The sequence below is a fragment of the Hungatella hathewayi WAL-18680 genome (genome assembly GCF_000235505.1).
Taxonomy (GTDB): Bacteria; Bacillota; Clostridia; order Lachnospirales; family Lachnospiraceae; genus Hungatella_A; species Hungatella_A hathewayi_A.
The window spans coordinates 623,617-681,287 of the sequence record NZ_JH379027.1; the positions used below are offsets into that span (position 1 = coordinate 623,617).

The window sequence follows — 57,671 nt, forward strand, 5'->3', positions numbered from 1 at the left end:
AACGTCTACTATATCCTGACCATCACCTACATTGCCTACTATGGCAATGGGGTGCTGGGCCTGGCTTTGATGTTTGCCACCACCATGGTGACGGTCATGCGCCTCTTTGACGCGGTGACGGACCCGATTATCGGAGCTCTGATTGACAAGACCAACGGAAAATTTGGTAAATTCAGACCGTATATGGTGATTGGCAATCTGATTATGGCAGTGAGTGCGTTCCTGCTGTATTTTGGAACCAGACTGATACCTGACACCATGATGTGGCTGCGCTATGTCATGTATGTGATTATCTATGCGGTCTATGTGATTGGCTACACCTTCCAGACGTCCTGTACCCGTTCCGGGCAGACCGTGCTGACCAACGACCCGAACCAGCGTCCGCTGTTTACCATATTTAATCTGGTGGCAAGTATGCTGGGCATGGGGGCGATTCAGTTCCTGGCGCCTATTTTCCGGGCGAAGTTTGGAGATTACACGACAGCGAACTTCTTTGATGTGATGATTCCCATTGCGGTTATCATCTCCGCCATTCTCACCCTGCTTGCCGTGATTGGCATCTGGGAGAAGGACCAGCCGAAATACTATGGGCTGGGAGCTGAGACGCAGAAGAAGGTTAAGATTTCGGAATATCTAGCCATTATGAAGGAAAATGAACCGCTCAGAAGGCTGATGGTGGCGGGAGCGGGCTGTAAGCTGGCCCTGGCCATCGCCACCAACGGAACCGTACTATGCATGCTCTACGGCGCGATGATGGGCAACTATAACGCCCTGTATCTGCCGATGATGATAGCCGGTTACGTGTTCTCGGCCCCGTTCTTTGCACTGACGGTGCGGACCTCCCAGAAACACGGGCAGAAGGCGTCCCTGATGCGGTATGTGGCACTGGCGTTAATTATGTATGTGGGTGTCCTGGCGCTGCTGTTGTTCTGGCAGCCGGGCAACGCGGCTTTCAACCTGTCGCTGACCCATATCAATGTGTATACAATACTCTTCGTTGTGTTCTTCGGCGTTGGGTATGGCGCTTACTACGCCACGGCGGATATGCCGATTCCCATGGTGGCGGACTGCTCCGACTATGAGACGTACCGCTCCGGTAAATACATTCCGGGCGTTATGGGAACCCTGTTTTCCCTGGTGGATAAACTAGTGTCTTCTTTAAGCTCCACCGTGGTAGGTCTGGCGGTCGCGGCCATCGGCCTGTCCACACTGCCGGGAGGCGATACCCCCTACGTGGAGGGAATGAAGACGATCGTCCTGATTCTCTTCTGCGTGATTCCCATGGTGGCATGGGCGCTGACTCTGCTGGCCATGAAGGGATACTCCCTGACCGGCGAGCGGATGAAGGAGATACAGGCGGTGAACGCGGTCCGCAAGGAGGCGATTGCCGGAGGCATGAGCATGGAGGAAGCCATGGAAAAATGGCAGACCATAGAGCAGGTGCCGGAAGAGTTCCGTTAAAGAAATCGTGGGGTAACAGAAATAGAAAGTCCGAAGCGTATGGATTGCGCTTCGGACTTTTTGGGTTTATGCCATCAGATGCCAATGGGTCAGCAGAAGCACCGCCACTGGGCATAGAGATTTACGTCCCCGTCCGGGGCGGGCAGGACGCTTCCGGGCCAGTAGGTGGAGCCGGAGCCATCCTTCCCGGTATTCCAGCCGACAAAGCAGCCGCAGCAGCGGCTGGGAATGAGACTGGACAGGGTGACATCCTGGCCCTCCTGGAACATCACGGGAGCGGGAATTCCACAGGCGGGAGTGCAGCAGTCATCATTGGCGTGATAGGTCAGAGCGTGGAAAATGATTTCCTCCTGGGCGGGTACTAAAAGCACCTGCGTCCTGTCCCCGCTAAGCCGTATCTCCCAGTCATCAAATCGTTCTGCCGGTTTGCGGAAAGCGGCCGCGTCCTGCTCTGTCAGCAGTGGATAGCCATCAGTGGCCTCCCCCACCACGATAGGGGCGCCGCTGGAATTGGGGATCACATAATTGGAAGCGTCCAGTTGTATCACGGAATTGGGGGAGAGGGCTCCGGTTATCGATACGATGGAATCCCGGTCCCGGATATAGACCCCGTTTTGGAGCATTCTGCCGCCCTGCACATTCAAGACACCGGCGTTGTAGATGCCTGGGGCGAACTGCGTGGCGGTGTTGGGGATGGGAAGGCCAATCTGTGCGTCCCCCATGATGGAGACGACGGCTCCGCGGTTATTGAACAGTCCGCCGCCGTACAGGGCGCTGTTGGAGAAGATGCTGGCCTGGTCCTTCAGGATCAGGTACACGGGCGGGCTGATTTCGCTCTGGTAGCTGGTGATATAGATGCCGCCTCCCGCCGTGACGGCGCTGTTGCCGGAGATTTCCACCTGGCTGCCAATCTCCAGAGTTCCGCCCAGGGATTCCACATAGGAGCGGAAATAGATGCCGCCTCCGTTTAAGGCCGAGTTGGACCGCAGTTTCACCGTGTCTGACAGGGAGAGCAGGTCATCCGCATTCCGGAGGGCCGCCATGATGGCGCCGCCGCTGGAGTTGGAGTGACAGCCGGTAATGACGGCGTCCCCGCTCATGATGAGGCGGCTGGGGGAAGTCTCCAGGCCGGACAGATAGACGCCGCCGCCCTCCTTATCCGTATTGTTATTTTGCAGGACCGTGCCGCTGCCGATATCCAGGGTGCCGCCATAGAGATAGATGAGGGAGCGGTTTGTGCTCTCCTCCACGGGATGGCTGGCGCTGTTGCCGTCCAGGATAAGCTGCCTTAATCGAAGACTCCCGCCCGGATTGATGCGGAACATGTAGCTTCCATAGGTATCTGTCTTTTGCAGGGTAAAAGTCCTGGTGCCCGGACTGCTGGTTATCGTAACCTCGTATCCGATGTTTACTTGGGAATTTATCTGAAAATCACCGGTCACCTCAATAGTCTGCGCCCTGCTTGTCAGGGCCTGTTGTAATTCCTCCTGGGATGAAACCTGTGCCATATGGAATCACCTTCCTTTCATGATGTTGGTTTACAAAAAATGTTCGTCCGCCGGATAAACTGTCCGGTATAGTAAGATATGCGGAAATCCGGACTTATGTCCAAAAAGGCGGGTCTGGACAAATCCCGGTATCTTTGCTATGATTTCTGTATGAAAACATTCAAAGACAGAATGAGAAAGAAGGATTAGAGATGAAAAACCCGATCGTTACATTTGAGATGGAAAATGGAGATATCATGAAGGCGGAGCTTTATCCGGAGATTGCGCCCAATACAGTGAACAACTTTATCAGCCTGGTGAACCGTGGCTTCTACAACGGACTGATTTTCCACAGAGTCATCAACGGCTTTATGATTCAGGGCGGATGTCCTGACGGAAATGGAATGGGAGACCCGGGATATTCTATCAAGGGGGAATTCAGCCAGAACGGATTTGCCAACCAGTTGAAGCACACGGAGGGCGTGCTTTCCATGGCACGTGCTATGGACCCCAACTCCGCAGGCTCCCAGTTCTTTATCATGCACAAGAACTCCCCACATCTGGACGGGGCTTACGCCGCGTTTGGCAAGGTGATTGAGGGTATGGATGTGGTGAACAAGATTGCCGATGTGAGAACTGATTACAATGACCGTCCGATGAAGGAGCAGAAGCTGAAATCCGTGACTGTGGATACCTTCGGTGAGACTTATCCGGAACCGGAGAAATGCTAAACAACGAAACGACAGGGAATAGAGATGAGAGAAGAGCGGAAGATTATCGTTGACGGACAAGTTCATACCGTGCTTATCTCCGATGAACAAGAGGCTCTCCTGGCCGCTCACGCGGCCGGGAGAGCCATTGTCGGCTTCTGGGATAGAAAATCCGGAGGGGAGTCCGTGGATTTATCTCCGGCGCGGTATGTGGTGGAGAGTCCGGCAGATGTGGATGAGGAGTATCTGGAGCAGGTAGTCCGGCGGACGATAGGGCTTCCCTGGATCATTGGGACGACAGAACGCCTCGCCATCCGGGAATTTACCGTAGATGACATTTCCACCGTGCCACAGGAAGAGGGGGACACCCCGGAGGATGAGATATTTTACACCCCAGAGAAATTAAAAGAGTACATCCGGTGCCAGTACGGCTTCTATCAGTACGGCATCTGGGCGCTAATCAGGAAATCCGACGGCCGGCTGGTGGGCAAGGCGGGGGTGGCGAATTACACACCGGAGGATGGCATTCCCGGCGTGGAGCTGGGTTACCATATCTTTTCCCCATACCGAAACCAGGGTTATGCCGTGGAGGCCTGCCGGGAGATTCTGTCTTACGCCGCCGCCCATCTGGACTGCCCTATATACGCAAGAATAGACGCCTCCAACGAAGCGTCTATCCGCGTTGCCGCCAGCTGCGGCTTTCAATTTAATAAGAAAGTATGTAACGAATCAGGGCAATACAGTTGTCTGTATGTTTGGAGTTGCTGATCACTCCCAAAAGACACGGCGTGGAAGTCAGGTTGGACTCACGGGCAAACGCGGTGTCATCCAGCATGATGCCGCAGGCGTAGGAGACCCCATTCTCGTCGTCGGCATAATAAAGCCTGTCCTTCACCTGCTCCAGCAAATCGGCCGGCAGCAGCTCCTCCAGATTGGAGAAGGCGTTCAGAGACGCGTAGTGGAGAAAATTCTCCTCGTCACTTATCATCACGTCCAGCTCGTTGGAAGCCACAAGGGCCGAAATCTTGGCCATGGACGCGTAGCTGTACTCCGAGGTGTCATCGCCGTAGCTGATAAACGAGGATTCCGTATTCACCAGCTGCTTGTCGGTAAATTCCATAAAATCGTGGAAGTCCACCGTCAGAATATCTGTGTTCAGCTCCTGTTCCGAGCGGTTGTTGATATACATACAGTATAGCTCGCTCTCGTAAGTGCTCCGGTAAATGCTGGTGCCAATCACCCACAGGATGCCGAGGAATATCAGCACTCCTAAAATATGGAATTTATAATACTCCCAGATATACCACAGCTTGTCCCGGAAGGACATCTCCTTCAATTTCTGCCGCTCCGTTTGGGCTTCCTTTTTCAATCGCTCACTGACCTGCATAATCATCCTCCAAAATCTTTCATTACATGCAAGTATAGCACAGAATGGCCGTTCTTTTTATGAATTTTTTATGAAATAAGCGGTAAAAATTGCATTTTCCCCCGATGTTCGGTATAATCGTCATCATAGGCACAAAGGTGCTACAGTTGAATATTACGACGATGAGAAAAGAGGATGTTCCATGTTATCAGGTTTTTTTAATTATGATAATCCGGTATGGCGGTTTATCGGGAAGTTTTGGGATGTAATTATGTTGAGTGTGCTGTGGATGGTGTGCAGCATACCGGTAGTGACCATTGGGGCGTCCACCACCGCCATGTACTATGTGACTTTAAAGCTGGTCCGCGACGAGGACGGATATACCTTCCGCTCCTTTTTCAAGTCCTTCAAAGAGAATTTTAAGCAGTCCACCATCATCTGGCTGATCTTCCTGGTGGCGGGGATTGTGCTGGGCGTGGACGTGTTCTTCTTCCTGCGTGTCTTCAACGGCTCCCAGAACGTGAGAACGATCATGCTGGCTATCTTCATGGCGATGTCATTTCTCTACTTTGCCATGTTCACTTTTGTGTTTCCGCTCCAGGCCAGATTCTACAATCCGGTGAAGCGGACCATCTTCAACGCGTTTTTCATGTCCATCCGTCATCTGTTCCAGACCATCGGTATGCTGGTGATCGACGTGGGCGTGGTGTTCCTGGCCTTCACTTACCTGCCGCAGATTATCTTATTCGGCGTGGCGCTGATAGCCTTCCTCAATTCCTACATCCTGGCCAGTATTTTCAAGAAATACATGCCGGAGGACGCGGAGAGACGGGACAGCGGGGAGATGAGACCTCTGTTTGCGGATGAGGACGAGGAAAAAGTGAAGATTCAGGAAACAGAACATACAGAAAATGAAACCAATGAATAAAATAGAATAAAAAAACTGCCGGAGCGAGACACCCCGGCAGTTTTTATGTTATGCGACAAACCGATACATCAGAATATAGTGGCAGAGGCTTCCGCCCATCACGAAGAGGTGGAAAATCTCATGGGAGCCAAAGTTTTTGTGCCTGGTGTTGAAGATGGGCAGCTTCAGCGCGTATATCACGCCGCCCACCGTGTATATGATTCCTCCGGCCAGCAGCCATCCGAACGCCGCCGGCGGCAGTGCTTTCACAATCTTGCTGAACGCCAGAACACATACCCAGCCCATGGCGATGTATATCACGGAAGAGAACCACTTAGGGCAGGTAATCCAGCAGGCCTTGATGATAATCCCGGCCAGTGCGATACCCCAGACCAGAGCCAGCATGCCCCATCCGGTCTTGTCGCCAAGGACGACCATACAAATCGGTGTGTAGGTACCTGCAATCAGGATAAATATCATCATATGGTCCATCTTGCGGAGCATCTTGTTTACCTTCGGCGAGATGTCCAGGGTATGGTAAATGGTGCTGGCCGCGTACAGCAGAATCATGCTGACGATGAAGATGGACAGCGCAATCAGCTGTGTCCTGCCTGCCTCCCTGGATGCTTTTAAAAGCAGTGGAGTGGCGGCCGCCATGGCGGCTACCATGCCGATGAAATGAGTGATGGCGCTTCCCGGGTCCTTAATTTTTAAACGCATATAAATCAACCTCCTGAAAATAAAATTGCTGATTGTAAAACCAGTATGTAAATGTGCATATTGCTATATGTAGTAATGAAAACTATGTATCCTCTTTTTATATACTATACACCGTTGGGAGAAGAAAATCAAGGGATTTTCCAAAAAACTTTGATTGTTAAGATTTTCTATTTATATTATGATAGAGAGAGCGATATCTATACCGTGGAGCGTGGAGAGGAGTATTATGTTAACCGTATTATATGAAGACAGAGACATTATCGTGGTGGAGAAACCGGTTGGAATGGAATCCCAGGTCAGCGGCGGGTTTGCGCCGGATATGGTCAGTGAAATTAAAAAACATATCAACAGGTTATGCCCAACGGGACAGGAACCTTATGTAGGAGTTATCCACAGGCTGGACAAGCCGGTGGGCGGCGTCATGGTGTACGCAAAAACGAAAAAAGCCGCGGCGGCCCTAAGTAAACAGGTTCAGGCCAACGAGATGCACAAAAAGTATAATGCCGTCGTTTGTGGAAAACCTGTGGATAATGTGGGTAACTTTGTGGACTATCTGTTGAAAGATAACAGTAAAAACATGTCGAAACTTGTGGAAAAGGGGATAACCGGGGCGAAACGTGCCGAATTAAGCTATATTGTGCGGGGAATTCTGGAGAATGACCCGATTCTTCCACCGGCTGGAAAGCCGGATGTGGATAACTCGGAAGACTCCGCCTCCACGCCACTCACTCTGGTGGAGGTGGATCTCCACACCGGCCGCCACCATCAGATCCGGGTCCAGTTTGCCGGGCACGGAACCCCTCTGTGGGGTGACAATCGTTACAATCCCATATTCAATACGAACAGTTCAGGCAAAAGATACAATATCGCCCTGTTTGCCAGCCAGCTGACCTTCCGCCACCCGGAGACAGGGAAATCCATGACATTTACGGCAGAACCCAAGGGAGAAATCTTCCAATACTTCCTAAAATCATCCACATAAACCAGATAATAGGAGAAAAAATCAAAAAATATCGTAAATAAAAGGTAAATAATTGTAATACATCCGAAAAAGTTGACTGAATACATACATTTCCGATATAATGTCCACAGGCGGGCAATGCCCATACTACAATCGGAGGTATGTATTTATGAAAGAGACAACGAAACAGGTGAATAAGAAAACCCTGTTCGGCCGCTTCCTGAACGGAGTGGAGAACGTGGGTAATAGACTTCCTCACCCCATCACCATGTTTGCGCTGCTGGCCCTGGGTATCGTGTTGATATCCGGGCTGTGCGCGGCCCTTGGTGTGTCGGCTACAGGTGAGATGATAGACAGTAAAACTATGGAATTGACGGAGCAGACCATCTCCGTCGTCAGCCTGATGAACCGGGAGGGCCTGGTCTACATGTTGACCAACGTGGTGACGAATTTTACATCATTCGCGCCTCTCGGCGTCGTGCTGGTGACTATGCTGGGCGTGGGATGCGCGGAGGGCAGCGGCTATCTGTCCGCCCTGATGAAGAAGGCGGTGTCCGTGACCCCGGCCATGATTGTGACACCCATGCTGGTGTTCCTGGGCGTCATGTCCAACGTGGCTTCCGACATCGGATACGTGGTGCTGATTCCCATTGGAGCCGTGGTTTTCATGGCGTACGGCAGACATCCCATGGCGGGACTGGCGGCGGCCTTTGCCGGTGTGTCCGGCGGCTTCAGCGCCAATCTGCTGGTAGGAACCTTGGACCCTATGCTGTCAGGCATCAGCACCGAGGCGGCCAGAATGATAAATCCTGATTATGTGGTGACTGCTACGGCTAACTGGTATTTCATGCTGGTGTCCACCTTTGTCATCGTGGCGGTGGGAACCTTTGTGACGGATAAGATTGTGGAGCCGAGACTTAGCGCCCACAGGCACAGCGATGAGGACGTGGCCTCAGCGACGGCCCTGGGAGATAACGAGAAAAAGGCTCTTAAGATGGCCAATTTAAGCCTTCTGGCCCTGGTGGCGCTCATCGCGGCCCTGGCATTTCCCCAGGATTCCTTCCTGAGAAATCCGGTGACCGGCAGCCTGATGACATCATCCCCGTTTATGGACGGCCTGATTGTCATCATCGCCCTCTTGTTCTTTGTTCCATCCATCGTCTACGGGCGGGTGGCCGGAACCTACAAAAATGAGAAAGACATCTGCGCCCAGCTGGGCGATAATATGTCAGCGATGGGTGGATATATCGCCCTTTCCTTCGCGGCGGCACAGTTTATCAGCTATTTCAACTACACGAAGATGGGAACTGTCCTGGCCTTAAAGGGGGCGGAGGCGCTGGGAGCGGCCGGAGTGGGCGGCCCGGTGCTGATGATACTCTTTGTCCTCTTTGTGGCCGTGATTAACCTGCTGATGGGCTCGGCCTCCGCCAAATGGACCATTCTGGCGCCGGTGTTTGTTCCTATGTTTATGCTGCTGGGCTACTCCCCGGAGCTGACCCAGGTGGCCTACCGCATCGGAGATTCCTGTACCAACCTGATCACCCCGCTGATGTCCTACTTTGCCATGGTGGTGGTATTTGCCAAAAAGTATGACAGGGAATCCGGCATCGGAACCCTGATTTCCACCATGCTGCCATACAGCCTGTTCTTCATGATTGGCTGGGCGGTGCTGCTGGTGATCTGGATGGTTTTCGGCCTTCCACTTGGACCGGGAGCCGGTTTATTCGTGTAGGCAGCGTGTTTTTCAACATTTTCGACAAAAATTTACAGGATTTTTGGAAGATATTCCATTTTCTTTTTGTTTAAAATAGTATATTATGGTAACAATCATTTATGGATGATGAAATCATATATTTAAAACGAAAGGAGTGATGCGAAAATGAATAGACATGAAATCTTACTACGTACACAAAATGATATTGTAAATTTTGTTAATAAGATTGCGCAATATCCTTTCAGTGCCGATTTACTGTGTGGAAGCCATGTGGTGGATGCCAAATCCCTTTTAGGAGTTCTGGGATTCGGGATGGGGAAAGTCCTGACACTGCAGGTTTATGGCGACGACAGCAGCATGCTGATGTCAGACATCTCAGAATATCTGGTTGTAAGGTAAGCGTAGACGATAAAAATTGAACTCATAAAGTACGGGTAAAGCCGCAGATACCGTTAAACTGTCGACGGACAGTCAGGTTTCTGCGGTTTTATTGTGCAATTTCACACAATTAACAAAAGTTAGATGAATTGTAAGATTTATTCAATTGACATTATCTGGAATTTATGATATATTCGATGAAACTGTCAGATATATTGGACGGCTGATTAAATATCATACATAATTTACAGGAGGATGAGCTATGGAAGGCAATAACAACAACGTAACAGACAATGGTGGTTTTGGCTGGGGTCTCTTAGGCTTTTGTATTCCAATCGTAGGATTAATTTTATTCCTGGTTTGGAAGGGCGAGAAACCGAAGACTGCTAAGGCAGCTGGTATGGGTGCATTAATATCCGTTATCATCGGCGTCGTATTCTATATTTTAATGTTCGTAGTTATGGGTATCGGCGCAGCAGCCATGTATTAATCGATGGGAAAGTTCCTGCGCATCCTGTTTGGATGCCATGCGAGAGCGGACCGTTCATTTTTCTATCACGGAAAGCAATTCCCAATCTGTGCCAGATGTACCGGCGAATTAATAGGAATCCTTGCGGGGATTCCTATTGTTATATGCTGGGGCTATGGCAGCGTGTGGCTGATGCTGCTTCTCATGGCGCCCATGGTGGCGGACGGACTGCTTCAGCTTCTGACGCCCTATGAGAGCGGGAATTACCGAAGGCTGGTCACCGGAATTTTGTTCGGGATAGCGCTCATATTCTTTTTCATTCATTTTCACCGGACCTGTGTGCGGATTGCCACGGAAATCCTGAAGCTGCTGATTGATGACCCGGAAAAGGCAGAACGCGTCATGGCCCGTTTTATGTAAGACAGACAAAACAGAAACACACTCTATCGCCGGAGAATTTCTCCGGGAAATAGAGTGTGTTTTTTATTGGGATAAATCTTGGGCAGCCGGTTACAGACTCAAATCCTTGCCGCCGTTTACTTTGTTGAATATTAACAGTGACACCACCGTCAAAGCGGTCAGTATTGTGGACAGAGCCGCCGCGATGCCGTAGTTGCCGCGGACAACCTCCGTATACACCGCCACGGTCAGCGTCTTGGTTCTGCCGGTATACAGAATGATGGCCGTGGACAGCTCGCTTATCATGGTAACCCAGCTTAAGATGGCGCCGGCCACAATCCCGGAGGTCATCATGGGAACGGTCACCTTGAAAAACGACTTCATTTTCGAAGCGCCCAGGGAGATGGCCGCCTCCTCAATGCTCATGGGTATCTGCTGTAAGATAGCCACGGAGGAGCGGATGGTGTAGGGCAGTCTCCGGATGACCAGGGCCACCACCATGATGAGCATGGTGCCGCTGAGCAGGATGGGCCGTTTGTTAAAGCCGGTCAAGAGGGCGATACCAAGGACGGTGCCGGGCACAATATAGGGAATCATGGAGATGATATCCACTGTGTTGGTCAGGGCATTCTTTCGTCTTACCACCAGGTAGGCAATCAGCACCGCCAGCAGCACGATAATCACCAGGGCGCAGATGGGGATAATCAGGGTATTCTGGATACTCCGTCCCAGCTTGCCAAATGCTGACGCATAGCTGGAGAGGGAATAGCCGGACACGAATATTTTCCCCTCCGTATTCTTAAAGGAGGTGTAGGTCACATAGACCTGGGGCAGGATGGCAATCCCCACAATCACGTAGGCCGCCAGATGCACCAGGATCTTGACCGGGCCTTTCGCCTCCTTCTCCTCCATGGGATGGAGGGCATTTAACGAAAAGGAATTCCGGTTGGAAACATACTTCTGTGCCAAAAAGACTACCGTAGTTACCACAATGGCAATCACCGCGATGGCCGCCGCAAACCCGTCGTTGCCGCCCACCTCATTGATAAATTCCGTGTAGAGCACAACCGGGAAGGTGCGGTAGCCCTCGCCAATCAGCATAGGAGTACCGAAATCCGCGAAGGACCTCATAAACACCAGAAGAGCCGCCGCCAGCAGGGTGGGCATAATCAGCGGAACCACCACCTTGAAGAAGCATTTGAGGCCGGAACATCCCAGGTTGCTGGACGCCTCCAGAAGAGAGTTGTCGATATTCTTTAATGCCCCCTTGGCGTAGAGAAATACCAGCGGGAACAGCTGTAACGTCATAACCAGTACAATCCCCCCAAATCCGTAGATGTCCGGGATGGTGATTCCTATATTTTTGAAAAATGTAGTGATAACGCCGCTCCGTCCCAGCAGAAGTATCCAGGAGTAGGCCCCGATAAATGGCGCCGACATGGATGCCACAATAATCAGGATGTTGAGCAGCGATTTTCCCTTAATTTTATAGAGGGAAAATACATAAGCCAGAGGGACCCCGATGACAATGGACAGACAGGTAGATGCCAGGGATACCTTAAAGCTGTTTATCAACGTGTTAAAGTAATAGCTTTTCGAGAAGAACTTGGAAAAATTGGCCATGGTCAGCTGGCCGGTGTCGCCGTCGATGACGGACTGCTGGATTAAGTGGGCCATGGGATAAATCAGGAACAGCGCATATACGGCAATCATGCACAGAGTGATGATACCCCAGATATCCAGGCGGAATTTATTATTATCCTTCATAAGCCTCACTCCTTACAAGATTTACGCTGCCCTCTTTGTTGAAGAGGTTGATTTTGTGTTTCTTCACCTGGAGCAGAACCTTCTGGTTGGGCTTCAACTCGTCCTCGATGGAAGATTCCTCCACGATTTCCACCGTCATATGGTCCTCGGTTTCCACGAAGTAGTGGGTGTTGAGACCAAGGTAGGTATATTCCTTCACCACGCCCCGGATTCCCTCGCTTCCCTCCGGGCTGATGACGAATTCCTCCGGTCGGATGGAGCATAACACCTCCTGGTCCTCCGCCTGCTTCAGGCAGTCCAACTCCACCCGGTAACCGCTTGAAAATACCACGGCTCCCTGCTCGACTCTGGCAGGCACAATGTTGGTGCGGCCGATAAAGGTAGCGACAAAAACATTTTTCGGACGCTGGTAAATGTCTTTGGGACTGCCAACATGCTGAATCACGCCGTCTTTCATGACCGCGATGGTATCGCTGATGGCCATGGCCTCCTCCTGGTCGTGGGTGACGTAGACGGTGGTGATGCCAACATCCTTCTGGGTGTGGCGGATGACGCTTCTCATCTCCAGACGCAGCTTGGCGTCTAAGTTGGAGAGGGGCTCATCCATCAGAAGCACATCGGGCATGATGACCAGGGCTCTGGCCAGAGCCACACGCTGCTGCTGGCCGCCGGAGAGCTGGTTGGGCATCCGCTCGGCGTACTGCATAATCTGCATCAGATTTAAGTATTTGTCCGTCTGTTCTTTGATTTTGTCTTTGTCCATTTTCCGGTTTTTCAGACCGAAGGCCACGTTGTCGCGGACGGTCATGTTGGGGAAGATGGCATAATTCTGGAACACCATGCCGATATTGCGCTTGCTGGGGTCCATATCATTGATGCGGGTGTCATTAAAACAGATATCGCCGCCTTCAATGGAGTTGAAACCGGCAATCATTCGAAGCAGGGTGGTTTTTCCGCAGCCGGAAGGCCCCAGGAGGGTGAAAAGTTCCCCATCTTTTATCAGGGCATTCAGGTCCGGAATCACCGTGTTGTTTCCATATTTTTTCACAGCATGTTTAATTGATATCTTACTCATCTTATCCTCCGAGCCTTTTGATTACGGGAATCGCAGCGGCGCCGCGGTTCCCGTATGAATTGGTTGACTATTTATTTGATTCGATACTTGTGAAGATGTCCGTGTATTTGTTTACAAGATCCTTCTTATGCTCGCTGACATAGGGGATATCCTCCTCGATGACATGAATCTCAGACATGGGAGTCATGAAATCGCTGGTCTTGGCGTCCTTTAATACCGGGCGGTTGGTCAGTGTGGTTCCCCAGATATTCTGAACTTCCTCACTCACGATAAAGTCCATAAACAGTTTGGCGTTATCCATGTTCTTGGCGCCCTTGATGATGGTGGCCGATGCGGGCAGATACACAGCGCCCTCGGTCGGGTAAACCACCTTTACGGGAGCTCCGTCGCGCACCAGCTGTGCACATGGGTCCTCGTAGGACAGTCCAACCACATACTCGCCGTCAGCCACTCCCTTGTAGACTGCGGAAGAGCTCTCACAGATTTTACCGTCAATGTTGGTAAATAAATCTTCTACAAATTTCCAGGCTCCGTCATCCTCGTATCCGCCCATAGCCAGCAGAATGTTGGTCAGCTGCGCGAAGGCTGAGGAAGAGTTGGCCGGGTCACAGGTGGCAATCTTGCCCTTTAACTCCGGATTTAACAAATCGGCATAACTGTCAATTTTGATATCGCCGATTAAGTCGGTGTTGACGATAAGGCAACTTCCGTCCAGCACGTTGCCGGTGATAAAGCCGCAGGTGTTCTTGTATGCATCCATGACGCCGTCATCATTGACGGAAACGTATGGCTCCCACAAATCCTTGTTGTCGTACATCAGGGACCAGGAACCGCCAAAGAGTACGTCCGCGTATGGGTCTTCCTTCTCGGACTGGATTCGTTTTACCAGCTCGCCGGTGCCTGCCTGAATCACTTCCACGTCGACTCCGTATTTCTCTTCAAACAGCGGGATGGTGGCGTTCATAAGGCCCTCGGAGTTTGGCGAGTAGACCACCAGCTTGCCGCCGCCTTGCTTGGAGCCTGTGTCGGCGCCTGCCGCCGCGGTGGTGTCTGCCGGTGCGTTGGCTGCGGTTGTCTCCGGCGACGGAGAGCCGGAGCAGCCGGCCAGGGAAGCCGTCATCACAAGTGCGAGTATTGTTGCTGCTGTTTTTTTCATAGTTGAATCCTCCTTTAATATGTGAACTTCTAGTTATATTTTGGTAAATATACACAAGAATACCTCCCAAATTCCCGAACAAACAGCAAAAATACCGAACACTGGGGTGTCCGGTATCTCAAACTGGAGGTTTTCTGGCTGTCAGGATTTGATACTGGCCTGATAATCCTTTGGAGAACAGCCCATATATTTTTTAAACACGTAGTGAAAATATTTGTAATCCCCGATGCTGCATTTCCAGCCGATGTCGGAGACCGGGGTCTCATGTTCCTTGAGCAGGTTGAGGGCTTTCTGGATGCGGTAGCGGTTTAAGTAGTCAATCACCGTGGTTCCCATAGCCTTCTGAAAACGCTGGTTGATGTACCGCTCCGAGTAGTGCAGCTCGGCCTCCAAATCCGCCAGTGAAAGCTTCCTTTCGTAGTTGGCGGCGATAAAGTCCAGCACCTGGTCTGCCACCGGGTCCGTCTCCTCCCTGGAATCGGGAGCGGGCAGCAGGGAGACATTTTTTAACTGATGGATGCTCTCGGTCTGGCGGCGGATGATGGCGATATTCTTCACCTCCAGCACCGCTTTCTCCAGCGCCTCCCGCATTTCCTCCATGTTGAGAGGTTTCAGCACATAGTAGGCGACGCCGCAGCGGATGGCCTCCCTGGCGTACTCAAAATCGGAGTAGCCGGTCAGGATGATGGCTACATAGTCGAAGGCCTCTTTCGTCTGGGAAAGCATCTGAAGTCCGTCTACCACCGGCATGTTGATGTCGGTGATGACGATGTCCGGAGTCAGCTGCTCAATCAGAGCGGCCCCCTCCTCCCCGTTGCGGGCCTCCCCCACTACGGTGCAGCCAAAGGTTTCCCAGGGGACAGAATTGCGGATTCCCCTGCGGATGATATCTTCGTCCTCCACGATTAATACGGTATACATCTTATCCCTCCCTGTGTTTCAGACGGACGGTGACTTTAAAATATTCCCCCTCCATACTGTCAATGCTCATGCCGCTGCCTTCCCCGTACTCCAGAACGATTCTCCGGGCCAGGTTCTGAAGGCCGTTGTGCTCAGTCTTAATCTCCTCGGAGGCCAGCATGGTCCGCAAGGTCTCCAGTGTGGTCCGTGGAACGCCCGGCCCGTTGTCCTCCACGGTCAGCACCATGGAATCCTCCTCGCACCAGCCGCGGATGGCCACGGCGATGTCCATTCTCTTCTTAAAGCCGTATTTGATGCTGTTCTCAATCAGCGGCTGGAGTAAAAGCTTTGGAACGTTGTAGCGGTTACACTCCTCCTGAATGTCGATGCTGCACACAAACCGGCTGCCAAAACGGGTATTCTGAATGTAGAGATAATCCTGGATATACTCCATATCCTCGTACAGCGGGACATCGTGCTTGGTGTTGTTGATGCTGTACCGCAGAATGTGGGTGAAGCGCTCAATCAGGTAAGCGGCCTTGTCCGGCTCGCTGAATATCAGGTATTTGATGTTGTCCAGCGTGTTGTAGATGAAATGCGGGTTGATCTGGGTCTGGAGATTGCTCATCTCGATCATGCTGTTTAAGCGAATCAAATCAGTGTTTCTGGTGTTCAGTTCATTGATGCTTTTCACCATCCGGTTGATATGGTTGGCGATCTCCTCGAACTCGTCACCGGTCGATATGGTGACCGTGTGGCCGCTGTCCCCGTGGCGGATTATCCGCAGCTCATCGGCCAGCAGATTGACGGAGCGGGCATTTCTCTCGGCCATGCCCCTGGTCAGCCGCAGGGACATGAGAAACCAGAGGACGCCCAGGAAAATGATGGTCAGGATACCGATTCCCATGTAGGGAACATTTTTCGGGTAATAGATAAAGGAATAGAGAATCACCGACGGTCCGGGCAGCTGCCGGCTGGATATCAGGTAGCGGACGCCGTGGATGGACGTCATGCCGGTGTTGTCGGCGGGCCGGTATTTGTTGCCGTTTCTCTCCTTTAGAAAGCCCTCTTTGGAGCAGTGGATGATATCCCCGTTTAATGTGGTGATAATGCTGTCGTACTGGTAGTCGGTCAGCAGCTTGCCCCAGTCCCGGCCGTTTAAGTAGATGGCCGCGTATCCCACCGGTTTTTCCGAATCAGAATCCACGTCGTAGAGCGGTTTGGTGAAGACATACTCGGAGGTGTCACCGGAGAAGTAGTAGACCGTGCGGTAGATATCACCGTCGTACTTTAAGGCATTTTCCCCCACGATTTGATTGAAGGCAATCCGGTGGAGATTCATGGATTCACTGCTGAAGGAGGTGTAGATGATATTCCCACTGTCGTCCGTGAGTATCAAATCGATGGTGACCGGGTTGGTGAGATTGTATTTGCTGATGGAATACTTGATATCCTTTCTGTCGTCCTGGCCCCGTATATTGGCGAGAAAATTGTTCATATTGTCCGCGTCATTCAGAAAATCCGTGGCGGTTTGGTAGGTATCGTCAAAGGTTTTGCTGAGAAAGTCCAGGTGTTTCTGCACGTTGAGACGGGTATTCATATAGTTGATTCCGAAAATGGCGGCAGAAAAAAACAGGCATCCAATCAGGACCAGCAGAAAAATATTTTTCGTTGCTTCCCGTTCCAGCTGCATCTGAAACGTGTTTTTCTTTTTTGGGGTGTGCTCTGACATTGACATCACCTTTCGTATCCGGACGGCTGTGCCGCTCTTATTGATACTTATTATATATAAAATAAGAAAATACTTCAACCGATGACGCCGGGGAATATTTTATGGAAAACTGCTCACAATAAAACCTGTACAAAGGAAGTACAAAACAGAAATAGGTGAGTCCATGGTAGAACCGAGTAAGAAACTGAAGAAAATTATATTAATTGTGGGAGTTACGGGTGCAGTTTATCTGATTCTGAAATATTTACTGCCCCTCGTAATTCCCTTTTTACTTGCATATGGCATCGCCCTTCTGCTGCGGCCCTCCGCCGGCTGGCTGGCAAAGCGGTGCCGGGTGAAGGTGCGGGGAAAATATTACGGAATACCCATCGGCCTGATAGGAGTTCTGGAGCTGCTGGTGGTGATGGGGATACTTGGCTGTGGGCTGTACTTCGGAGGTCGGAAGCTGTACGCGGAGGCCGGTATGCTGATGGAGCAGATACCCCTTTGGATAGAGGCGCTTGACAAATGGCTGACCGGAATCTGCCACCAGATGGAGGTGGTCTTCTGCCTGAAGCGGGGCTGCCTGGTCCTTCTTGCCAGGGAAATGCTGCTGGGTCTGGTGACCTCCATAAAGAGTACGGCCATGCCATATCTCATGGTGAATTCCATGACCATCTTCCGGGGTGTCATCCAGATAACCGTCCTCTGGGTCATTCTGATTATCGGGGTAATGCTGTCGCTTCAGGAGATGGATGCCTGGCGGGAGAGATGGTCCCATTCCGTGTTTCAGAAAGAATTTAACATGATAAGAAAGAGGCTGAGGGTGGTGGCCAACGCCTTTTTGAAGACCCAGGGCACCATCATGCTGCTGACCATGATTATCTGCACCATCGGGTTCTGGCTGATGGGAAATCCCTATTATATTCTGGGAGGCATTGGCATAGGGCTATTGGACGCCCTTCCCATCTTCGGGACGGGAACCGTGCTGATTCCCTGGGGGCTTTTCACCCTGTTCCGGGGTGAAATCGGCAGGGGAATCATGCTGTTTGCCATCTATATTATCTGTTATTTTTTAAGGGAAATCATGGAAGCAAAAATGATGGGGGACAAGGTGGGCCTATCCCCCTTAGAAACGCTGATATCCATGTATGTGGGTTTGCAGCTGTTCGGCCTTCTGGGATTTCTGTTGGGGCCGATTGGGCTGCTGTTGATTGAAGATATTGTGCAGTCGGTGGATTTATAGGCGGTTGACCGCTTTTCTCAGTTCCGGACCGAGGAAGGAGGCCGCGATGATTTTCACCAAATCGCCGGGCAGGTAGGGGATGACGCCGGAACCGAGACCTGCCAGAAAGCTGATGCCCAGCTGGTGGGACAGCCACACCGTTCCAACCAGGTTGCAGACCAGGGCGCCCAGCACCATACCTGCGATGGAAGGCCCCTTTTTTGCATGATATTTATCAATAAAATAACCGGCAATCAGTACCATGAAGAAAAAACCAATCAGGTAGCCGCCAGTGGGACCGGCTACCTTTCCCATGCCTCCTGAGAAGCCGGAAAATACGGGGAGGCCGGCGATGCCGATTAAAAAATAAATCACGTAGCTGATGAAGCCGTTTTTCATTCCCAGTACATAGACGGCTAGAAAGAGCGCCAGGTTTCCGAAGGTGACGGGCACCGGGGAAAAGGGAATCGGGAGAGCTATGGGGCTGAGAATACAGGTGACAGCCGCCATCAGACCGATTAGGGCCAGCTCTCTGGTGGTGAGTAGTGATTTGCTCATATGTAAAATCTCCTTTTTTATGAATTTATGGTGATTATATAAGATAATGAGATGATTGTCAACCAAAATATGAATAATGGTTAACAATTGGAGCGCGGCGAATCTTGCGGATATTTGACGCCTGTGATTGCGGTGTGGTATGCTATCTTTGAATTTATCGTTCATTTGGTTTGGGATATTGATGTAGAAATTTTGATATAGAAATTATAGAAATGGCTGGCTGGCCGGGGAGAGAATCGATTATGACAATCAGACATTTGGAAATATTTGTTACTGTTGTGGACTGTGGCAAGATGAGCCGGGCGGCGGAGAAACTGTACATCACCCAGCCGTCCGTCAGCCAGGCCATCCGGGAACTGGAGGATTATTACGGGGTCCGCCTCTTTGAGCGGCTGTCAAAGCAGCTGTATCTGACGGACGAGGGGCGGACGCTTCTGTCCTATGCCCGCTATATCGTGGATTCCTTTGAGGACATGGAGCTGACTATGAAGAACAGGGGCAGCATCGGAAGACTGCGCATCGGCGCCAGCGTGTCCGTGGGGACCTGCCTGCTGGGGGAGAAGCTTAACTGCCTGGAGGCGAAGCTGCCGGGCATCGAGACGGAAATCACCGTCTGCAACACCTCCGTGATAGAGGAGATGGTGCTGAAAAGCGAGCTGGATGTGGGACTGGTGGAAGGATTCGTGGACAGCGGAGACATTGTCCGCATCCCGTTCTACGAGGACGAGCTGGTGATTGTGGTGGGCCGTTCCCATCCGCTTTACGGGCAGAAAAATCTGACACTGTTCTGCTTAAACGGGCAGAACTACATTTCCAGGGAGACGGGGAGCGCGGAGAAGAACCAGCTGGAGCAGATGCTGAATGTGAAAGAGATGAATTTAAAACGAATCTGGAGCTGTACCAACACCGAGGCGATCAAAAACGCGGTGATGGAGGGGCGGGGATTCGCCATTCTGTCGAGAATGATAGTAAAAAAGGAAGCCGCGGAGGGCTCCCTTCAGATAATTTTGGAAGAAAACAGTATGAAGCGTGATATCCAGCTGATTTACCACAAGGACAAATACCTGTCGGAGGGGCTGAAAACCTTTCTGGATATCTGCCGGAATCAGAACACCAGGTAGGCCAGTGTCCCAACCAGTCCGCTTCCGAAAATGATGGAGATGGCGCTGGCTTTCCATTTGCGGAGGATGAAGAGACAGCCCAGGAAGAGGACGAGCTCAATCCAGCGGATGTTGGCCAGCGATACGGAAAAGATATCGCTGTTAAAGAGGGCCAGCATCAGGATTGAAGCTCCGGCCGAGCCAATCAGCGCCACAACGGCGGGCCGCAGGGAGGCCAGCACCGTCTGAACACCGCTTAAGCCCCGGTATTTATAATAGAAGTGAGCCAGCGTCAGACAGATGATGAACGATGGGATGATACAGCCAAGTGTACACAGAATAGCGCCCATGGGACCTGCCAGCCGCATTCCCACAAAGGTGGAGGAGTTGATGGAGATGGGGCCCGGAGTCATTTCCGCAATGGTAATCAAATCTGCAAATTCTTCCATGGTCATCAGCCGGTGGATGTTGACCACCTGGGACTGAATCAGTGGAATTGCGGCATAACCGCCGCCCACGCTGAACAGACCAACCTGAATAAAGGCAAAAAATAATGTCAACAATACGCTCATTCTACCACAACCTCGCTTTTCTCTTTTTTCTTATAGAAGGACACTCCCAAGTCAGCCAGACCGATACCCAGACATATGAGGATCACCGTCATGGCGCTGACGCCCAGCAGATAGGTGCTGGCGAAGGCGGTAACCATCATGGCAATATAGAGGAACCGTCTGGTGGCGCACACATTTCCCGCCAGATTGATGACCACGTCACAGATCACCGCCGCCACACCGGCCCGCATCACCTGGAGGGCGATGGCAATGTAGGTGTTCTCCCGGAACTGCTGATAGAACACGGAAATCAGTGAGATAATCACCATCGGCGGGATGATGGTCCCCAGCACCGCCGTCAGAGAACCCAGCACGCCGTGCATCCGGTACCCGATGATAACCGAAGCATTGACCGGCAGCGGCCCCGGCGAGGACTGGGTGATGGCGGTGATGTCTAACATCTCATCCTCCTCCATCCAGTGCAGCTCCTCCACAAATTTCTTTTTCATAAGCGATACAATCACAAAGCCGCCGCCGAAGGTACAGGCGCTTAAGGCAAACATGGATTTGAATAGAATCCACAGGGTTTTTAAATCAATTTTCTTTTTCATACTCTGCTCCTTTTTGATGTCTTGTCGTTGATGCCCATTGTACGATGGAATGTGGTATAAGTAAAGAAAGTAATAATTATAAAAATGATAGGTAAATACCTATGAATGGAAAAAAGTTCCAATTTTATATGTGATTCGACACTTGCAATTTGGGCTGTTAACGATTAAAGTGGAAGAATAACAACATAGCAGAGTGAAATAACTCAGAGAAGGGGGCTTTTTTTAATATGAGAATGCGCAAAAATATGAACCCGATAACAAAAGAGGTATTGGAAGCGTATCGAGGATATCTGTATGACGAGGAGCGAAGCCGGGCCACGGTGGAGAAATATCTCAGGGATGTGAGGAAGTTTGCGGCTTATCTGGAGGAGTATGGGGGCGGAGATGAGAGGGAGGTTGTGAATAAAGACAGGGTGCGGGAATATAAGCAGTATTTAAAGGAAAATTATAAGATTGCCAGCGCCAATTCCATGCTGGCGGCTATCAACAGTTTCTTTACATATATCGGGCATGAGGAATGGAAGGTGCGGCTGTTTAAAATCCAGAGGGCGGCATACTGCCAGCCGGAGACGGAGATGACCAGGCAGGATTACAGGGGGTTAATCCGGGCGGCGCGGGAAGCTGGGGATACCCGGATGAGTATGCTGTTGCAGACGGTTGGCAGTACCGGTATTCGAATCAGCGAATTGAAGTACATCAGTGTGGAATCATTGGAAACCGGACGCGCCGAAATCTATAATAAGGGGAAATCACGGGTAGTGCTGCTTCCGGGAAAGCTGGTGGATATGTTAAGGAAATATTGCCGGAAAAAGGGAATCCAATCGGGGAGTATCTTCATCACCAGAAATGGCAATCCCATGGACAGAAGCAACATCAGCAAGCGGATGAAGCGGCTGGCGGTGGAGGCGGGAGTGGATACTGCCAAGGTATTTCCACACAATCTGAGGCATCTGTTTGCCAGAGTGTTTTACAGCATGGAAAAGGATGTGGTGCGGCTGATGGATTTGCTGGGACACTCCAATATCAGCACGACGCGAATCTATACCGCAGGGACCGAAGAAGAACCCAGGCATCAGCTGGGGCGGATGAATCTGATACTTGGATAGGTTCTAATGGTTCGGAAAAATAAAAATACCCCATAATATGTATTATGCGGTATCTATAAAAGATTCTGAAGGTCATTTCCTTCGTAATTAAGTCTATTATACCCACTTTCGTAAAAATTGCAAGGTTTGAAATGGAAAAAAATGTGAAATTCAATCCGATAGACGCAAAAATGTGGGGATTTGGGCATGAAATGTGGTGATGGGGCTTTTTGAGCCGAAATCGCCTGTTTGTCATGCTTTTATTTATGAGAGCAGGTTCCTGCATTCCGGAAAATCATGTTTTAAGTTCTTAAATTCGTTTTTTCAACATCAAAATCCATCTGATTGACAGGAAATGTGCTGCCTGGCGCCCTGGTGATTCCGGTCGAATACCACGTAGTACATATTATGAAGTAAAGAGAGGTGCCAGTCCGTGGAAATGGCCGAGAGCAGAGGGAAATCCCGGAAGAGCCAGCGGAAAAGCCGGGAGAAAAAAGAGAAACGGGCATCCCATTTCCGCACGGTTTGGTTCGGCGGTTTTGAGGAGGGGCAGATGATCTGTTACCTCTGGGAGATTGTGAAATCCCTGGAAACGGGCCAGGCTGCCGGTGCGTCCGGACGGGACAGGCTTCGGAAGCTGGAGAAACAGATGCGCGGCCGTGTCCGCGTCGAAATGCGGAGATATTTCGCAAGACGACGAAGGAGAACAATTCGGACGGTGGCAGGGCTTCTGGCGGTGGCGCTATGTGTGAGTGTGGTGTTTGTTTTTCTGATTGGGGTCGACAGAGTGTCCGGGACGTCCATGTATCCTTATTTAAATGATGGAGACTGGATTGTATACAGCCGGATTGGGAAAGAACTGCGGCGAGATGAAGTGATGGTGTTTGAAAAGGATGGGGAAAGTATGGTGAAGCGGATAGCCGGGCTTCCGGGGGATACGGTGGAAATCAATGCCTCAGGAAGCTGTGTGATAGTCAACGGGGTTCAGGTGAGAGAGGACTATGTGACGCTGACGGACGAGGATAAAGAGAAGGCGGAGGATGAGATGGGGATGCCATTGACGGTGATGAATGGACAGTACCTGGTGCTGGGGGATAATAGGACCGTGTCAATCGACAGCCGTGACAGCAATATCGGGACCGTGCCGGAGGAAGCGGTGCTTGGCCGGGTGATATGGATAGTTCGGGCCGGGCGGTGAGTGATGGGAAGGGATATCAGGGAAGAGATATCAGAGATTTTTGGGATGGAAGGATAAAAGTCGGAGGAATACAGGATGAGCCATTTTAGATTACATTCAAAAACGAAAGGGAAGGACCGTCTGGGGTATTGGTTGATAGGGATCGTCTGCGTTCTTGCTGTGGGTGGGATTGGATATGCGGCCCACAGCATAGGAACAGCCAGCGCTAAAAGCCGGGAGAAGATATTGATCTATACGGAGGAGGAGCTGGAACAGTACCTTTTGGATGAGGAGAGCGAGGAATATAACCTGAATGGGAGATACCAGCTGGAAGAGGATTTGGAGCTTGGATGGCTGTGGAAGTCCATCGGGACGAATGTGGAGCCGTTTACCGGAAGTTTTGATGGAAATGGACATGTGATCAGCGGTCTGACGAGACCTCTGTTTGGCGTGATGAAGAAGGCCAGAGTGGAGAACCTGTTTCTGAGCGAGACCATGATTACGAATCCCTGTACTTACTACGATGGGGAGCATTATGTGGATGGTTATGGGGCGCTGGCGGCCTATGTGGTTGACTCTGAGATAGCCAACTGTGGAATGGGAGGAGAGATACAGGCATCCAATCCGGTAGAGACATGGTACCAGATTGAGAAGGCGAGTCCGGCAGAGGCGTTGGAGAGGAAAGAACTGGAGACGACGGAAGAGGTGACGGAGGAGGTCATTGGGCCAGCGGGAGATGAGACGCCAGAAGGGACGGAGACGGAAGTGAGGGGGCCCGGAGTTGGAGGCGGAGCAGAGAATGGCGGGGCAGAAGGAAGCCAGCCGGAGAGCAGCGTGGAAGAGAGCAGCCAAGTGGAGAGTGGTCAATTCGAAAGCAGTTTTTCGGGGAGTGGTCAGCTCGAAAGCAGTTCGTCGGAAAGCAGCCAACCTGGAGGCAGTCCATCGGAGAGCAGCCAGTCAGGAAGCAATCCATCGGAGAGCGGCCAGTCAGGAAGCAATCCATCGGAGAGCGACCAGTCAGGAAGCAGTCCGTCGGAGAGTGGCCAGTCAGGAAGCAGTCCGTCGGAAAGCGGCCAGTCAGGAAACCGTCCGTCGGAAAACAGCCAGCCTGGGGGCAGTCCATCGGAGAACAGCCAGTCTGGAAACCGTCCATCGGAGAACAGCCAGCCTGAAAGCAGTTCATTGGAAAACAGCCGGCCCGAAAGCAATCCATCAGAGAACGTCCAGTCAGGAAAACATCAGGAAGAGAGTGTGCAGACCGATAAAACTCAAGCGGACAATTCCATAGATGAGCCGGATGAAGAACCCGAGACCGTAGCCCTTCAAAAAATAGACAGACAATACCGAATGATGAAACTGTCTGAGGTGATAGGACCTGACATGGAGGCAGACCTCGCAGAGGCAACCCCATCCGATGCCCAGGAGGTTCACGAACCAAATACAGCAACTCCGTCTGAAGCAGAGGAGGAACAAGAAAACTCCTACATGGGAGGAGATGGCGAAGCCCTATACCTCGCCGTAACTGCCGACCGTATAGCAGCCGGTGGCCTGATAGCACAGATGGAAGGCACGACAACCGTTACAGACTGTTTTACCTGTGCAACCATCATTACCCAGATAGATGCAGACACCTGGACAGGCGGTTTCGCCGGAAGGCTGGGGGAGGCAGTGCATTTGGAGAACAGTTACTCTTCCGGAGTTCTGGATGGCTGTGACAGAGTTGGCGGGTTTGTGGCGGACAATCAGGGAAGAATAGAGAACAGCTACTCTTCCACAGCGCTGACCATGAGCGGAAGAATCCGTGGTGGTTTTACCGCGGAGGGCGGCGGCCAGCTGACTGACTGTGTATATGACTGCCAGATGGCCAGCGTCGATGATGAGAACGGACAGGAGACCGAAACTATTGGCGTGGAACCATTGACAGCATCCCCCACAGACAGTGCCACCATATCCCTGGAAGCCAGGAACACCATTCAGATGTCAGGAATAGAAGAATACATACCCGGAACCTGGTACCAGACAGACAATGCTTACCCCCAGATAGAATACTTTGCCCTGCACGAGAACCAGACAATCGCGGACTATTCCAGAGTATCTGCAGTCACCCTGATTCTGCCAGAGAGCATGACCCTCCGGAATATAACCCTGGAAGAAGGCCAGATTATCCTCCCGGAGGAGATGGATGGCCAGTCAATCATGTGGAGCGCAGAAGGAGATATCCATATTGATGATCATTATCAGATACAAATGGGAAGCAGGGCCGATGACGCACCGGAAGCAGCAGAACCGTCAGAAACCAAAATGCCGCGAGGTCCTGGAGTAGAAGTATCAGAAGAAACAAAAGTCTCCAATGACTGGGGCTGGGAGAACTCTGCGGCCTTATCCATGAAGGAAAGACTGTTAAAAACCTCCTCCTACGAAAGTCAGGAGATAAAAGAATCAGAGCCAGAACTAGAACCAGACAGCACAACTCCGAAAAAAGCTCAGATTAAAGCGGTTTCAGGCGTGGCAGCCAAGATTTATCCACTGGATATCAATCCACTGGCAGACGAAGAGATTGGCGTCATCTATGAGAACTGGAACGCCGTAGGGGAGGCAGTCTACAACGATACAAATGGAATGGGAATCTATAAACCTACAAAAGGAGACGGAAGCACCAATGACCCTTTTGAGATTGGCACTCCCGAGGCGTTGGCATGGTTTCGATATGCGGTCTATGCTGAGACGAGGACCTACTGGTGTATCGTGCTGACAGCTGACCTTGATATGAACGGAGAGAAATATAATGATGGCGCCGGAAAACTACAATGGATGGGAATAGAGACCTCACACACGGTAAAGCAAAGAGGGTATGCTGGTACTGTTGATGGTGGTGGGCATGCATTATCCAATTTCTATTCCTCAGATGGATTTATTGGTGGTGCTTTTGATGGTACGGTACGGGATTTTGGAATAGAGAGTGGAGAGGTGAGTGGTGGTTCTGCAGGAGGAATTGCAAGAGAGACTGTGTATGTAGAGTTTACTGGCTTCAGGACAAGAGCTGTTTTTGAACGCTGCTATAATAAGGCCAATATCACGGCCACAGGGGCCGGCTATCCATATGCAGCAGGAATCGTAGCAATAGCCAGGGAAGGCACTAGGATAATTGATTGTTATAATACAGGAACGATAACAGCTGTATATAAAGGTGAATGCCGGGCAGGCGGAATCGCAGCTTACGCGCCAACGATTGTAAATTGTTACAACACTGGCCAAGTTACTATGGATGGAAGTCCAAACAGCACCCTTGCAGATGGCGTGTCCCCCGGTGGTTCGCTCACAAATTGCTATTCGCTGGAAGGCATGGCGGCTGGGAAACGAGGGATTATAAGGACAGAGACCCAGATGAAATCCTGGGCATTTGCCTATAAATTAAATGGCGAAAAGATGGACGGCGCCTGGAAATATACGGAAGGCAAAACTCCGGGATTTGGGACACTTGATGCCGCCTCCAGCTGGAGCGCCGTAACGCAGGGTGTCACGGATGGCTTCATTACGGCAATCGCAGCGTCAGATGACGGAACCGGTTTTTATGCCATTGATACCGCAGATAAATTGGCTCTGTTTGCCCGGGATGTAAATGCCGGCACCAAGTCAACGGCAAATGCAAAGCTCACCGCAAACATCGACTTGACGGGCACCAAATACGGTGGAATCTCCGACGCTCCAGTCCCATGGACGCCCATAGGAACCTTGGACAATATTTATCAGGGGAATTTTAATGGCAATGGTAAAGTGATTGCCAACATGAAGGTAGAACAAGCTGGTGTCGGTGGCTTGTTTGGCTATGCAGGAGGCGGAGCCTCCATAGAAAAATTAGGTCTGGATACCACCTGTTTGGTAACAACCACGGCCCCCGCCGCTGACGCTGATTCAGGAACCGCCGCGCTAGTAGGAGTTGTGAAAAATACCGGCAGTTCCAGCATGCAGATTTCCATAACCAGCTGTTACAACCGTGCATCTGTTTCCGGCCACAGCAGCTACACGGGAGCATTTGTCGGACATACCATGAATGTAAATGCATCCGGCACGCACATAATCAGCAACAGCTTTACAACCGGTCCTCTTAAGACGAGTTCCGGAACCATAGGGGCCATTGCCGGCAATTTCCCCAGCACGGCAAGCGCGGCAGGAATTCAATATTGTTACTGGGATAAGGAGACCAGCAGCGATACCACCCTGAATGCGGTGGGACTGGAATCGACCGCACAGACATCGGTCAGTGGAAAAACCACCGGTGAGATGAAGGCAGATGCCATTCTCAGCTTATTAAATACAGGTTTATCCCCTGCCGTCTGGGTACGGAGCGATGATATAAATAACGGCTACCCCTCATTTCATACGGCGCTGGCTGAATATACCGACTGGGCGGCGGTAGGCGCTGCGGCCCCGGAACCCACATACCGGTATGCGTCCGGCACCATAACACCGGGAACTGTGGGGAACCCATATCTGATAAAATCCCCGGAGGACTTAGCCTGGTTTGCCTATCAGGTAAATCAAGTGAATGGCCGGAATAATCTATGTGGAAAGTTGATGAGCAATATCAATCTGTACGGTTCCTTTTACAACGGAGAAAATTCCTATGACCCGTCTGATTCGTCTGCAACGCTTGATAAGGCATTGAAGTGGGTTCCTATTGGTAGTGTAAATACAACAGGAAAAACGTATACAGGAACCTTTGATGGAAATGGTTATACGGTTTCTGTAATAAGTATAGAAGTTGCAACGGATGGAACTGCCGGAGTATTCGGCATTCTTGGAAACAATGCCAGAATCACGAATCTTGGAATCGGGAAAGGTCCGGTCCAGCTGACCGGCTCCTATGCAGGAGGAATCGTCGGTTACATCGAAGGTCAGGATGTGGCGGTGACGGGCTGTTGGAACGAAGGGACGCTGATGGGAAGCGGTGTGACTGCTATCGGCGGCATTATTGGAAGCACGGGAAACACATCTGACAAAGTCGTGGTGAATGGCTGTTATCATGCGGGCACGGTTACCAGCCCGGATTCCGGGGCTTATATAGGAGGAATTGTTGGAGAACTTCAGGCAAAAAGCGGGGGAACCGCATCCGTCCAAAACAGTTATAACCGAGGAATCATAGGAGGAAATGAAGCAGCAGGATGGGGAGGAGGAATTGTTGGACTCCTCACGACAAACGGAATTGTAAAACAATGCTACAATGCCGGAAATGTGAAAGCGGCGAAGGGTGCAAACGCAATCGTCGGAAACGGAAATACAGCTGCCGTGAGTTACTGCTTTTATGATAAGAACTATACGGTAGATAACGGTACCACAGGCATAACCGGTGTAGTTCATAAAGAGTTCGCGGCCTGGGGAGCGGCTTACGGCCTAAACGGAGAACGGCTGATTCAGGAAGATTCGGAAATCTCCTGGACCTATGTGGCCGGGAACGAATACCCCACCTATGGAATTCTTCCGGGAACTGAGAACTGGCAGGATGTTGGTCAGGCAGCAGCGGCCGGATTCATAGCGATAACAGAACCAGCAGGCTCTGCGGATACTTCTATGAAAATTGAGACGGCAGAGCAGCTGGCCTGGTTTGCCTGGAAGGTCAATACGGGCGCCGCTCTTGCCACCCAGAACATAGAATTGACAAAGGACATCAACCTCTTTGGAGAAAAGTATTCCGGATATACCGGTGAGAAAGACCTTACCAATATAGAAAAGGCGGTGAATTGGTCTCCTATCGGCAGTGAGGCATACCCCTACAAGGGGACATTTCATGGTGGAAAATGTGAGATTGATGGGATGTATATCAATGGTGACAACTATCTTGGCCTGATAGGAGCTGCGATGTATCCGGCTAAGGTAAAGGAAGTGGGAATTGGCGCCAATTCCAAAGTAATCTGCCACAATAATTTTGGCGGCTTGCTGATAGGCGCTATCATGGTTACAAACAATCCGGTAGAGATTACCAGCTGTTATAATCTGGGAACGATTGTCGGCATGGGAGGGACATATATTGCAGCTTTTGTCGGTGATGATAATGGAAACAGTACTCCCAATTCAGCAATCCTTTCAAACTGTTATAACGCGGGTGATACCACAGGGTTTGCCAGGCTGAGTGTGGGTACGATTAATAACTGTTATACGGATATATCGGTAAATAGTAAAAATATAACTTGTGAGAATAAATATGGAAGCGGTTTAAAGGGTATGACCACAGATGAAATGAAAACCAGTGAAATGGCAGCTTCCCTCAACACCTTTAGCGGAACCTTGAAAACCGGAACGGACAGAGTCTGGTACACCAGTCTGGACACCGAAAAGACCAAAGGCTATCCGACCTTCCAGGCGCCGACAACGGTACAAGTAACCTTTACGCCGGATACCATGGGAGAAAACGGGACGGCTGAGACATTACCGGAAAGTCTGAGTATTCCGGATATGAAGCTGCGGGCGATTGGTCTGACGGATGAAAACTTTACACCGGGGCGTGTACCTGCGTCAGATAAGGATTACCAGCTTGTCACAGAGAGCAGTATCAAAGGGACAGACAGTGGATACGGCAGTTACGGCTATACAAATGCCAACAAAAATGTGGCCGTCAAGGCCGGGACTGTGGATTTGCAGCCAGTGGAAGCGTCCGCCTCGCTGCACAATCCGGTCACAGAGATGGGAACCGTGGATAAAGTATCATTAAACATAGCAGCCGCTTATAACAGGTCCGCCCAGCGGAATCTTTTGTTGGAGGGAGCTTCGGGCAATGAACGTTATGAAATCTGTATTGCCATAGCAGGTGTGACGAACAAGACCCTAAGTGTGACAGTGCCAGTCAAAGTCCCCATAGAACTGAGTCCCGATGGGACGAAAAAGACCAGCCACAGCGCCGACCTGACACTGACTAACAATAATGTGTACCCGATTGCCGGCAGAATTTTGAGCCTGACGCCGATCGAGCAGGATGGCTATGTTCCTCTGAAGCCAGTAGCCAAAAATGATAATTACGGAAGCACAAAGCAGATATCCGATTTAAATGGAGGAGTGAAACTGGGGATTGAGGATACAAAGACGCCAAGCGGAATAATCCCGTCAGATGGATACTACTACACCCCGGCCAAGACGGGAACTGCGGAAAACTGGATGAGTTACCGGATAAAAGGAAAAGGGTCTCTCCCTTACCGCTATTTCATAGAGTACGAGGCCAACCCGTACTACCGGGATACCAATACCTACGGATTCACGGTAAATTACCAGTTCGGCATATCGGAACAGGACGCGCCCGCCGTAGCCGCGGTCGTTGGAGACGGGGTGAGCAGCTGAGGTTATGGTGGAGAGGAAAAGAGATAACCCCGGTGACGGGAAGTCCAGAAAAAAGTCCAGGAAGATGTGGCACAGAGTTATCACAGTGGGAATGTTTCTTGTAATCCTGACAGCGGCCGGCTGTGGCGGGATGGCGCTGCGCAGCCAGTGGACGGCCATCCAGGCCAGGCGTGATTTCCAGCCGGACAGCAATGCCAGGGATGGAACCATTTATCCGGGGGAAACGCAGCAGGTGGAGGAAGGCAGCTTCTGGGTGCTGGTGAACCAGCTGCCTACCGTGGAGGAGGGAAGCCGGGAGTGCAGCATCCGGTATGAGAATCCGGTAGCCAACCAGTACAGCGCCAGAATCAGCCTGTACCTGAAGGAGACCGGAAACCTTCTCGGCAACACCCGCCGGGTGGACCCGGGGAAATATGTGGAATTTCTTCATCTGAAAAAGGAACTGTCCGTGGGAGAATACCCGGTGCGGGCGAATCTGGAACTGTTCGAAGGAGAACTCCCGGCCGGGACGATGTCGCTGGATATGGTTTTGCGGGTGACAGAGAAAGGCAGTAGTGCCGATGACAGCCAGGAGACCGGAAACATCGGAACCGGTACACAGGAGAATGACAGTACCGTAGACAACGAAAGGAAGGAAAGACAGGATGAGGGAGAGTAAAAAGCGAGGCAGACATATAAACCTGCTGGTAATTGTCCTGTCGGTGGTATTCTGCCTTGGAGTGGCGGGGGCGGCCGGATATTATGTCCTGACTTACAGCCGGGAGGCGGAAGCCCGGACCACGCCGGAGCCGCTGGTGGCCGAAGGAAATGTGAAGACGGGAACCCTCAACGACCCGGAGAAACGCCAGCAGGAGTTAAACAGCGTGGTGGAGGAAGGCATGATGATATTCTCCATCAATGCGACCCCGTTCATGACAGACGGAAAAGGAAAGGCCAACCTGATGGTGGAGAACCCGCCCAACAACGGGAAGCGGTTCACCGTAACCATCCAGAGGGATGACACCGGGGAAGTGATATACAAGTCCGGCTACCTGGACCCGGAGCAGTATATCGATGAAGTCCCGCTGGATGTGGAGCTGCCAAAAGGCGAGTACGCCTGTACCGCCTATTTTGATGCCTACCGTCTCAGCGATGACGGCTACATAGGAAGAGCCGGGGCCCAGATTACCCTGTATGTGCTGGAATGATGGGACAGCCCTCAGTTCAAAGCAGAAAATGGAGGTGGACGACTAACGTGAGCAATACAGCAGAAGAAATGGAAGAGGGCCAGAATAAATCCAGCCAGAGCGGAACGAGAAGAAAAAAAACGGAACGCATTCGCCCCATCCGCTGGGGCACAGTGGCAGTTATCTGCCTGTGCTGCATGATAGGCGCCGGGTCCGGCGTGTACTTCATTTACCGGACAAGCGCATCAGAGCCGGCCCCAGGTCTCCGTTACGAGGCAAACATTGTCAGCGGTGACATCCCCGGCAAGACAAAAGAGGAACGCCAGCGGGAATTAAACAGTGTGGTGGAGGAAGGGATGTTAAATATGTCCATGAATATCACTCCGGCGGGACAGGTAAATGGAAGCACGAATGAGCGCTCCATCAACTGGCTGATCGAGAATCCCTCCAACCAGGGAAAACTCATCCGTGTGGAGGTCACCCGTGACGATACGGGAGAAAAAATATACGAGACCGGAGCCATCCGCCCGGGAAACTACGTGGAATCGGCCCCGTTGGACGTCAGGCTTCCAGCCGGGGAATACGCCTGCACCGCCGTCTTCTTTGCTTACCAGGAGGACACCGAGGCCCTGATTGGCCAGGCGGCGGTAAAAATCAAGCTGACATTACAGGAATGAAAGGAGTTGATGGCCATTGAAAGCAGGCAAACCGAACAGGCGGATGGGAATGGCAGCTCTGACAGCAGGCTGTGCTCTGTGTGCCACGACGCTGACACTGGCACTGATACTGGTCCAGGCGCCACCGGCCTACGCCAGCCAGAACGCCCAGGAAACCAGAACGGAAGAGGTTACCTTCAATCCCGAGGAATCATCCAGCGCGTCAGCGGATTCCAAGGTAACCGGACACATCCGCGTGGAGCTGATATCCGTGGTCATGCCGGCCGGCGGTCTGGAATTCCAGGTAGACACCAAAATCCCGTTCCAGGTAGATAACCCCGGAGCCCAGATTCAGAGTCCAGGAATCCAGATCAGAAATCTCTCCGTAGTGCCGGTCAAGCTGGAGATATCCCAGGTGGCGGAGATAAAAGACGAGGACGTAAAATTCTCAGAGAAGTTCTCCGACCAGGTCGAACAGTCCTTTCAGCTTGTAGACAGAATCTCCAGCGTGGGGGCCTCAGGAACTGCCATTCTGGTTTTGGGAGAAGAAAACAGAAGATACAATGAGGCCAGCTTTGAGAAAGATGCTATCATGCCGGGAAAGAAAAACATTTTCATCACGGACATACCGGCGGAGGAGGCCAGGACCCTGAAGCTGTACGGAAAAGTAGCCCCGGACTTCTACGGGGAGTACCAGTTCACCGTCCGCCCAACCTTAAAAATCAGTGCAATCCAGGCGGACCCGTCTGATTGAAATAGAAACACCAGGAAACAAAAATAAAAAGGGATTTAGGAGGAAAAGAAGATGAGAACAATGAGGGAAGCAATATTGTTAACGGCGGCGATAGGGATGACAGTGACAGGAAGCATGTCGTCCTATGCGGTGACAGAGGCGGCGGCAACGGCAGTGAGTTATACGGAAACAAATCTCGCAGATGGGGGAGGAGCCGATTCTGTCATCACCGGGCATATCAAAATAACCAACATCAGTGTGAAAGTTCCGATTGCATCAAGTTTCGACATCGACCCCAACGTGAAAATAAAGGCCAACGATTCCGCGACAACCCAGATGGGAGGGCAGGCGGATAACTATACCATTACCAATCTGTCGACCGTACCGCTGGAGATTTCCATCACGGCAGTAGCTCCGGGAGTGGGAGTGAATCTGGTAGATACGGTTAGTGACCTTGGCAGTGCAGACAAAAATGTTCTTTTTGCAATCCGTGAAGCCAAGGAAACACCGCCAACTCTGCCGGGTACAAAAAATAATAAGATATGGATGAACAAAACAGATATAAAAAAGGAAGCGCCTTATTATGTAAAGGGCGATAAGGCATACACCATCGAGGCAGCAGATACATCAGCGACACCTAACGAAGAGACAAGAACGGATGTCCTGAAGATGAAAGTCTATGCGGCAACAACACGTGGCTGGAAATCAGGGAATAGTTTCACCATTACCCCAACCTTCACGGTATCCCTGCAGACAGAAGCATAGACGTCGTAATCAGCCGATAAAAAATAGAACAAAGAAAAAGGAGGCCCCAATATGACAACCAGAATCCCATGCACCCCATTCGGCAAGAAAATGAAAATCGCAATGGTAGAACAGGACATCCCCCAGCAGGAGCTGGCGAAACGCCTCGGCATCGCCAACTCCACCGTCAGCGACATCATTTACGGCCGCAACCAGTGTGAGCGCACCAAGGAACGTATCGCAGAAACTCTCGGAATCAAAGGATAGACGGACCGATAACTGCCGAAACCACACCCACACTTGACAAAGCCCTCAAAATGCCGTAAAATCAACAATACGCAAGTAAATTTGAATCATGAACAGGCGAAGAAGAGGACTATTAAGCGGACATACACGCAGAGAGGGAATCATTAGGTGTGAGATTCCTGTGTCACTGGAGGCCCAACCTGCCTTGGAGCCCTGTATGAAAATACAGCGTGAATCCGGCGTTAACGGGTGAAAAGAGAGTGTTCTGGCAACAGACACTAATTAGGGTGGTACCGCCGATAGCAAACGAGTGTGAGCTGTTCGGTCCCTTGTCACATGGACAGGGGACTGAGCGGCTTTTTTGTATATCAGAATTGAATTTAACAATGGGCTTAAGGAGCTTAGAAAGGAGAACAATGAAGTTATATCATGGGAGTAATGTAATAGTAGAGAAACCGATTATAAAAGATAATCTCAGAGCATTAGATTTTGGTGCGGGCTTTTATCTGACAACGAGTGAAGCGCAGGCAGTTCGATGGGCAAAGTCAGTTGTGAGGAGAAGAAAAATTGGTCAACCAATTGTCAATGTATATCATTTTGAAGACGAAATGCAAACGGGTTTAAAAATTCAGCATTTTAAAGACGCAGATGGTGACTGGCTGGATTTTGTTGTGGCTAATAGAAAACGCAAATCACTGATAGAAAAATATGATTTAGTGATTGGTCCGGTTGCCAACGACTCTACACTTGATGTAATTAATGACTACATGCGTGGCCGATTTTCAAAAGAAATAGCGGTTCAATTACTGATGCCGCAGAATCTGACAGACCAATATGCTTTCTTGACAGAAGAAGCATTACTGCTTTTGAAATTTGAAGGGAGCGATATCGTATGAGAGTAACAGCGGAGAGAATGGCGTTTTATGATGAATATGTAGGAAAACTCATATCTGAAAAATATGCGTTGCCTGAAAAAGCGGCGATAAAATCTTTTTTGCTGTCAGAAACATACAAAATGCTTATGGATACAGAGACGGAGCTCTATAAGGTGAGTCCCTATATATTGTTTGATATGTGGGAAAATGAAAAGATAACAGGAGAGCCTGGAAATTCACAATATATTAGGGAGGACTGAGCCATGAGTAAAGAAAGTGATTTTTTTGTATATTTACTTGAACAGTATGCAGTTTATAAAAAGACAACGGCCGATGAAGTATTAAAAATACTGGAAGAAAAGAATTTAACTGATTTTGTGTATGACATGTATGATGTATATCACACAGAGACATTAGATAATGCCTTTATGGATTTGGACAGTCTTATTGAAACAGGCAAACCGGCTTGGTAATTAATTACGTATTTTGCGTTTTGTAAACGTCTAAATAGATTTCTATATAAGAGAGGAGAACTGTCATGGCGAATGACAAGAAATTAGTGGAGGCAATCACATCTATGGATGTGGATTTTGCCCAGTGGTACACCGATGTGGTGAAAAAAGCAGAATTAATCGATTATTCCAGCGTAAAAGGCTGTATGGTAATCAAACCGGCAGGCTATGCGATCTGGGAGAATATTCAGAAGGAACTGGACAGAAGATTTAAAGAGACCGGCGTGGAAAATGTATACATGCCCATGTTTATCCCGGAGAGCCTGCTTCAGAAGGAGAAGGACCATGTGGAGGGATTTGCACCGGAGGTTGCCTGGGTGACCCACGGTGGACTGGAGCCCCTTCAGGAGAGAATGTGTGTGAGACCGACCTCCGAGACACTGTTCTGCGATTTTTACGCACGCGATATCCAGTCACACAGGGATTTACCCAAATTATACAACCAGTGGTGCTCCGTTGTGCGCTGGGAGAAGACCACCAGACCCTTCCTCCGCTCCAGAGAGTTCTTATGGCAGGAGGGCCACACCGCCCACGCTACCGCCGAGGAAGCAGAGGAGAGAACCGAGATGATGCTGAACCTGTATGCCGACTTCTGTGAAGAGGTTCTGGCCATGCCGGTTATCCGCGGAAGAAAGACTGACAAAGAGAAGTTTGCCGGCGCGGAAGCTACCTATACCATAGAAGCCCTGATGCATGACGGCAAAGCCCTCCAGTCAGGAACCAGCCACAATTTCGGTGACGGATTCGCGAAAGCATTTGATATCCAGTATACGGACAAGGACAACACCTTAAAATATGTCCATCAGACCTCCTGGGGTATGACCACCCGTCTGATTGGTGCCATCATCATGGTGCACGGCGATGACAACGGCCTGGTTCTGCCGCCAAGAATTGCACCGACCCAGGTGATTGTCATCCCTATCCAGCAGCGCAAAGAGGGCGTGATGGAGAAAGCCATGGAGTTGAAGGAGACATTGTCAAACTTCCGCGTGAAGGTGGACGATTCCGACAAGAGTCCGGGCTGGAAGTTCAGCGAGTGCGAGATGCGCGGGATTCCGCTGCGTGTGGAAATCGGGCCGAAGGATATCGAGGCCGGCCAGGCCGTTCTGGTGCGCCGCGATACCCACGAGAAGATAACCGTAGCCCTGGAGGAGCTGGAGTCCAAAGTAGGCGAGCTGCTTGAGACGATTCAGAAGGAAATGTTTGAGCGCGCCAGAGCGCACCGGGATGCCCACACCTACGAGGCCGTAGACTTTGAGACCTTCCAGAAGACCGTGGAGGAGAAGCCAGGATTTGTAAAAGCCATGTGGTGCGGATGCCAGGAGTGCGAGGATAAGATTAAAGAACTGACAGGCGCCACCTCCCGCTGTATGCCATTCAAGCAGGAGAAGCTGGCAGATACCTGTATCTGTTGCGGCAAACCGGCCACGAAGATGGTATATTGGGGCCGCGCATACTAAAAACGGCTGTGCTGACAAGCGAAAGGGCGCTTGCAAGCCCGTTAGAAGAGAGGAGATGGAGCCATTGCAGATACCGGAGGCGGCGGAAGATATCATCAGAAAACTAAATCAGGCCGGATTTGAGGCGTTTGTGGTGGGCGGCTGTGTCCGCGACACCCTGCTTGGACGCCAGCCGGAGGACTGGGATATCACCACCTCCGCGAAACCGGAGCAGGTGAAAGCCATTTTCGGCAGAACCATCGACACCGGCATCCAGCATGGCACCGTCACCATCATGAGGGGAAAGGCCGGCTATGAGGTCACAACCTACCGGATTGACGGGGAGTATGAGGACGGACGCCACCCTAAATCCGTGGAATTTACCTCCAACCTGATCGAAGACTTAAAACGCCGGGATTTCACCATCAACGCCATGGCATACAGCCACGAGGCGGGGCTGGTGGATGCCTTCGGCGGCATGGAGGATTTAAAGCAGAAGAAAATCCGTTGTGTGGGAAGCCCGAAAGAGCGGTTTACGGAGGATGCCCTGCGGATATTGCGGGCCGTCCGCTTCTCCGCCCAGCTGGGTTTTGAGATAGAGCCGGAGACGAAGAAGGCCATCACGGAGATTGCGCCAAACCTGATTCACGTCAGCAAAGAGAGAATCCAGGTGGAATTAAGCAAGCTCCTCCTCTCCGCCAACCCGGACTATATCCGTGAAATGTACGAGACCGGCATCAGCCCCTACGTCACCCCTGGTTTTGACCTGGTGCCTGGGGAGAGCATTTCCATAGACAGCAGTCTTCCGGCGGACAAATCCCTCCGGTGGTCGGCGTTCCTGCGGCTGACGGACGAAAAATCGGCCGTCCGGATTCTCAAAGATTTAAAGATGGACAACGACACCATTTCCAAAACAGGAACGCTGGTGCGGTGGTGGAACCGGCCAATCCCGGCGGACAAAGCGGAGATTCGCCGCATCATGAGCCAGATGACGCCGGAGCTTTACGACAATCTGATACTCCTGAAACAGTCCGTGGGCCTGGAGCAGCTGGAGGAAGTGGTCCGGCTGTCCGGGGAGATACGAATGGCCGGGGACTGCATCAGCCTAAAGACCATGGCAGTCACCGGGAGAGACTTAATAGAAGCCGGCATGAAGCCAGGCCGGGAGCTGGGCGTCGTCTTAAACCACCTGTTCAACCAGGTGCTGGAGCACCCGGAATACAACACGAAAGAATACCTGCTGAAGGAGTTTGTAAACCGGCAGTAGAATAGAAGAACCCTCAGGGACCGGGCGCATTGCCTGGTCCTTTTTGACTCTTTCCCCCGTGTCCGAAGATTCCTGCATATTCCGGAAGCCTGACACATACCCTAGAAGTAGCTAGTAATCAGGGCGTTTGGAGGGGTGGATGTGAACGAGAAGTATGTAGAGGCTTTGCCACAGTATGACCTGGAAGTCGGGAATGTCAGAAAGGGACGCAGCGGGTGGCTCTGTGAGACCGGCCAGGGCATCAAGCTGTTGAAAGAGTATAGAGGAACCATGAAACGTCTCGAATTTGAGACCCAGGTATTAGGACAGGTCAGGGAAGCCGGCAGCGTCCAGGTGGATGCGTACATCCGCACCAGTCAGGGGGAGCTCATATCCCTGGCTGAAGATGGGACCAGATTTGTCATGAAGGACTGGTATCTGGATAGGGAATGCAATCTAAAAGATAGAGAAGAGATACTGGAGGCCGTCACCCAGATAGCCAGACTCCACAAAGTATTTCAGACCATCCCCGTGCAGGAGGAGTGGAATCTTGGCTCCATCATGGTCCAGCCCATAGACCAGGAGCTGGAACGCCACAACCGGGAATTGCAGCGGGCCCGTAACTATATCCGCGGCAAGCGGAAGAAGACCGAGTTTGAACTGTGCGTGATTGGCAATTTTCAAATGTTCTATGAGCAGGCGCAGAGAGCGCAGGAAGGGCTGGAAGCTCTTTGGAAAGAAGAGGAAGCGTCCAGGGCTTTTTTATGTCACGGGGATTTGGACCATCACCACGTGCTGATGGGAAACCGTTACGTTGCGATTATCGAGTACAATAAAATGCATCTGGGCAGCCAGATGACGGATTTGTATCATTTTATGCGAAAAGTGATGGAGAAGCAGGACTGGAACCAGTCGCTGGGGCTCGATATGCTGAAAGCCTACGACAGAATTCTCCCTCTCGGCACCTGGGAGCGGAAATGTCTCTACTACCTGTTTTTATACCCGGAAAAATACTGGAAACAGATTAATTTCTACTTCAATGCCAACAAAGCCTGGATACCCGCCAGAAATGTGGAGAAGCTGTGTCATCTGGAAGAGCAGATGGACAGCCGGAATCAGTTTTTGTCGAAAATTAAATAGGGGGTTTCCGCTTTATTTTTTGGGCCTGATAAGGTATAATGAGGAGAAGGGGACAGGACTTTCCAAAGTACTGGCCGAAAGAGACGGGAAGGGAGTAATTTTATATGAAAGATTACATGAAGATTTATGAAGAATGGCTGTCTAATCCATACTTCGATGAGGATGCGAAAGCGGAGCTTAGAGCCATTGCCGGAGATGAGAACGATATCAAAGAGCGTTTCTATATGGATTTGGAATTCGGCACCGCCGGACTTCGCGGAATTATCGGCGCCGGCATTAACCGCATGAACATCTATGTAGTCCGCAGAGCGACCCAGGGTCTTGCCAATTATATTATCAAACAGGGAGGCGCTTCCAAGGGAGTGGCCATCGCCTACGATTCCCGGCGTATGTCACCGGAGTTTGCCGATGAAGCGGCACGCACACTGGCGGCCAACGGCATTAAAGCATATAAGTTCGAATCCCTGAGACCGACTCCCGAATTGTCCTTCGCCGTGCGCGAGCTTGGCTGTATCGCCGGTATCAACGTGACGGCCAGCCACAACCCGCCGGAGTATAACGGCTACAAGGTATACTGGGAGGACGGCGCGCAGTTCACACCGCCACACGACAAGGGCGTGACCGAGGAAGTGCTTGCCATCGAGGATTTGTCCACGGTGAAGACCATGAGCGCCGAGGATGCCATGGCGGCAGGGTTATACGAGATTATTGGAGCAGAGATTGATGATAAATACATAGCCAACGTGAAGGCCCAGGTGGTAAACCAGGATGCCATCGACAAGATGCAGGACAGCATCAAGATTGTATACACACCTCTTCACGGCACCGGCAATCTTCCGGTGAGAAGAGCGTTGAAAGAAATTGGTTTTGAGCATGTTTATGTAGTACCGGAGCAGGAGCTTCCGGACGGCGAATTCCCGACCGTCAGCTACCCGAACCCGGAGGCGGAGGAAGCCTTCACTCTGGGCTTAAAGCTGGCCAAAGAAAAGGATGCCGACCTGGTACTGGCGACAGACCCGGATGCCGACCGTCTTGGCGTTTATGTGAAGGACACCAAGTCCGGCAGCTACATCCCGCTGACCGGCAACATGTCCGGCTCCCTGCTCTGTGAGTATGTGCTGAGCCAGAAGCAGGCCAAGGGCGAGATTCCGGCCGATGGACAGGTTATCAAATCCATCGTTACCACCAATTTGGTGGACGCCATCGCCAAAGGCTACAACACCGAGCTGGTGGAAGTGTTGACCGGATTTAAGTATATCGGACAGCAGATATTGAAGGAAGAGACCACCGGATACGGCAAGTACATGTTCGGTCTGGAGGAGAGCTACGGCTGTCTCATCGGCACCTATGCCCGTGACAAGGACGCGGTTTCCGCCAGCGTGGCGCTCTGCGAGGCGGCGGCTTACTATAAGACCAAGGACATGACCCTCTGGGATGCCATGGTAGCCATCTATGACAAGTACGGCTATTACAAGGATGCTGTGAAGGCAATCGGCTTAAAGGGAATTGAGGGGCTTGCCAAAATCCAGTCCATCATGGAGACACTGAGAAATGACGCTCCCAAGCAGGTGGGCGATTATACCGTGATTTCCGCCAGAGACTACAAGCTGGATACCATCAAGGACATGAAGACCGGCGAGGTGAAACCAACAGGACTTCCATCTTCCAACGTGTTATACTATGACATGAACGATGACGCATGGCTGTGTGTAAGACCATCCGGAACAGAGCCGAAGATTAAATTCTACTACGGCATCAAGGGCACGTCCCTGGAAGACGCCGACGCCAAATCAGCAGCACTTGGTGAGGCTGTGATGGCAATGGTTGACAAAATGCTGTAAATTGCAATCACATGATAAATAAAGGCACCGTCCATCCCGCGTAAATTGCGGTGATGGACGGTGCCTTTGTGCATACTATATAAAAAAAGTAATAATATATAATAAAAGTTATTTACTATTTTTAAGATTTGTGATACATCACAATGTAAACCAAAAACAGATGTGGTATAATCAATTATCATAATTACAATAAAGGTGGGAGATACCATGGTAAAGATAAGAACCCTGATGGAGAATCTGAGTTCCGAGCATAAAAGCCTTATAGCCGAGCATGGGCTGTCCTTTTATATTGAGACGGAGAAGGTGAAAATCCTGTTTGACTTCGGCGCCGGCGCCAATACCTGGGAAAATGCCAGCAAGCTGAACATTCCGTTGGATGAGATATCGTACTTTGTGTTCAGTCACAGTCACTATGACCATGCGGCGGGATTTATCCCCCTGGCCGAACAGGGATATCAAAAAATCGTGATACACGGCCCGGAATTTTTCCAGGAGAAATACGCCGTGGGTGAAAATAAATATACCTATCTTGGCTGCGGCTTTACGGAAGCATATTTAAAACAGCACAGCCGTGAGGAAATCGTGTGCGAGGGAACGTGCCAGATCGATGACAATATCCATATCATAGGAAGATTTGACAGAACCCATGACTTTGAACAGGTCCCCGCCCGTTTTGTAAAAGACACCGGGGACGGAATGGTCCATGACCAGTTTGACGATGAGATATGCCTGGCCATTGACACGCCGGAGGGCCTGGTTGTCATCGTGGGGTGCAGCCATCCCGGCATCATGAACATGTTATCGACCGTGAAAAATCGCCTCAACCGCCCAATCCGTGCCGTAATCGGCGGCACACATCTGGTGGAAGCCAGTGAGGAGCGGGTGAAAAAGAGCATTGAGGAAATGAAATCCATGGGCATTGTTCTGCTGGGTATCAACCACTGCTCCGGAGCGGCGGCAGAGCAGATTATCCGTGAGGATGCCAAGATATCCAGCTGCCATCTGGGAGTTGGGGATTGTCTGATCTTTTGATAGAGGAGAATACTATGAGTTTTTCGCAGATGGCACAGGACTTTGTAGAAGCCACGTCTACTCTGGTAGGCGGAAGAACCATCAATATCATGGATACCAGCGCGGTGATTATCGCGTCCACGGAGCGGGCCCGGGTGGGGGACTATCACCAGGGAGCCGCGGAGGTGATACAGACTAAGCAGATGGTGATGATACACGAGCAGGACGTCAAGAATTATCCGGGGGCGAAGGAGGGCTGCAACATGCCCATCGTCACCGACGGCCGGCTGGTTGGCGTTGTCGGGGTGTTTGGGAAGCCGGAAGAGGTGATGGAGATTGCCAATCTCCTGAGGGTTTATGTGAGCCAGTATTTCCAGCAGAAATTCCACATGCGCCGCCAGCGGATGGAGACGGAGGTGAGAACCCAGCTTCTGGATTTGCTGCTGACCGGCAAGGAGGAGGACAGAAGCCAGATTATGCAGCTGTGCAATGTGATACAGGTGACATTGCAGTTTCCGCTGCAGGTGGTGCTGTTCCAGGCCGGAAGGGAGACCAGTCCTCCCAGCTTGAGCCAGGTGGAGGAGCTGGAGCGGACGCTGTTAAAAGCGGGTCTTGTGCGCCCCGGCCGTGATGTGTACGGCATGCAGAATCATTCCTTCGTGCTTATCGGCAGGGAGGAGGACATGACAGCCCTGTTTGAGCCGGTCTTAAAGAATCATCCCGATTACCGGATGGCCGTAGGGGGGAAATGCCCCGATTTTCCGGACATTGCCAGGTCCTACGACGAGGCGGCGGTCTTAATCAGACTTCAGACAGAGCCAGTCAGCAATATCCGGACAAAGGAAAACCAGTTAAGTTATCTCTTCCACTGCATGAGCGCCTACACCGGCGGCTGGTATGTGGAGGAACTGTATCAGAAATTAGCTGAGTCTGCGGACCAGTCTAATATAAATGCCATGCTGGAAACAGCCAGAATTTATTACGAGGAAGGGGGAAGCGTAGCAAAAGCGGCTGAGCGGCTTCATCTGCACAAGAATACATTATTGTACCGGATGAATCGACTGTTTGGCATATTGGGAATGGAAGAAGAGAAGGCATTTATCAGAGAGTTTTTTGTAAGACTAATCTTAGAAATGTATTAGGAGGGAAAAGTGTATGTCAGGTATCTTTATTTTTGGAGTTATATTTTTAGCGGTAGTGGCAATGGTCATTTCCATATCCAAATTTAACCAGCACCCGTTCCTGGTGCTGACCGTAGTAGCGATTGTGGTAGGTCTTGTGTGTGGAATTCCAACAGAGGAAGTCATCAACACCGTGAAATCCGGTTTCGGTAATATTCTCGCAAGCATTGGTATCGTGATTCTTGCAGGTACGATTATCGGTACGATTCTGGAGAAGACAGGCGCGGCGCTGACCATGGCTAACAGCATTTTGAAGCTGGTTGGCAAGAAGAACAGTGTTCTGACCATGGGGCTCACTGGATATGTAACCGGTATCCCGGTGTTCTGTGATTCCGGTTTCGTTATCTTAAGCCCGATTTCCCGTGCGCTGGCAAGCCAGAGCAACGTATCCCTGGCTGTGATGGCGACGGCATTATCCGGTGGTCTGTATGCGACCCACTGTCTGGTACCGCCGACACCCGGACCAATCGCTATGGCCGGAACGCTGGAAGCTGATTTGGGTCTGACCATACTGATTGGTCTGCTCATCTCCATACCGGCAACCATTTCCGCTATCATTTATGCAAAGAAAGTGGCTTCGAAGATTGATATCCCAGCCAACCCGGAATACACCGTAGATGAGTTAGTACAGAAATACGGAAAGCTTCCCGGAACGTTACATAGCTTTTCACCGATTCTGCTGCCGATTATCTTAATCGCGCTGAAATCCGTAGGCGATTTCCCAAGCGCTCCGTTTGGCAGCGGCGTTTTAAAAATGATTGTTTCCTTCATCGGTAACCCGGTGATCGCCCTGATTCTTGGCGTGTTCCTGGCCATGACGCTGATTCCGAAGGAAGAGAAACAGAATGCGCTGAAATGGATTACCGAGGGTGTCACCAACTCCGCGGGAATCCTTGCCATCACCGGCGCAGGCGGCTCCTTTGGCGCCATCTTACAGAAACTTCCAATCGCTGACGCACTGAGCGGTTCTCTGCTGGGATTGGGCGTAGGCGTGCTGCTTCCGTTCGTGATTGCCGCACTGTTAAAGACAGCTATGGGCGCTTCCACGGTTGCCATGATTACAACATCAGCCATGATTGCCCCGATGATGGGCACCCTGGGCTTCACCTCCCCGATTGCAAAGGTATTGGTGATTATGGCAATCGGAGCCGGTTCTATGACGGTTTCCCATGCCAATGACTCCTACTTCTGGGTGGTATCCCAGTTCTCAGACATGGATACCAAGGCGGCCTACAAGTGCCAGACCGGTATGACGGCTGTCATGGGTATTGTAACGATTATTACCGTGTTTATTCTGTCCCTGATTTTTGTGTAGAATAGACGCCATGAGACTAGATAAATGACTATGATAAGGATGGTTTAGATGAAATTTTTATTTGCTTCGGATTCGTTTAAAGGTACATTATCTTCAGAGAAGATTATCCATCTGCTGGAACGGGCGGCAGTGAAGGTGTTTCCAGGTTGTGAGACGGTGGGGGTTCCCATTGCCGACGGAGGCGAGGGGACTGTGGACGCGGTGATTGCCGTGACTCATGGCAGTTATCAGCAGGTAACCGTGCACGGCCCGCTGATGGAGCTGCGGGAGAGCAGCTATGGAGAATTCCACGGGGATACGGCAGTCATCGAGATGGCGGCCGCCTCAGGACTTCCCATGGTGCCCCAGGAGCTGCGGGACCCCAGGAAGACGACTACCTATGGGACAGGGGAGCTTTTGAAGGACGCCCTGGACCGGGGATATCGGAAAATTGCCGTGGCTATCGGCGGGAGCGCCACCAACGACGGAGGCATGGGCGCCATGAGGGCGCTGGGAATCCGTTTCCTGGATGAAAATGGTGCGGAACTGGAAGGCGTTGGCGGAGATTTGAAAAAAGTCTGCCGGATTGACACAACCGGGATACATCCGGCTGTGAAGGAGACGGAATTTACGGTTATGTGTGACGTGAACAACCCGCTGACCGGAAAGGATGGCGCAACCTATACATTTGGAAAACAAAAGGGGGGAACGCCGGAGATTCTGGATGAACTGGAAGCCGGGATGAAGAATTACGCCGAGGTGGTGTTGAAAACTACGGGGACTGATGTGGATAACATTGCCGGAGCGGGCGCTGCCGGTGGATTGGGAGCCGCTCTGTGCGTGTTCCTGAACGCCACGCTGAAATCGGGAATCGAGACGGTTCTGGACCTGATGGACTTTGACGGGCTGCTGGATGGCGTGGATGCGGTCATCACCGGCGAAGGACGGATTGACTGGCAGTCCGCCTTTGGCAAGGTGCCCTGCGGCGTGGGGATGCGGTGCAAAAACCGGCAGATTCCGGCTGTGGCCATCGTCGGAGGTATGGGGGACGGCGCGGACCAGATTTATGAGCATGGGGTGAACAGCATTATGACGACCATCAATGGGGCGATGGAACTGGATGAGGCCCTTGAGAGAGCGGAAGAGCTGTATGCCGATGCGGCGGAGCGGACGTTCCGGTTACTGAAAGCGGGAATGATGATAGCAAAATAAACTTCCTATCAAAGACGGGCGGGGAATCAATGACTCATTGATTCCCCGCCCAAAACTTTTTCTCAACGCTATTTCTTTAAGTTATTGACAGATTCTTTAAACTCCTTCAAAGCCTCCGCGAACTTGCTGGAAGACGATGACGGGTTGCCGCGCAGAAGGCTCTTCCGGTAGAAGGACATCTGGTGGGAGAGGCGCTGGCGGTTCTCGGTCAGAGACTTGATGCGGTCGGACAGGGCGTCCTCCCGCTCGCTGCGCTCCCGGAATTTCTGGGCCGCCTCGGCTACGCGGAGCGTGGTCTCTTCTTTCATATCAGCCATACGCTGATAGGTTTCTTCCTTCATATCGGCCACTCTCTGGGCCGTCTCCTCCTTCATGTCAGCTACCCGCGACACGGCGCCGGAGAGGGAGTCGGATATCTTCTGTGCGGTGCCTTCCAGGGAGTCGGTGATATCCTCCAGGGAGAAGCCCACCCGCTGTGCGGTATCTCCCAGAGAAACGCTTACCCGCGAAGCCGCGTCGTCCCGGAGCTCGGCCACCCGCTGGGTGGTCTCCGCCTTCAGGAGAGCCAGCTGCACCTGCATTTCCTCCAGCTCGTTCTTCATCTTTGTCATGGCCTCCAGAGCACGGCCCAAATCCAGGGCTTCCTTGGTGGACTTGACAGAGTCGGAGACGAACAGCACGCTGACAATGCCGATAAATGTAAACTCCACGATGGGATTTAAATCCAGAACCATGTTGGCGATGGGCTTGTGAATGACATCGGTCAGAAAAATAGTCAGGAACCCCCAGGCGATGGAGGAACTGAGACAGATATAACCGTGGAGGTTAAAGGGCTGGTTGCTGTAATCCCAGTATTTCATCTTGAACAGCCGTTCCATCACATAACCGGTGGCGTATTCCAACAGTGTGGCGGCTATCACGCCTGCCAGGTACACCAGGAAAAGATTGTCCTTGACCGGCAGGGAAAACCAGAGCATCATCACGGCCCCGGTTCCATAGAGCGGCAGCATGGGAAGACGCAGGAACCCCCGGTTCACAAAACGCCGGGATTTTAATGACACATAGGTGGACTCAAAAATCCACCCGAAAAAACAGTAAATATAGAAAAATGTTATCCAGTGATACCATGGATATGTATACATAAAAGCCTCCTGTGTGATATGTTCTTGTACTATCATAAACATTTTAATGGCCCTTGGCAATAAACAAAATAGGAAAAATGTCGTATTTCCGGGGTGGAAACCGCCTTTTTGCTTGCCAGACCTGCATTTCTCATGTAGAATAGGGGATGATTTTATAACAAAACAGGAGCTGCCAGAATGAGCATATTAAACGTAGAACATTTGAGCCACGGTTTCGGAGACCGTGCTATCTTTCAGGATGTATCCTTCCGCCTGCTGAAAGGGGAACACATTGGTCTAATCGGGGCCAACGGAGAGGGAAAGTCCACATTTATGAATATTATTACCGACAAGCTGATGCCTGACGAGGGCAAGGTGGAGTGGGCGAAGAACGTGCGGGTGGGGTATCTGGACCAGCATACGGTGTTAGAGAAGGGTATGAGCATCCGGGACGTGCTGAAGAGTGCATTTACCTATCTGTTTGATATGGAAGAGAAGATGAACCATATCTGCGACCATATGGGGGAAGCCTCCGAGGAGGAAATGAACCAGATGATGGAGGAACTGGGGACCATTCAGGACCTTCTGATGGCCCATGATTTCTACATCATTGACTCCAAGGTGGAGGAAGTGGGACGGGCCCTTGGCCTGGATGAAATCGGCCTCGACAAGGATGTGACGGATTTGAGTGGCGGGCAGAGGACGAAGGTGCTGCTTGGAAAACTGCTGTTGGAAAAGCCGGACATTCTGCTTCTGGACGAGCCGACCAACTATCTGGATGTCCAGCATATTGAGTGGCTGAAGCGTTATCTCCAGGAGTATGAAAACGCGTTTATTCTCATTTCCCATGATATTCCGTTTTTGAACAGCGTGGTGAATCTGATTTATCATATGGAGAACCAGCGGCTTGACCGGTATGTGGGGGATTACGACAAGTTCCAGGAGGTCTATGCGGTGAAGAAGGCCCAGCTGGAGGCCGCCTACAAGCGCCAGCAGCAGGAGATTGCGGAGCTGGAGGACTTTGTGGCGAGGAACAAGGCCAGAGTGTCCACCAGAAATATGGCCATGTCCAGGCAGAAGAAGCTGGACAAGATGGATGTCATCGAGCTGGCCAGAGAGAAACCGAAGCCGGAGTTCCACTTTATGGAGGCCCGTGCCGCGGGGAAATATATATTTGAAACCCATGATTTGGTGATTGGCTATGACGAGCCGCTGTCCCGCCCGCTGAATCTGGCGATGGAGCGGGGAGAGAAGATTGTGCTGAAGGGCGCCAACGGTATCGGAAAAACCACGCTTCTAAAGAGCATCCTGGGGCTGACACCGGCGCTGGAGGGAAGTGTGGAGCTTGGCGATTATCTCTATATCGGATATTTCGAGCAGGAGATGGCGCCGGGCAATACCACCACCTGTATTGAGGAAATCTGGAAGGAGTTTCCCTCCTACACCCAGTATCAGGTCCGCTCTGCCCTTGCTAAATGCGGACTTACCACCAAGCACATCGAGAGCCAGGTTCGTGTCCTGAGTGGCGGCGAGCAGGCAAAGGTGAGATTATGTAAACTAATTAACCGGGAGACCAACGTCCTCCTTCTGGACGAGCCCACCAACCATCTGGATGTGGAAGCCAAAGAGGAGCTGCGGCGCGCCCTTCAGGTATACAAAGGCAGCATCCTCCTCATCTGCCACGAGCCCGAATTCTATGAGGGACTGGCGACGAAGGTGTGGGACTGCAGCGAGTGGTCGCTGAAGATTTAAACGCTGATTAAAATCCATACAACAATAAAGAGGATATGCCAGGGTTACTGGATATCCTCTTTATCATAGGGAATGGTAGGTATATAATATTAGGAAAATTGGTTTAGGGGGGCCGGACGGTTTGCACCGTCCGGTATGAGTATGAAAAAGCTTTCTTTCTCGTAATCACTTTTGTGATTGTCTTAATGATACCATGTAATTGTGTGCATTTTGTGGACGTTCCATAAATTAAAAATAAAATTCATTAGGAATTTATGAAACGGAGATAAACAACCTGTATATCACCCCTAAACAGCAAAAAGGCACTCCCCATAAGGGAATGCCTTTCATGCTGACAAGAATTACAAGATGGGCGGCGTATCCATCATCTCAGGTACTCTTGCGAGTGTGTCGGGAGCCTTTCCGACCTTTGTAATTCCTGTTTATTATGTATTCAGTATAAGATAAATATCCTTATTTGTCAAATGGTCTTAGCCTTCCGTTTTTTATTCCATGCTGCAGTTTGGATTCTGTGATAGGATGCAGTGTAGCAACATATAGATAGTTTTCGGCTTCATCTAGTTTTATTCCGATTTGTAAATGCTCGGAGAAAACTTTTACAAGTTCAAAACTGACGCCTTTTTCATTTGGATTGATTCCGATGAAGTCGGGAGAAGCTATGATTTGTGGTAAAAATTTTAAATACTGTTCATAACCGCTATGGCGTTTCATAATATGTTTTTTTAATCCGGAAGACTGATAGATATAATCGTGCTTTGATGGCAAGTTGATATAGTTATCAAAATTCCGATTGTATCGGCAGATTGGAAAAATGGTATTGTTCATGAACGGCCTTCGTATATTAAGGGAGTTATCTCTTAAGTTTTTATTTGGGAAATCCGGAATGTTATAACTATTGAAAAAATCGAATTTAGATTTTTAGGGGGGCCGGCTAAGGCATAAGCCCTAGCCGGTATGAGTATGAAAAAGCTTTGTGATTTCAAGTAGTTTACTTGAAACAAAGGCCTGTTACCCTTTCGGATAACATACTTAGAGTATAAAGAATAATTGTGACCAAAGTGTGTCGCCATCATAAAATAACCATAAAGAAAATAAAAAATAAAAAACCCTTTAAAAACCTTTCGATATTGTATATAATAGTAACGATAATTGAGAGAATACGGAAGATACCCTCAACCGTAAGACACATAGAGAAGAGAAGCAGGCAGGAAGCAGGAGGAAATGAGATTATGATGATGTCCAACGACATTGGAATCGATTTAGGTACGGCGAGTATCCTTGTATATATAAAAGGAAAGGGAGTTGTGCTGAAAGAGCCATCAGTAGTGGCCATTGACCGTGACACCAACAAGATTATGGCCATCGGTGAAGAAGCCCGTCTGATGATAGGCAGAACCCCAGGCAATATCGTGGCCGTGAGACCACTGAGACAGGGCGTTATCTCTGATTACACCGTGACAGAGAAGATGCTTAAATATTTTATCAACAAAGCCGTAGGCAAGAAGACCCTCCGCAAGCCAAGAATCAGTGTCTGCATCCCAAGCGGCGCCACGGAAGTTGAGAAGAAGGCGGTCGAGGACGCGACCTACCAGGCAGGCGCCAGAGAAGTATCTATCATCGAGGAGCCGGTAGCAGCAGCTATCGGAGCCGGCATTGATATCGCCAAAGCGTGCGGCAACATGATTGTCGACATCGGTGGCGGTACCGCGGATATCGCAGTCATTTCCCTGGGAGGCACCGTAGTCAGCACTTCCATCAAGGTAGCCGGTGATGACTTCGATGAGGCGTTAGTCCGCTATATGAGAAAAAAACACAACCTTCTGATCGGTGAGAGAACCGCTGAGGAGATTAAGATTAATATCGGAGCCGCATACAGAAGACCGGAGGTTCTGACCATGGAGGTGAGAGGACGTAACCTGGTGACAGGTCTTCCGAAGACGATTGTGGTGACATCCGATGAGACTCTGGAAGCGTTGAAAGAACCGGCCATGCAGATTGTGGACGCCGTACACAACGTACTGGAGCGCACGCCACCGGAGCTGGCAGCAGATATTTTCGACAGAGGTATTGTGCTGACAGGAGGCGGTTCCCTCTTGAGCGGCCTTGACGCGCTGATTGAAGAGAAGACAGGCATCACCACCATGATTGCCGAGGACCCGCTGACAGCCGTAGCCATCGGCACCGGCAAGTTTATCGAGTTCACCCATGGCGATGTGCCGAAGCAGGAGTTCTAAATGCACCTCTGAACCCAGCCAACCCGTGTAAATAATGTGTCCCTGCTGTTTATGGCGGGGACATTTCTTTATCTGAAATAAAATATAAATATACACTATCCAATACAAGAGGACCCTAAATGGCAACAGTAACCGGATTTGTAGAAAAAATAAAATACCGCAATGAAGAAAATGGCTACTCCGTCCTAAGCGTCAGCGACGGAGGAGAAGAATACATACTGGTAGGCACCTTCCACTACATCAACGAAGGCGAGATGATAGAGGCCACCGGCACCATGACCGAGCACCCCATCTACGGCGAGCAGCTGTCCGTGGAAACCTACGAAATCAAGGCCCCGGAGGACACTCTCTCCATGGAGCGCTACTTAGGTTCCGGCGCCATCAAGGGTGTAGGTGCGGCTCTCGCCGCCCGCATCGTCCGCCGCTTCAAAGCCGACACCTTCCGCATCATCGAGGAAGAGCCGGAGCGCCTTTCGGAAGTCAAGGGCATCAGCGAAAAGATGGCCATGGCGATCTCCGCCCAGATGGACGAGAAGAAAGAGATGCGCCAGGCCATGATGTTCCTGCAGGAATACGGCATTTCCATGAATCTGGCCGTCAAAATCTACCAGGAATACGGCCCAAAACTTTATGGCATCATCAAAGAGAATCCCTACCGCCTGGCCGACGACATCGCTGGCGTAGGCTTCAAAATAGCCGACGAGATAGCTGAAAAGGTAGGCATTTTCACCGACTCCGATTTCCGCATCCGCTCCGGTATATTGTATACACTCCTCCAGGCATCCGCCCAGGGGCACACCTATCTTCCAAAAGAGGAACTCCTGACCCAGGCCGCCGACCTCCTGAAAGTGGATTTGTCCGCCATGGACAAACACCTGATGGACATGCAGATGGACAAACGCCTGATCGTCAAGGAATCCGACTCCGTCTGCGCCGTTTACGCCGCCGTCTACTACTACACGGAACTGAATGTAGCCAAAATGCTTCACGACCTAAACATCCGCGGCACCGAGCAGGAAGAAAAGATACGAACCCGCCTGAAACAAATCCAGGACGAGGAGGACATCGAGCTGGATGACCTCCAGATACAGGCCGTGGTGGAGGCCGTCAACAGCGGTCTGCTCATCATCACCGGCGGCCCCGGTACCGGCAAGACCACCACCATCAACACCATGATTCGGTATTTTGAGCAGGAGGAGATGGAAATACTTCTGGCCGCGCCAACCGGCCGCGCCGCCAAGCGCATGACAGAGGCCACCGGCTACGAGGCGCGGACCATTCACCGCCTGCTGGAACTGTCCGGCGTCCCCGGAGAACAGGGCTCCGTCGGAATGCATTTCGAGAGAAACGAGGAGAACCCGCTGGATGCCGACGCCATTATCATCGACGAGATGTCCATGGTAGACATCCAGCTGATGCAGTCTTTACTGAAAGCCGTCAACGTGGGAACCCGCCTGATTCTGGTAGGCGACGTCAACCAGCTCCCTTCTGTCGGCCCCGGCAATGTCCTTCGCGACATCATAAATTCCGGCTGCTTCAACGTGGTCAAGCTGACCAAGATTTTCCGCCAGGCGTCGGAGAGCGACATCATTGTCAACGCCCACCGGATTAACCGTGGCGAGACCATAGACCTGGGGAAACGGAGCAATGACTTTTTATTTATCAGAAGGGACAACCCCGACGCCATCGTCAGCGCCATGATAACGCTGATGAAGGAGAAACTCCCCGGCTACGTCCACGCCAACCCCTTTGATATCCAGATTATGACGCCCATGAGAAAAGGCGCCCTGGGAGTGGAGCGCCTCAACGGGATTCTCCAGGAGTATTTGAATCCCCCGGACAAGAGCAAGCTGGAACGGGAGTCCGGCGGCACCGTGTTCCGGGTAGGCGATAAAGTCATGCAGATTAAGAACAATTATCAGATTGAGTGGGAGGTCCGCAACAAGTACGGGATTCCGCTGGACAGCGGCATGGGCGTGTTCAACGGCGACATGGGCATCATAAAAGAGATGAACATGTTCGCGGAAATGATGACGGTGGAGTTCGATGAAGGCCGCATGGTGGAGTACAGCTTCAAACAGCTGGAAGAACTGGAGCTGGCCTACGCTATCACCATCCACAAATCCCAGGGAAGCGAGTACCCGGCCGTCGTCATCCCGGTTCACTCCGGCCCCCGCATGCTGATGACCAGAAACCTGATTTACACAGCCGTAACCCGGGCCCGCTCCTGCGTCTGCCTGGTAGGAATCCCGGAGACCTTTCAAGCTATGGTGGACAACCAGATGGAGCAGCGGAGATATTCCGGCCTGAAAGAAAGAATTCAGGAGTTTAATGTCTGATATAAAAAATGTATAAAAATTGATGTAACTGTGTGCCATCCCGAACCTTGTGTTTGAGATGACGCCAGTTACCAATATCTGCATATCAATCTGGCAATCAATTATGGGCTGTCCATCACCACGAGAGCATGACAATGTCCCTTATGTTCCTTATTAAATTAAATTTATCTATCAGTTTCAGCTCATATTTTCCGTAATTCTATCTTCTATTATTTGAAATTTTCACCAAACCAATTATAATTTCATCTCACATTCAGGAGGTTTCTTATGTCTATGTTATTCCAATTGCTATTTCAATCCATTACCCGCATCCTGCACACCGTCCTCGACGCCCTCTACCCCCGCCGCTGCCCCGTCTGCGACCAGATCGTCCTTCCAAAAGGCGCCCTCATCTGCCCCGCCTGTTTCCCCAAACTCTCCTACGTAAAGGGCCCTGTCTGCAAAAAATGCGGCAAACAGGTATTCAGCGACACCGTAGAATACTGCTTCGACTGCACCCGCCGCCACCACTCCTTTGAATACGGTCTGGCCCTCATCAACTACGACGACTACGCCAGACACTCCATGGCCGCCATCAAATACAAAAACAAGCGCCAGTATCTGGACTTCTACGCGGAAGCCATCTGCCAGCGCTACGCCTCCCAGATTCACCGCATGAACGCCCAGGCTCTGATCCCCGTCCCGATTCACCCATCCAGAAAACGCCAGCGCGGCTTTAACCAGGCCGAGCTTCTCGCCAATAACATCGGCGCCCGTCTCGGAATCCCCGTATACCCATCCGCCCTCCTCCGCGACAAAAAGACCCTTCCCCAGAAACAGTTAAACCCCTCCGAGCGTCTGAAAAATCTCCAACAGGCATTCCGCCCCGGCGTTATCCCGCCCGGTATCACCAGCATTATCCTGGTCGATGATATTTACACCACAGGCAGCACCGTGGAGGCTTGCACCAGAGTCCTCCTATCCGCCGGAATCCGTCATGTCTATATTATCACCATCTGCATCGGCCACAACGCATAACGTCGTCAAAATAACTAAAAAAATAAAGTTAGACGAACAAAAATATGTGTGATATGATATAGAAAACGATTTCTAACAAGGGAGAAAGTTCTGTGCAGGAGAAGAAAAAGAAAGCGACCATCAAAGATGTAGCCGCCAGAGCCAACACATCCATAACCACGGTTTCCCGCGTACTCAGCGGTTCCGACTATCCGGTGAAAGAGGAGCTGAAGACGGCCATCATCGATGCCGCAGAGGCGTTAAACTACAAGCCGAATCTGTTTGGCCAGCTGCTTCGCGGAGGCAGAAACCGCCAGATAGGAGTGGTGGTTCCATCAATCACCAATCCATTTTACAGCCAGCTGATCGCGGCCGTTCAGAAGGAATGTATGGACAATGATTACGTCCCCATTTTATATTCTTCCCACAACCAGGTACAGACCGAGCGCTCCTGCATCAACATGCTGATTCAGGCCCAGGTGGCGGGAGTGCTGCTGTCCCTGATTCACTGGGATGAGAGCATCAACAGCGCGCTGGACGAGGCGGGCATTCCCTATGTCCTGTTCGACCAGCCCCATGATGACTACGACGGCGCGGCTATCGACTTTGACTTTTACTCCTCCGGCCGGCTGGCCGCCGAGTACCTGATTGAAAATGGCCACCGGGAGCTTGCGTTTGCGTCCGGCCCCATGGACAGACCGTCCCGTAAGAAATTGTTTGAAGGATTTCAGGATGCATTGACAGACCATCACATGGAGCTTAAGGAAGACAATATTTTCGTCAGCACCGCTTCCAAAAAATCAGGCGCCAGTGCCATGAAGGATTATCAGCGCGGCCAGGAGCTTGGAAGTATGGTGTTGGAGAGAAAACGGATTCCCGACGCGCTGTTCACCGTCAATGATATGATGGCCATTGGCATTATGAAGCAGCTGGAGACCCACCAGATTCATATTCCCAGAGATATGTCCATCCTGGGATTTGATAATGTGGAGTTCGGCGAGATGATTGTGCCGGCCCTGACCACCATTTCCCAGTCCGCGTACCGGACAGGAGAACTGGCCGCCAAACTTCTGATGGAATGTCTGGATGGCGTGCATACCTGGAAGAAAAGGGTTATGCTGGAACCCGTTCTGGTTGAGCGGGAGTCCATAAGAAAAACACAGTGAGCAAGGAGAAAAGCAACGATGAAAGAACTGCAATTTGAAAAAGTCAAACTGAAGGTGTTTGACACCAGGAAGGAGATGGGCAGGGAAGCCGCCAGAGAGGCCGCGGCCTGTATGAGACAGATGCTGGCTGCTCAGGAAGAGATCAACTGTGTATTTGCGGCAGCCCCTTCCCAGAATGAATTTTTGGAACATTTGATTTTGGAGGAGGGCATCGACTGGAGCCGTGTCAATGGCTACCACATGGACGAGTACGTGGGCTTCGATATCGGGCACCCGGATTCCTTTAACGGATTTCTGACGAAAGCCATTTTCTCCCGCGTTCCGTTTAAGAGTGTCCATTTGATCAACGGAGCCAATGACTGCCATGAGGAGGCGGAGCGTTACAGCAGATTGCTGGATGGAATCCAGATTGATATCACATTTATGGGCATCGGGGAAAATGGACATATTGCGTTTAATGACCCGGCCGTGGCAGATTTTCATGACACGAAAACCGTGAAGGTGGTGGAACTGGACGAGATATGCAGACAGCAGCAGGTCAACGACGGATGTTTCCCATCCTTTGAGGATGTGCCGGAGAGAGCCTTGACTGTGACCATCCCAAAACTGGTGAGTGCGAAGGAAATCTTCTGCATCGTGCCGACGGAGAAGAAACGCTGTGCAGTGAAGGCCGCTCTGACAGGAGCCGTGACCGAGGTTTGCCCGGCCAGTATTCTGCGGACTGCAGGTGACGTACATATGTATATCGATAAGGCGTGTTATTGGGAATAGAAAACGATTTCTATCATACGCATGATATAGAAAACGTTTTCTATAAATTCGGGAAATAAAAGAGGGATTGGAAGAGTTGAAGCAGGACTTAGAAAGCCGAAGCGGGATTCGGATGGTAAGTGGAGGATTCAAAAGGCAAGTTCAGGTTTCAGAAAGGACGGATATAAGATATGAAAAAACTGCGAAGTATTAACTGGTATTATCTGGTGGGGACGCTGCCGTTTGTGGCGGCCATTACCTGCATGACCGTGATGCTGGTAAACCGTGGGTGGCTGAAGATTGCGGCCGGAGCCGCAGGCGCCGGACTCCTGTTATGGATTATCCGGAAATTCCGGTATCTTCCAAGGCGGGAAGCGGACTACGGGGACATGAAGGTCTGCAGTCTGGCTCTGCCGGTGGACATCAACGCCGATATCTATCTCTGTCCGGTCATGGACCGATATGAGTTCCTGAAACGCAACGTGGAGATTCTGTCTCCGCTGTTGAAACGGCCCCAGGAGAATTTTAAAATCGCGGTAAGTCCCCGGCTCTATGAGCAGGAAGGGGAGAAGTTCACCCAGATTGCCGTAATGCGGGAGATCATCCGCTACCGCCAGGCATCCCAGGTAAAGGCATCTCTGGGGCTTGTCACACCAGCGCTTCTGCTGGTTTCCCTGGTGGAGGGCTACTATGCGTTTGGATGGAACCGGATATACCCGATTGCGCCGGGATTCCTGAATTTTTTCGGCCCGCTGGCTGCCGCTCTCATAAGTATTGCATTCCTGCTTGCCTGGAATAAAAACATGTCCCGCATCGATTATCAGGTGGATGATGAGCTGAAACACTATTATTCCAAAACAGATATCGCTGCTTATATCAAGCGGTGGGATGAGCTGCTCCTCCCGAAGGAGCCGGAGCTCGTCAACGAGAAGAGCCGTCAGCTGGAGCTGTATTACAGGGACCAGAGAATCGAGCGGCTGTAACAATGCACCCATTTGCCAGATGGCGTGAAATAAAAAGTAACAATAGGGGAATTGAAAATTACTTAGGAGGTAAGTGTATGAATTGGTTGGACTATGGAGTTATTGTATTGTTCCTGCTGGTTATGGTTGGGATTGGATTTTACTCCAAGAGGAACGTAAAGACAGCAGAAGATTTCTATGTGGGCGGTGGAAAGATACCGTGGTGGCTTTCCGGAATCTC

At 51.0% G+C, this 57,671-nt stretch carries 52 protein-coding genes (1 of these 52 running past the window's edge); 39 read left to right on the forward strand and 13 right to left on the reverse strand.

Features of this window, described 5'->3' with window-relative positions; all coding sequences use genetic code 11:
• Positions 1-1,461, forward strand: a 1,461-nt coding sequence (locus HMPREF9473_RS02880; RefSeq protein WP_006778557.1) for an MFS transporter, incomplete at its 5' end; no start/stop codon positions are given.
• Positions 1,462-1,550: 89 nt separating this feature from the next.
• Here the strand turns inward: HMPREF9473_RS02880 and HMPREF9473_RS02885 are convergent.
• Positions 1,551-2,969, reverse strand: coding sequence for a hypothetical protein (locus tag HMPREF9473_RS02885; RefSeq protein ID WP_006778558.1), 1,419 nt, complete (start codon positions 2,967-2,969; stop codon positions 1,551-1,553).
• A gap of 191 nt (positions 2,970-3,160) precedes the next feature.
• On the opposite strand from HMPREF9473_RS02885, the gene HMPREF9473_RS02890 reads away from it, so the two are divergent.
• On the forward strand, positions 3,161-3,679 hold the full coding sequence (locus tag HMPREF9473_RS02890) for a peptidylprolyl isomerase (protein ID WP_006778559.1): 519 nt from the start codon (positions 3,161-3,163) through the stop codon (positions 3,677-3,679).
• Positions 3,680-3,703: 24 nt separating this feature from the next.
• Complete coding sequence (locus HMPREF9473_RS02895) at positions 3,704-4,426, forward strand: GNAT family N-acetyltransferase (RefSeq protein WP_006778560.1); 723 nt, start codon at positions 3,704-3,706, stop codon at positions 4,424-4,426.
• Here the strand turns inward: HMPREF9473_RS02895 and HMPREF9473_RS02900 are convergent.
• The gene (locus HMPREF9473_RS02900) at positions 4,365-5,045 is read right to left on the reverse strand and encodes a hypothetical protein (protein WP_006778561.1); all 681 of its coding nucleotides are present in this window, start codon (positions 5,043-5,045) and stop codon (positions 4,365-4,367) included. The two genes, HMPREF9473_RS02895 and HMPREF9473_RS02900, sit on opposite strands and share 62 nt — an antisense overlap.
• Positions 5,046-5,226: 181 nt before the next feature.
• Here HMPREF9473_RS02900 and HMPREF9473_RS02905 point away from each other — a divergent pair, with 181 nt between their 5' ends.
• Entirely contained in the window at positions 5,227-5,952 is a 726-nt protein-coding gene (locus HMPREF9473_RS02905) for a YesL family protein (protein WP_006778562.1), read from the forward strand.
• A 48-nt stretch (positions 5,953-6,000) separates the two neighbouring features.
• On the opposite strand, the gene trhA is transcribed toward HMPREF9473_RS02905, so the two are convergent.
• Positions 6,001-6,651 carry a PAQR family membrane homeostasis protein TrhA gene (gene trhA / locus HMPREF9473_RS02910; RefSeq protein ID WP_006778563.1) on the reverse strand — a complete coding sequence of 217 codons (651 nt, stop codon included), beginning with the start codon at positions 6,649-6,651 and terminating at the stop codon, positions 6,001-6,003.
• Positions 6,652-6,877: 226 nt separating this feature from the next.
• Here trhA and HMPREF9473_RS02915 point away from each other — a divergent pair, with 226 nt between their 5' ends.
• The 5 genes from HMPREF9473_RS02915 to HMPREF9473_RS27190 all read left to right on the forward strand — a co-directional run bounded on the left by HMPREF9473_RS02915 (position 6,878) and on the right by HMPREF9473_RS27190 (position 10,593).
• Complete coding sequence (locus tag HMPREF9473_RS02915) at positions 6,878-7,633, forward strand: RluA family pseudouridine synthase (RefSeq protein ID WP_006778564.1); 756 nt, start codon at positions 6,878-6,880, stop codon at positions 7,631-7,633.
• 148 nt (positions 7,634-7,781) lie between these two features.
• Positions 7,782-9,344, forward strand: a complete 1,563-nt coding sequence (locus HMPREF9473_RS02920) for an AbgT family transporter (RefSeq protein ID WP_006778565.1) — start codon at positions 7,782-7,784, stop codon at positions 9,342-9,344.
• Between the two features lie 147 nt (positions 9,345-9,491).
• Complete coding sequence (locus HMPREF9473_RS02925; protein WP_006778566.1) at positions 9,492-9,725, forward strand: HPr family phosphocarrier protein; 234 nt, start codon at positions 9,492-9,494, stop codon at positions 9,723-9,725.
• A gap of 241 nt (positions 9,726-9,966) precedes the next feature.
• Complete coding sequence (locus HMPREF9473_RS27185) at positions 9,967-10,194, forward strand: hypothetical protein (protein ID WP_006778567.1); 228 nt, start codon at positions 9,967-9,969, stop codon at positions 10,192-10,194.
• Positions 10,195-10,197: 3 nt separating this feature from the next.
• Entirely contained in the window at positions 10,198-10,593 is a 396-nt protein-coding gene (locus HMPREF9473_RS27190) for a DUF2085 domain-containing protein (protein WP_006778568.1), read from the forward strand.
• A gap of 90 nt (positions 10,594-10,683) precedes the next feature.
• Here the strand turns inward: HMPREF9473_RS27190 and HMPREF9473_RS02940 are convergent, their stop codons facing one another.
• From HMPREF9473_RS02940 to HMPREF9473_RS02960, 5 genes are all read right to left on the reverse strand, one after another.
• Positions 10,684-12,339 (reverse strand): ABC transporter permease, encoded by a 1,656-nt coding sequence (locus HMPREF9473_RS02940; RefSeq protein ID WP_006778569.1) that lies wholly within the window; start codon positions 12,337-12,339, stop codon positions 10,684-10,686.
• Entirely contained in the window at positions 12,329-13,414 is a 1,086-nt protein-coding gene (locus tag HMPREF9473_RS02945; protein WP_006778570.1) for an ABC transporter ATP-binding protein, read from the reverse strand. Before HMPREF9473_RS02945 ends, HMPREF9473_RS02940 begins: the two co-directional genes overlap by 11 nt.
• A 67-nt stretch (positions 13,415-13,481) precedes the next feature.
• A complete protein-coding gene (locus tag HMPREF9473_RS02950; RefSeq protein ID WP_006778571.1) occupies positions 13,482-14,570 on the reverse strand; it encodes an ABC transporter substrate-binding protein in 1,089 nt (362 codons plus the stop codon).
• Positions 14,571-14,711: 141 nt separating this feature from the next.
• The gene (locus HMPREF9473_RS02955) at positions 14,712-15,491 is read right to left on the reverse strand and encodes a response regulator transcription factor (protein ID WP_006778572.1); all 780 of its coding nucleotides are present in this window, start codon (positions 15,489-15,491) and stop codon (positions 14,712-14,714) included.
• Between the two features lies 1 nt (position 15,492).
• Complete coding sequence (locus HMPREF9473_RS02960; RefSeq protein WP_242830769.1) at positions 15,493-17,208, reverse strand: sensor histidine kinase; 1,716 nt, start codon at positions 17,206-17,208, stop codon at positions 15,493-15,495.
• Between the two features lie 157 nt (positions 17,209-17,365).
• Here HMPREF9473_RS02960 and HMPREF9473_RS02965 point away from each other — a divergent pair, with 157 nt between their 5' ends.
• The gene (locus tag HMPREF9473_RS02965) at positions 17,366-18,427 is read left to right on the forward strand and encodes an AI-2E family transporter (RefSeq protein ID WP_006778574.1); all 1,062 of its coding nucleotides are present in this window, start codon (positions 17,366-17,368) and stop codon (positions 18,425-18,427) included.
• On the opposite strand, the gene HMPREF9473_RS02970 is transcribed toward HMPREF9473_RS02965, so the two are convergent.
• Complete coding sequence (locus tag HMPREF9473_RS02970; protein ID WP_006778575.1) at positions 18,422-18,964, reverse strand: biotin transporter BioY; 543 nt, start codon at positions 18,962-18,964, stop codon at positions 18,422-18,424. The two genes, HMPREF9473_RS02965 and HMPREF9473_RS02970, sit on opposite strands and share 6 nt — an antisense overlap.
• A 242-nt stretch (positions 18,965-19,206) precedes the next feature.
• On the opposite strand from HMPREF9473_RS02970, the gene HMPREF9473_RS02975 reads away from it, so the two are divergent.
• Positions 19,207-20,085 (forward strand): LysR family transcriptional regulator, encoded by an 879-nt coding sequence (locus HMPREF9473_RS02975; RefSeq protein ID WP_006778576.1) that lies wholly within the window; start codon positions 19,207-19,209, stop codon positions 20,083-20,085.
• Here HMPREF9473_RS02975 and HMPREF9473_RS02980 read toward each other — a convergent pair.
• Positions 20,070-20,636, reverse strand: coding sequence for a chromate transporter (locus tag HMPREF9473_RS02980; protein WP_006778577.1), 567 nt, complete (start codon positions 20,634-20,636; stop codon positions 20,070-20,072). The genes HMPREF9473_RS02975 and HMPREF9473_RS02980 overlap by 16 nt on opposite strands.
• Entirely contained in the window at positions 20,633-21,226 is a 594-nt protein-coding gene (locus HMPREF9473_RS02985) for a chromate transporter (RefSeq protein ID WP_006778578.1), read from the reverse strand. The genes HMPREF9473_RS02980 and HMPREF9473_RS02985 overlap by 4 nt, the downstream gene beginning before the upstream one ends.
• Positions 21,227-21,453: 227 nt before the next feature.
• Between HMPREF9473_RS02985 and HMPREF9473_RS02990 the strand changes: the two genes are divergently transcribed.
• From HMPREF9473_RS02990 to HMPREF9473_RS03085, 20 genes are all read left to right on the forward strand, one after another.
• Entirely contained in the window at positions 21,454-22,332 is an 879-nt protein-coding gene (locus HMPREF9473_RS02990; protein ID WP_006778579.1) for a tyrosine-type recombinase/integrase, read from the forward strand.
• 412 nt (positions 22,333-22,744) lie between these two features.
• Positions 22,745-23,509 (forward strand): signal peptidase I, encoded by a 765-nt coding sequence (gene lepB, locus HMPREF9473_RS25920; RefSeq protein ID WP_006778580.1) that lies wholly within the window; start codon positions 22,745-22,747, stop codon positions 23,507-23,509.
• A gap of 75 nt (positions 23,510-23,584) precedes the next feature.
• On the forward strand, positions 23,585-30,814 hold the full coding sequence (locus tag HMPREF9473_RS03000; protein ID WP_006778581.1) for a hypothetical protein: 7,230 nt from the start codon (positions 23,585-23,587) through the stop codon (positions 30,812-30,814).
• A 4-nt stretch (positions 30,815-30,818) separates the two neighbouring features.
• Positions 30,819-31,472 carry a hypothetical protein gene (locus tag HMPREF9473_RS03005; RefSeq protein ID WP_034857866.1) on the forward strand — a complete coding sequence of 218 codons (654 nt, stop codon included), beginning with the start codon at positions 30,819-30,821 and terminating at the stop codon, positions 31,470-31,472.
• Positions 31,459-32,001, forward strand: a complete 543-nt coding sequence (locus HMPREF9473_RS03010) for a hypothetical protein (protein ID WP_006778583.1) — start codon at positions 31,459-31,461, stop codon at positions 31,999-32,001. Before HMPREF9473_RS03005 ends, HMPREF9473_RS03010 begins: the two co-directional genes overlap by 14 nt.
• Positions 32,002-32,048: 47 nt before the next feature.
• Positions 32,049-32,657: a hypothetical protein gene (locus tag HMPREF9473_RS03015; RefSeq protein ID WP_006778584.1), complete on the forward strand. Its 609-nt coding sequence runs from the start codon at positions 32,049-32,051 to the stop codon at positions 32,655-32,657.
• Positions 32,658-32,673: 16 nt separating this feature from the next.
• Positions 32,674-33,390: a hypothetical protein gene (locus HMPREF9473_RS03020; RefSeq protein WP_006778585.1), complete on the forward strand. Its 717-nt coding sequence runs from the start codon at positions 32,674-32,676 to the stop codon at positions 33,388-33,390.
• 51 nt (positions 33,391-33,441) lie between these two features.
• Positions 33,442-34,134, forward strand: coding sequence for a hypothetical protein (locus HMPREF9473_RS03025; protein ID WP_006778586.1), 693 nt, complete (start codon positions 33,442-33,444; stop codon positions 34,132-34,134).
• Between the two features lie 51 nt (positions 34,135-34,185).
• A complete protein-coding gene (locus HMPREF9473_RS03030) occupies positions 34,186-34,380 on the forward strand; it encodes a helix-turn-helix domain-containing protein (RefSeq protein ID WP_006778587.1) in 195 nt (64 codons plus the stop codon).
• Positions 34,381-34,775: 395 nt separating this feature from the next.
• Positions 34,776-35,255 carry a DUF3990 domain-containing protein gene (locus HMPREF9473_RS03035; protein ID WP_006778588.1) on the forward strand — a complete coding sequence of 160 codons (480 nt, stop codon included), beginning with the start codon at positions 34,776-34,778 and terminating at the stop codon, positions 35,253-35,255.
• Positions 35,252-35,494 carry a hypothetical protein gene (locus tag HMPREF9473_RS03040; RefSeq protein WP_006778589.1) on the forward strand — a complete coding sequence of 81 codons (243 nt, stop codon included), beginning with the start codon at positions 35,252-35,254 and terminating at the stop codon, positions 35,492-35,494. Before HMPREF9473_RS03035 ends, HMPREF9473_RS03040 begins: the two co-directional genes overlap by 4 nt.
• A 3-nt stretch (positions 35,495-35,497) precedes the next feature.
• Entirely contained in the window at positions 35,498-35,707 is a 210-nt protein-coding gene (locus HMPREF9473_RS03045; protein ID WP_006778590.1) for a DUF3791 domain-containing protein, read from the forward strand.
• A gap of 65 nt (positions 35,708-35,772) precedes the next feature.
• Positions 35,773-37,206 carry a proline--tRNA ligase gene (gene proS, locus HMPREF9473_RS03050; protein WP_006778591.1) on the forward strand — a complete coding sequence of 478 codons (1,434 nt, stop codon included), beginning with the start codon at positions 35,773-35,775 and terminating at the stop codon, positions 37,204-37,206.
• A 55-nt stretch (positions 37,207-37,261) separates the two neighbouring features.
• The gene (locus HMPREF9473_RS03055; protein ID WP_034857868.1) at positions 37,262-38,452 is read left to right on the forward strand and encodes a CCA tRNA nucleotidyltransferase; all 1,191 of its coding nucleotides are present in this window, start codon (positions 37,262-37,264) and stop codon (positions 38,450-38,452) included.
• 141 nt (positions 38,453-38,593) lie between these two features.
• Complete coding sequence (locus HMPREF9473_RS03060; protein ID WP_006778593.1) at positions 38,594-39,571, forward strand: phosphotransferase; 978 nt, start codon at positions 38,594-38,596, stop codon at positions 39,569-39,571.
• 104 nt (positions 39,572-39,675) lie between these two features.
• Positions 39,676-41,412 carry a phospho-sugar mutase gene (locus tag HMPREF9473_RS03065; protein WP_006778594.1) on the forward strand — a complete coding sequence of 579 codons (1,737 nt, stop codon included), beginning with the start codon at positions 39,676-39,678 and terminating at the stop codon, positions 41,410-41,412.
• A 207-nt stretch (positions 41,413-41,619) separates the two neighbouring features.
• Complete coding sequence (locus HMPREF9473_RS03070; RefSeq protein ID WP_006778595.1) at positions 41,620-42,444, forward strand: MBL fold metallo-hydrolase; 825 nt, start codon at positions 41,620-41,622, stop codon at positions 42,442-42,444.
• A gap of 14 nt (positions 42,445-42,458) precedes the next feature.
• Complete coding sequence (locus tag HMPREF9473_RS03075; RefSeq protein ID WP_006778596.1) at positions 42,459-43,565, forward strand: CdaR family transcriptional regulator; 1,107 nt, start codon at positions 42,459-42,461, stop codon at positions 43,563-43,565.
• A gap of 13 nt (positions 43,566-43,578) precedes the next feature.
• Positions 43,579-44,919 carry a GntP family permease gene (locus tag HMPREF9473_RS03080; protein WP_006778597.1) on the forward strand — a complete coding sequence of 447 codons (1,341 nt, stop codon included), beginning with the start codon at positions 43,579-43,581 and terminating at the stop codon, positions 44,917-44,919.
• Positions 44,920-44,967: 48 nt separating this feature from the next.
• Entirely contained in the window at positions 44,968-46,110 is a 1,143-nt protein-coding gene (locus HMPREF9473_RS03085) for a glycerate kinase family protein (RefSeq protein WP_006778598.1), read from the forward strand.
• A 68-nt stretch (positions 46,111-46,178) separates the two neighbouring features.
• Here HMPREF9473_RS03085 and HMPREF9473_RS03090 read toward each other — a convergent pair whose 3' ends face one another.
• The gene (locus HMPREF9473_RS03090) at positions 46,179-47,252 is read right to left on the reverse strand and encodes a putative ABC transporter permease (protein WP_006778599.1); all 1,074 of its coding nucleotides are present in this window, start codon (positions 47,250-47,252) and stop codon (positions 46,179-46,181) included.
• Between the two features lie 177 nt (positions 47,253-47,429).
• Between HMPREF9473_RS03090 and HMPREF9473_RS03095 the strand changes: the two genes are divergently transcribed.
• Positions 47,430-48,983: an ABC-F family ATP-binding cassette domain-containing protein gene (locus tag HMPREF9473_RS03095; protein ID WP_006778600.1), complete on the forward strand. Its 1,554-nt coding sequence runs from the start codon at positions 47,430-47,432 to the stop codon at positions 48,981-48,983.
• A gap of 453 nt (positions 48,984-49,436) precedes the next feature.
• On the opposite strand, the gene HMPREF9473_RS03100 is transcribed toward HMPREF9473_RS03095, so the two are convergent.
• Complete coding sequence (locus tag HMPREF9473_RS03100; protein ID WP_034857869.1) at positions 49,437-49,808, reverse strand: PBECR2 nuclease fold domain-containing protein; 372 nt, start codon at positions 49,806-49,808, stop codon at positions 49,437-49,439.
• Positions 49,809-50,212: 404 nt separating this feature from the next.
• Here HMPREF9473_RS03100 and HMPREF9473_RS03105 point away from each other — a divergent pair, with 404 nt between their 5' ends.
• The 7 genes from HMPREF9473_RS03105 to HMPREF9473_RS03135 form a co-directional block, all read left to right on the forward strand.
• Complete coding sequence (locus tag HMPREF9473_RS03105; RefSeq protein ID WP_006778601.1) at positions 50,213-51,217, forward strand: rod shape-determining protein; 1,005 nt, start codon at positions 50,213-50,215, stop codon at positions 51,215-51,217.
• A 119-nt stretch (positions 51,218-51,336) separates the two neighbouring features.
• Positions 51,337-53,556 carry an SF1B family DNA helicase RecD2 gene (recD2, locus tag HMPREF9473_RS03110; protein WP_006778602.1) on the forward strand — a complete coding sequence of 740 codons (2,220 nt, stop codon included), beginning with the start codon at positions 51,337-51,339 and terminating at the stop codon, positions 53,554-53,556.
• Between the two features lie 267 nt (positions 53,557-53,823).
• Positions 53,824-54,573, forward strand: coding sequence for a ComF family protein (locus tag HMPREF9473_RS03115; protein WP_006778603.1), 750 nt, complete (start codon positions 53,824-53,826; stop codon positions 54,571-54,573).
• A gap of 92 nt (positions 54,574-54,665) precedes the next feature.
• The gene (locus HMPREF9473_RS03120) at positions 54,666-55,718 is read left to right on the forward strand and encodes a LacI family DNA-binding transcriptional regulator (protein WP_006778604.1); all 1,053 of its coding nucleotides are present in this window, start codon (positions 54,666-54,668) and stop codon (positions 55,716-55,718) included.
• Positions 55,719-55,736: 18 nt separating this feature from the next.
• Complete coding sequence (locus HMPREF9473_RS03125) at positions 55,737-56,489, forward strand: glucosamine-6-phosphate deaminase (protein ID WP_006778605.1); 753 nt, start codon at positions 55,737-55,739, stop codon at positions 56,487-56,489.
• Between the two features lie 170 nt (positions 56,490-56,659).
• Positions 56,660-57,451 (forward strand): hypothetical protein, encoded by a 792-nt coding sequence (locus tag HMPREF9473_RS03130; protein ID WP_006778606.1) that lies wholly within the window; start codon positions 56,660-56,662, stop codon positions 57,449-57,451.
• A gap of 77 nt (positions 57,452-57,528) precedes the next feature.
• Positions 57,529-57,671: the 5' end (the start) of a sodium:solute symporter family protein gene (locus HMPREF9473_RS03135; protein ID WP_006778607.1), read on the forward strand. Its footprint extends 1,366 nt past the window's final position; only the first 143 of its 1,509 coding nucleotides appear in the window; its start codon is at positions 57,529-57,531; its stop codon lies off the right edge, out of view.

Bases quoted from the DNA above. Each gene is read 5' to 3' on its own strand.
- HMPREF9473_RS03030 (WP_006778587.1), top strand. From the start codon at position 34,186: ATGACAACCAGAATCCCATGCACCCCATTCGGCAAGAAAATGAAAATC.
- HMPREF9473_RS27185 (WP_006778567.1), top strand. From the start codon at position 9,967: ATGGAAGGCAATAACAACAACGTAACAGACAATGGTGGTTTTGGCTGG.
- HMPREF9473_RS02890 (WP_006778559.1), top strand. From the start codon at position 3,161: ATGAAAAACCCGATCGTTACATTTGAGATGGAAAATGGAGATATCATG.
- HMPREF9473_RS03105 (WP_006778601.1), top strand. From the start codon at position 50,213: ATGATGATGTCCAACGACATTGGAATCGATTTAGGTACGGCGAGTATC.
- HMPREF9473_RS02940 (WP_006778569.1), bottom strand. From the start codon at position 12,339: ATGAAGGATAATAATAAATTCCGCCTGGATATCTGGGGTATCATCACT.
- proS (WP_006778591.1), top strand. From the start codon at position 35,773: ATGGCGAATGACAAGAAATTAGTGGAGGCAATCACATCTATGGATGTG.
- HMPREF9473_RS02915 (WP_006778564.1), top strand. From the start codon at position 6,878: ATGTTAACCGTATTATATGAAGACAGAGACATTATCGTGGTGGAGAAA.
- HMPREF9473_RS03075 (WP_006778596.1), top strand. From the start codon at position 42,459: ATGAGTTTTTCGCAGATGGCACAGGACTTTGTAGAAGCCACGTCTACT.
- HMPREF9473_RS03130 (WP_006778606.1), top strand. From the start codon at position 56,660: ATGAAAAAACTGCGAAGTATTAACTGGTATTATCTGGTGGGGACGCTG.
- HMPREF9473_RS02900 (WP_006778561.1), bottom strand. From the start codon at position 5,045: ATGCAGGTCAGTGAGCGATTGAAAAAGGAAGCCCAAACGGAGCGGCAG.
- recD2 (WP_006778602.1), top strand. From the start codon at position 51,337: ATGGCAACAGTAACCGGATTTGTAGAAAAAATAAAATACCGCAATGAA.
- HMPREF9473_RS03090 (WP_006778599.1), bottom strand. From the start codon at position 47,252: ATGTATACATATCCATGGTATCACTGGATAACATTTTTCTATATTTAC.
- HMPREF9473_RS03115 (WP_006778603.1), top strand. From the start codon at position 53,824: ATGTCTATGTTATTCCAATTGCTATTTCAATCCATTACCCGCATCCTG.
- HMPREF9473_RS03080 (WP_006778597.1), top strand. From the start codon at position 43,579: ATGTCAGGTATCTTTATTTTTGGAGTTATATTTTTAGCGGTAGTGGCA.
- HMPREF9473_RS02965 (WP_006778574.1), top strand. From the start codon at position 17,366: ATGGTAGAACCGAGTAAGAAACTGAAGAAAATTATATTAATTGTGGGA.
- HMPREF9473_RS02895 (WP_006778560.1), top strand. From the start codon at position 3,704: ATGAGAGAAGAGCGGAAGATTATCGTTGACGGACAAGTTCATACCGTG.
- HMPREF9473_RS02985 (WP_006778578.1), bottom strand. From the start codon at position 21,226: ATGAAAAAGAAAATTGATTTAAAAACCCTGTGGATTCTATTCAAATCC.
- HMPREF9473_RS03010 (WP_006778583.1), top strand. From the start codon at position 31,459: ATGAGGGAGAGTAAAAAGCGAGGCAGACATATAAACCTGCTGGTAATT.
- HMPREF9473_RS02975 (WP_006778576.1), top strand. From the start codon at position 19,207: ATGACAATCAGACATTTGGAAATATTTGTTACTGTTGTGGACTGTGGC.
- HMPREF9473_RS03040 (WP_006778589.1), top strand. From the start codon at position 35,252: ATGAGAGTAACAGCGGAGAGAATGGCGTTTTATGATGAATATGTAGGA.
- trhA (WP_006778563.1), bottom strand. From the start codon at position 6,651: ATGCGTTTAAAAATTAAGGACCCGGGAAGCGCCATCACTCATTTCATC.
- HMPREF9473_RS02925 (WP_006778566.1), top strand. From the start codon at position 9,492: ATGAATAGACATGAAATCTTACTACGTACACAAAATGATATTGTAAAT.
- HMPREF9473_RS02980 (WP_006778577.1), bottom strand. From the start codon at position 20,636: ATGAGCGTATTGTTGACATTATTTTTTGCCTTTATTCAGGTTGGTCTG.
- HMPREF9473_RS03095 (WP_006778600.1), top strand. From the start codon at position 47,430: ATGAGCATATTAAACGTAGAACATTTGAGCCACGGTTTCGGAGACCGT.
- HMPREF9473_RS02945 (WP_006778570.1), bottom strand. From the start codon at position 13,414: ATGAGTAAGATATCAATTAAACATGCTGTGAAAAAATATGGAAACAAC.
- HMPREF9473_RS03065 (WP_006778594.1), top strand. From the start codon at position 39,676: ATGAAAGATTACATGAAGATTTATGAAGAATGGCTGTCTAATCCATAC.
- HMPREF9473_RS03125 (WP_006778605.1), top strand. From the start codon at position 55,737: ATGAAAGAACTGCAATTTGAAAAAGTCAAACTGAAGGTGTTTGACACC.
- HMPREF9473_RS02990 (WP_006778579.1), top strand. From the start codon at position 21,454: ATGAGAATGCGCAAAAATATGAACCCGATAACAAAAGAGGTATTGGAA.
- HMPREF9473_RS03000 (WP_006778581.1), top strand. From the start codon at position 23,585: ATGAGCCATTTTAGATTACATTCAAAAACGAAAGGGAAGGACCGTCTG.
- HMPREF9473_RS03055 (WP_034857868.1), top strand. From the start codon at position 37,262: ATGGAGCCATTGCAGATACCGGAGGCGGCGGAAGATATCATCAGAAAA.
- HMPREF9473_RS02920 (WP_006778565.1), top strand. From the start codon at position 7,782: ATGAAAGAGACAACGAAACAGGTGAATAAGAAAACCCTGTTCGGCCGC.
- HMPREF9473_RS02970 (WP_006778575.1), bottom strand. From the start codon at position 18,964: ATGAGCAAATCACTACTCACCACCAGAGAGCTGGCCCTAATCGGTCTG.
- HMPREF9473_RS02955 (WP_006778572.1), bottom strand. From the start codon at position 15,491: ATGTATACCGTATTAATCGTGGAGGACGAAGATATCATCCGCAGGGGA.
- HMPREF9473_RS03025 (WP_006778586.1), top strand. From the start codon at position 33,442: ATGAGAACAATGAGGGAAGCAATATTGTTAACGGCGGCGATAGGGATG.
- HMPREF9473_RS03045 (WP_006778590.1), top strand. From the start codon at position 35,498: ATGAGTAAAGAAAGTGATTTTTTTGTATATTTACTTGAACAGTATGCA.
- HMPREF9473_RS02950 (WP_006778571.1), bottom strand. From the start codon at position 14,570: ATGAAAAAAACAGCAGCAACAATACTCGCACTTGTGATGACGGCTTCC.
- HMPREF9473_RS02905 (WP_006778562.1), top strand. From the start codon at position 5,227: ATGTTATCAGGTTTTTTTAATTATGATAATCCGGTATGGCGGTTTATC.
- HMPREF9473_RS27190 (WP_006778568.1), top strand. From the start codon at position 10,198: ATGGGAAAGTTCCTGCGCATCCTGTTTGGATGCCATGCGAGAGCGGAC.
- HMPREF9473_RS02960 (WP_242830769.1), bottom strand. From the start codon at position 17,208: ATGTCAATGTCAGAGCACACCCCAAAAAAGAAAAACACGTTTCAGATG.
- HMPREF9473_RS03070 (WP_006778595.1), top strand. From the start codon at position 41,620: ATGGTAAAGATAAGAACCCTGATGGAGAATCTGAGTTCCGAGCATAAA.
- HMPREF9473_RS03100 (WP_034857869.1), bottom strand. From the start codon at position 49,808: ATGAACAATACCATTTTTCCAATCTGCCGATACAATCGGAATTTTGAT.
- HMPREF9473_RS03005 (WP_034857866.1), top strand. From the start codon at position 30,819: ATGGTGGAGAGGAAAAGAGATAACCCCGGTGACGGGAAGTCCAGAAAA.
- HMPREF9473_RS02885 (WP_006778558.1), bottom strand. From the start codon at position 2,969: ATGGCACAGGTTTCATCCCAGGAGGAATTACAACAGGCCCTGACAAGC.
- HMPREF9473_RS03085 (WP_006778598.1), top strand. From the start codon at position 44,968: ATGAAATTTTTATTTGCTTCGGATTCGTTTAAAGGTACATTATCTTCA.
- HMPREF9473_RS03035 (WP_006778588.1), top strand. From the start codon at position 34,776: ATGAAGTTATATCATGGGAGTAATGTAATAGTAGAGAAACCGATTATA.